Here is a 41,138-nt window from a genome sequence, read left to right on the forward strand (position 1 = left end):
AGTAAGCATCCGCTGAACGCCATCGCCAAGTTTTAACGGGGTTCAGGTTTCCAGCGGTGAGGTAGTAATTCTTCTATTTGGGGCACTTTATGTGTTGGCAACCTTTTCAGCACATCACTTAAATAGGCATACGGATCCAAGCCATTCAGCTTTGCTGACTGGATTAAAGTCATGATATTGGCAGCTCGTTGACCACTGCGCAGCGAACCTGCAAATAGCCAGTTCTTACGCCCCAAGGCCCAGGGACGCATTTGGTTCTCTATCCAATTATTGTCAATGGGTAGATTGCCATCATCCAGATAGCGGCTTAAAGCAGTCCAACGTTTTAGGCTGTAATTGATCGCCCGGGCGGTTGGAGAACTCGATGGCACCGTCAGCTGATGTTGGTTGAGCCATTCATATAGTTGTTGCATGACCGGTTGACTATGCTGTTGTCGGTATTCGCAGCGGTCTTCCGCTGTACCATCCGTCTTTTTTCTTAATTCTGCTTCTATCGCATATAATTTCTGAATCAGCACTAATGCCTGTTCAGCGACCTGACTTTTCTTGGTCACATGTAGTTCATGGAATTTACGACGTGCATGTGCCATGCAGCCCACCTCAATGACCTGACCTGATCTAAAGCGTGCTTTATAACCACTGTAATCATCACAGACCAAATGACCCTGCCAGCCTTTCAGGAAGTCTTCAGCATGCTGGCCAGAACGGCTATCTTGAAAGTCATAGATCACTGCCTGAACTGGATTGTACTGTGTGCTGGCATAGGCCCAGACATAACCTTTTTTGGGCTTTTTCTCATTTTCACCCATCTGCATGACCGTCACCGGTGTTTCATCTGCATGGATCACCTGCTGTTGCAGTACCACCTGTTTTAAGGCATTGGCCAGAGGTTCCAGTTCCACCCCACAGCGGCCAATCCAGTCAGATAACGTTGATCTAGACAGATCAACACCTGCGCGTAGAAAGATTTGACGTTGACGGTACAAAGGCAAATGATCGGCATACTTTGACACCAGCACATGGCTAAGCAATTCAGGTGAAGCAATGCCTTTATCAATCACATAGGCTGGCATCGCTTGCTGAGTCAGAGTGTCACACTGATCACAGACCCATTTACCACGCACATGCTGTTCCTTATAGAACTGTGCCGGTCTGAAATTCAGTTTTTCACTGACATCTTCACCGATACGACGCAAGGTACAGCCACAACTGCATTGTGTTGATTCAGGTTCATGCTCAATACGGAGGGTGTGTAGATGATCTGGCAACAGCCGACGTTTAGGTTTGTTGACTGGGGCTTTCTGTGCAGCTGCATTGGTTTTATCTGCATTCAGTCGTTCCAGTTCCAGATCAACCGCTGCAATATCTTCTTCAACCGCTTCATCCCAGAGATGGATTTGTTTTGCGGTTAGATGTTCGTTTTTACTGCCGAATTTATGCTGTTTAAATAGTGCAAGCTCATGCTCGTATTTTTGATTGAGAATAGAAAGATGTTGAACTTTAGAATCTAATTGCTGATTGGTGACTTCAAGATGTTGAACTCTGGCATCTAATTGCTGATTTGATTGTTCCAGTTGTTGTTTAGATTGTGCCAGAGACTGATGCTGCATCGCCAACTGTCTGGTAAATTCCAGCAGTTGTTCATGGGTCAGTTGGCTTAAATCAGGCAGCGTATTCATGACCGCAGTATGCCTGAGGTCATGATGCAGAGGAAATAGAACGTTTGGAGAATAGCAGAATGGATGAGCCTGGTTTAGAGCATTGTTACCACTTGCTGCAGTCCGATTCTTTGCCAGGGCAAACCCTGGATCAGTGCCTGTAACTGCTCCGGGCTGATCGCCATACTTTCACCCTGGTGAACTTTAGCCCAGTGGAATTTCCCCTGTTCCAGCCGCCGGGCACACAGCCAGATACCCAGTCCATCATGCACCAGCACTTTCATACGATGGCCACGCTTATTACAGAACAGGTAAGCGCAATGCGGTTTGATGTAGCCAAAGGCTCTCAGCACCTGAGCCATGGCTGTATCCATCCCTGCACGCATGTCCATCGGCTGGGTAGACAACCAGATCTCATCAATACGAATCATTGAGTCAAACCCTGGATCAGCAACAGTAATTCAGTTACTGACTCCACCGGCCAGTCGATCTCGATCATCTGATCCCTTGCGGAACTTGGTGCCTCATGTAATGGAATCCTGATATGAGCGACAGCTTTCTTCTCTGGCACAGGTGGTAGAGGTGCTTCTTGTTTGACTGGAGTCGGGTGAAGAATGACCGGAAGAAAGTCAGTCTGTGGAATGGATGGGGTTTTTAATGCAGGGGGCATTGATCTGGACTGACGAATCCATTTATGTAGCAGATTGGCATTGATCTGATGTTGCATTGCTACCTTGGCCACTGATGTATCTGGCTGCTGGCATTGCTGAATAAGTTGATGTTTAAATTCAGCTGTGAAGGTTCGACGGGGCTTTTTTAGCGTTGGTGCACTGTCTATAACTGTCTTTAAATCCATAAATAGGTGTCCACTTAAATTTAAGTGGACACTATCGCGGTATTAATGAGTTAGAAAAAGTGGGGTTCAGCGGACGCTTACTATTAATACACTAATAATTAAGCAATACAGAAATGTTAGGTATAAAAAACCACGCCATCAGGCGTGGTTTTTTTACATATACTGAGTGACTTACTTCATCCATTCCTGCACCTTCTCCCCATACCATTCCATAATCATTACTCGTTCATCCCAATACTGTGCTCGGTTATAAGCAGCATGAATGTTGTTTTTGTCGCACAGGTGCAAGCTTACTAATCAATCCATAGTCTTATGCATCAACCGATCTAAATAGTCAGACCATGATTGCATCATCACCGTACGTTCTTCTAAATATTTTGTACGGTTGTATGCTCTTCCATGCATATCACGAACCTGATGAGCCAGTTGCTGTTCAATCCGCTCAATTGGAAATTTTAGAACCTCATCCAAGAGTGTTCTCGCAGTCGCTCTAAAGCCATGACCTGTCGTCTCACCATTTTCAAAACCATATTGTTTCAATCGTTTGTTAATCGTCGATTCGCTAATCGTTTTGGACTGATCCCGCATCGATACAAAGCAATACTCCGTATAACCTGTTATTTGGTGTAATTCTTTAAACAAGGTGATAACCTGATCTGACAGAGGAACAATATGCTGTAATGCGGTCTGATTCTTCGTTTTAGGAGGAGTGTATTTCCAAACCCGATTTTCAAAATCAATGTCTGCCCACTTGGCTCCTCTCAATTCTCCTGGGCGTACAAAAACATGGGGTAAAATTTTTACAGCATAATCTATCGCAATGTCACCACGGCCAACACTATTATTAATGTTACTCAATAACCGTCCTAGCTTCTGCTCATCTGTGATCGCAGATCTATGCTTGGTTTTACCAACTTTTAAGATTCCACTAATTTGGTCTGCCACATTAAATTGACATAACCCTAAAGCAATCGCATAACGAAAGACTTGAGATGCTTTGCTTCTCATGCGCTTTGCTGAATCTGTCTTACCCTGTCTTTCGTAAATACGACAAACTTCTAAAATTTGCGATGGTGTAATACTGTCTATTGGATAATCCCCAATTGCAGCATACAACTTACCCCAAACAAATTGATTCCTTCGTTGAGTACTAGGCTCTAACTCCTCTGTCTTTCTATATTCATCCGCGATTAAAGCGAAAGTATTTTTGCCTGATTTAGCTTCTTCTTCATTTTTCTTCACAACCGCTGGATCTATATTTTGGGCGAGTAATTCTCGACATTCAGTTCTTTTTGCTCGTGCATTTAGCAACGATACCTCTGGGTATATCCCAAAAGAAATGCTATTACGTTTTTTAGTGATTGGGCGAGCATAGTCCCACCTCCAATAGGAGTTACCATTTTTATCAATGATAAAAAATAGTCCTTTACCATCGGCTAGTTTAATTTGAACCTTGGTTGATAACTTTTTATGTGAATTTACAGCTGAACGAATCTGTGTATCTGTCAGATTTACAATTATTTTTGGCATTTTTACGGTAAGCCTTTGCAATAATTTTGAAATTACCGCAAAAATTACCGCAAAAAACTTAAATAACCTAAAACATGCTCGGACAATATCGGATAAGAGAAATACATAAGTTGTTTATTTTTAATGATTTTCGTATTTGATAGGATAAGATGAAACAAAGAAATGGTGCGCTCAGCGGGACTCGAACCCACGCCACAGGCTTCGGAGACCTGTACTCTATCCAGTTGAGCTATGAGCGCTTATATGAGGAGTGCGCACATCATAACAAAAAATCGCATAAGGTAAACAACTATATATAAGCTAGTGATTTTAGTGACTACGCTTTGAACAATCTTCTCACACCTTTATAAAAGAATTCCCACTCAATCACTTGGCTTATTTATACAGATCACTCACAATATCTCAATTTTTCACCATTTGAGATCTCCATGACTGATGCATTGACCTTAAGGGATTTGTCAAAGACCTATCGCAATGGCTTTCAAGCATTAAAAGGTATTAATCTGGATGTACCAGAGGGTGAGTTTTATGCCCTGCTCGGCCCGAATGGTGCAGGTAAATCTACAACCATCGGCATCATTAGTTCTTTAACAAGAAAAACTTCTGGGACTGTTGAAATTTTTGGTCATAACCTTGATACCCACCCTTCTGAAGCGAAACAGTGTTTAGGTGTAGTACCACAAGAATTCAACTTCTCCCAGTTCGAGAAAACGTTCGACATCCTTGTTACGCAGGCGGGTTATTACGGTATTCCAAAGAAAATTGCTCAAGAACGTGCCGAAGAATATTTAAACAAACTGGGTTTGTGGGAAAAACGCGCTACACAGGCACGGATGCTTTCAGGCGGGATGAAACGTCGTCTGATGATCGCCCGTGCTATGATGCATGAACCAAAACTGTTAATTCTGGATGAACCAACGGCGGGTGTCGATATCGAGCTGCGTCGCTCGATGTGGGACTTTCTAAATGAGATGAACAATAAAGGTACATCAATCATTCTGACCACTCACTACTTAGAAGAAGCAGAGATGCTGTGTCGCCGGATTGCAATCATTGACCGTGGTGTCATTAAAGAAGACACCACCATGAAGAACTTCCTCAATCAGCTAAATGAAGAATCCTTTATCTTCGATCTGGCCGAACCAATCGAACCTCTCCAGCTCGATATTATTGGTGTGAAGTTTAATCTGGTCGACCCAATGACATTGGAAGTCACTTTAGATAAAGCACATAGTATGAATGAGTTGTTCCAGTTACTCGAAGCACAGAACATCCAAGTACGTAGTATGCGTAACAAATCCAATCGTCTTGAAGAATTGTTTGTGAAAATGGTTGAGAAAAACCTCAATGGAGCTGCGCAATGAATTTAAATCAGCTTGGCGTTGCCCTCTATACCATCATTTATAAAGAAATCCGCCGCTTTATGCGGATCTGGCCACAAACCCTACTTCCACCTGCCATTACCATGACTTTATATTTCGTGATTTTTGGCAATCTGGTGGGTTCACGGATTGGAGAAATGGGCGGCTTTAGCTATATGCAGTTCATTGTGCCCGGTTTGATCATGATGGCGGTCATTACCAACAGTTATGCCAACGTATCTTCCAGCTTCTTTAGCTCTAAATTTCAAAAGAGCATTGAAGAACTGATTATGAGTCCGGTACCGCTACATGCAATCCTGTGGGGCTATGTTCTAGGTGGCGTGGCACGTGGTATTTTGGTGGCAATTATTGTGACCAGCATGAGTCTATTTTTTACTGACTTATATATTACTAACTGGTTCGTAACTATATATACAGTACTCGTTACTTCGCTACTGTTTTCATTGGGTGGCTTTATTAATGCGGTATATGCCAAATCCTTTGATGACATCTCGATTATCCCCACTTTTGTGCTGACTCCCCTGACTTATTTAGGTGGTGTATTCTATGCCATCAGTGTTTTAAGCCCTTTTTGGCAAAATCTCTCTTTAATTAACCCGATCGTCTATATGGTGAATGCATTCCGTTTCGGCATTTTAGGTCATAGCGATGTCAATGTTTCCATTTCATTGGCTGTGATTACCTTCTGGTGTGCTGTGTTATACGGTATTGCTTACTATTTATTGTCTCGTGGTTCAGGAATGCGTGAATAATGAGTGTAGAACATTCTCTTCTTGGTAAAGAAACCAACTATCCAACAGAATATCAACCGGAGATTCTGTACCCAATCTCACGTGCGCCTGCGCGTGAGAAATATGCTCATATTGAAGCAATTCAACAAGGTACGGACTGGTGGCATATTTTTGAAATATCCTGGTTAAATGCTGCCGGTGTACCACAGGTCGCAATTGGTCGAATGACTTTACCCGCATCTTCTCCAAACTTGATCGAATCCAAGTCTCTTAAGCTGTATTTCAATAGCCTGAATTTTGCCAAGTTTGAGTCTAAATCAGCTTTTATTGCGACAGTCGAACAGGATTTATCTAAAGCCGCTGAAGCGGACGTAAAGCTAGATCTATTCCATGTAGATGAACTGGACATTTCCAAGCCTGAAGGAATCTGCCTGGATGAACTGATCCCAGAACGTCTGGAAAATCATCCTGATGCGACGTTATTGGCTCTAGATAATGAAAGTGATGAAAATGTCGAAGTTCAGCTATATTCACATTTATTAAGAAGTAACTGTCCAGTCACTGGACAACCAGACTGGGGTACAGTATTTATACGCTATCAAGGTAAAAAACCTTGTTATAAGAGCATATTGGCTTATATTATTTCGTATCGTCAGCACAACGGTTTCCATGAACAATGTGTGGAACAGATATTTGCCGATATCTGGCAAAATCTAAAACCGGAAAAGCTGATGGTATATGCGACCTATACACGCCGTGGTGGATTGGATATCAACCCTTGCCGTGTATCGGACTCCACATGGATGCCTCGCCCTATTCGTTTAGCGCGACAATAAGAAACATTGAGGTTTAACGATGCCTTTTTTTGGATTTATTCCTTCAGCAGAACTTTTAAATACAATTCAGACTGCACAGAAAAATAAAAATTCCAGCGAACCGCTGTATCCACTTCGTGACAAAACGGCATTAATGATCAATGATGAGATCATTGATGCTATTTTGACTGAACTTGTACGCAAGTTTCCAGCAAGTGATAAGCGTGATACTGCGGAAAAACTGGCAGGATATATCAAGTCCACAGTAGCAGTCTTGCTCAAGCAGTTATTGGGCAAAGCTCCCAATGATGTGGTACGTGAATCCATTGCCTTTTCTGAACGCAGTCTGTTTAAGGATCCTGAAGGCAACATCCGTATCGGTGAATCTCTGGATGCCAATCTGGTCACTAACCTTAAGTACCAGTTTGCTGAAGTAAAAGCAGGCAATGAAATCGATAAACAGACCTTGAGCAATCTCTATAAAGAGTTTGGTGAGGCGACTGTGCGTCATTTCATGGTGGATTTTAACAAAACCCTGGATCTGGGCATGATTAAACGTAAAGCGGCGGATATCGGTGCTTCTGCAGTGATCAAGGCAATCAACATTGCTGCGGATAAAATCATCCTGAAATTAAACAAGGATGAACTAAAGGCAATGGCGGAATACCACGATACTTTGTTCTATTCCTAATGTAAGTTGATCAAAAAAGCCTGACTGATGTCGGGCTTTTTTATTACCAATGAAATAGCTTGTTACAGTAAATGCATCTTCACAAGAAAAATGCGTTAAAAATAGCCATACTTTGTCTCTTTTTGTCAAAGCGGTTGGATGTCATTATCCAGTCAATGTTATCTTTAATAGTCCTGAGCAATTGTGTTCTGTTTACAAGATTTTATCGATTTTTTGCCTCTTTTTTCGGGCATAAATAGAAGTGCAGGATGCCCCCTATTGCCAACTCATTCATGAAATTGGAAATCACTGTCAGATGTTAAAACCACATTTTTATAAAAAACTTAAACGACTTTCTCTGGTATTCGCTGTACTAAGTTTTAGTAGTTTTAGCCAAGCCAATGATTTCCAAACGCATCCATCTTATTCCGCTTTTAAAATCAAAACCATGCAACAGTATGGTTTAAGTAATGAACAGATTGACTGGGCCATGAATGGTACACGCAATTTGCCGAATGTGCTGAGCATCATGAGCCGTCCTGGTGAAAGCAAACCGTGGTATAGCTATAAAACCAATTTTCTGGCTGAAAGTACTATTCAGCGTGGTGTGCGTTTTAAACAGCAATATGCCGATACCCTGAATCGTGCTGAACAGCAGTTTGGTGTACCACAGGCGATTATTCTGGGGATTCTGGGAGTAGAAACCGGTTTTGGTAGCAACAAAGGTTCTTTTATCACCCGTGATGCATTAGCCACTCTTGGATTTAATGGTGATCGCCGCAATGAATACTTTCAGGATGAGCTTTCTGCTCTGATTGCCTGGTCATATAAAGATGGGGTGCCAACCAACTCTGTAGTGGGTTCTTATGCCGGTGCGATCGGTTATCCTCAGTTTATGCCAAGCAATATTCCCAAGTTTGGTGTCGACTATGATGGCAATGGTCATATTGATCTTCGTAACTCTGCTGTGGACGCTATTGGTTCAATTGCCAATTATCTGGCTCAGCATGGCTGGCAACGCAACCAGCCAATTGCTTTCCCTGCACGTTATGCTGGTTCAAATCCGGATGCAATAATTGCCAAAGACCTGACCCAGCCAACACCCTATGGTGTATTAAAAACTCAAGGAATTAGTCCTATGAATCCGATCGTAAAAATCGACGATCTGGATTTGGTCAATGTCATTCAATTGCAAGAAAATTATGGACCGATTTACTACATTACTTATCCAAATTTTCAGGTGATTACCACCTATAATCGCAGCCGAATGTACGCCACTGCTTTGTGGTTGTTAGGTACAGAAATCGTGAGTCGATAAGGCTCTTATTTACCGCAAGACACAAAAGTCAACAAATATTTATGATAAATAGTTCAAATTCTGGACTTTTTTCATACCTTGTTACAATTATGGTTATTTTTTAACCAGTTATTGTTTATTTTACGTTCTTTTCAAGACTATTTTAATTAAAGACTAGACAGGCTATTACCGGCATGAATATTATCCATTTCGTCAAATGTAGTTGCATAAGTTAAATATCAGGCTCGTTTACTTGGTTTTTCAGCACTTTAGATTAACCTTTTGAACCCGCTGCTAGGAGTTGATTCGATGCATTCTTCAATCAAATACTTAATGGCCATTGCCACGACCGTCACACTGACGCAGTCGCAGGCAGAATTGGTTCAGTCATCATCATTAAATAATGATAATGACCGTTCGCGTGTTGCCACACGTGTTCTGAATCGTGAAGCTCAAAGCTTCAATTCAAACTTTACAAATTTAAACAGCCTTTCAATCACTGAGCGTTCTGGCGATAAAGTTCGCCGTGAAACGATTGCAGCTAAAATTGAAATCCCTGAAGATGAGCCTTCAGTGATTGAAAAACTGAACACTGTTGCTTCCAACACAGTTCGTAAATTCAGCCAGACTGGTACAGCATCTTGGTATGGTCGTCAGTTCCACGGCCGTAAAACGGCTAGCGGCGAAACTTTCGACATGAACGGAATGACTGCAGCTCACCGCAGCCTCCCATTGAATTGTTACATTCGTGTGACTAACAAGAACAATGGTAAGAGTGTGGTAGTGAAAGTAAATGACCGTGGTCCATTCCATGGCAACCGTGTACTTGATTTATCTTATGGTGCAGCCAAGCAAATTGGCATCACCAATGCGGGTACTGCCAAAGTTAGTATTGAGCGTGTACAAGGGCCAAACTCTTAAGATTTAGCTTATTAACGCATTTGACCAAAAGCCACAGATAATGTGGCTTTTTTTATGGAATGATTTGCTGTGCTTAAATTAGAACTTATTTCAGGTGTACTGTTACTGCTCTTATCCGCCCTGCTCGTCTATTGGTCTTTTTCCAGTAAGCTGACTTCCTGACGAGTGCGTTTTGACCACCACCCTGTTCTGCTTTATATTTTAAGAAATAGAAGCAGCAGGAGTGGAAAATGAAAACTGTAACGGAATGGTTTGATGAATACAGCGACAGTCATCAGAACAAGACTAACAAGCTGATCCACTGGGTCTGTGTGCCCACTATCTATTTTTCTATTATCGGTATTCTTGCTCACTTCAGTGCATTACTCACTGCATTACTGGTTGTCTTGGCGATGATCTTTTATACGCGCCTTGATATTGTATTGGCGGTTGCTATGGCAGCACTGACTTTAGTTATGGCCTGGTTGATCTGGATCCTGCCAGTCGGCGTCGGTTTTTATATCGGGCTATTTGTTTTTGCCTGGGTTGGCCAGTTTCATGGCCATAAAGTGGAAGGGAAAAAGCCTTCTTTCTTTAAAGACCTCCAATTCCTTCTTATTGGCCCGATTTGGTGCATGGATGCCTATCTAGGCAAAGTAATTCCTTTTTGGAAAAGTCGCCAAATAAGCGAAATGAAGCGCATTTAGCGCTATTTTCCATTTTCCTTCATGGGAAGGACCTTATTGATAGGTTCTTCCTTGATGTTTTAACCAGCCATTAACATGTTTTCGGCTTGGATCATGATGCGTCCAATGAATGACCCCACCTTTTTCGCTATATTCATATTCACCAAAAAATTCGACCACGTCGCCTTTTTGAATATTTGAAATACGCGGTGCCAGATCAATATTATGAGCGATCAGCACGGTATGGGTATGGCCATTGTTCAGTTCTAAAATAAACTTCTGATGACGAGACCCTTCATTATCATCTTTTAATATCGCAATCACCTCGCCTGCACCTTGAACCTGAATATCACTTTGTCTTTGCTGATAAGCCTGTTGTATAGGTGCAGTACCCGTATCTACCGTATTAATATTTGCACGATCAGGCTGCTGTTTATATTGTTCAGTAGCTTCCTGTACAGGTGTGAAAGTATTGGTCAGTTGCTTGGACTCAGATAGATCAAGCCCTAAATAAGCAGCAACCAATAGTGCGATGACTGCCCCAATCCCTATATTTGCTTTATTTGCCATCATTCTCCCCTGATCAGTAATGACTTAATCATAAAAAAAGCCCCATTAAATGGGGCTTTTTCTAACTTTTACCTAAAGGTAAAAATTATTGAGCAGCAGCAGCTTGAGCAGCAGCAACTTCATCAGCAAAGCTCATTTCAGCTTTCTTCTCGATGCCTTCACCCACTTCGAAGCGAGTAAATTGAGCAACTGTAGTACCAGTTGCTTTAAGGATTTCAGCAACTTTTTTGTCGTTGTCGATAACGTATTGTTGACGCTCAAGAACAACTTCGTTCAGGTATTTCTCAACAGAACCTACAACCATCTTCTCAACGATGTTTGCTGGTTTGCCAGATTCAAGTGCTTTCGCTTCAGCGATTTCTTTTTCTTTCGCGATTAGCTCAGCTGGAACTTGTTCAGCAGAAACTGCAACCGGGTTGAACGCAGCAACGTGCATTGCAATACCTTTACCAGTCGCGTCGTCACCTGTATAAGACACAACAACACCGATCTTAAGACCGTGTTTGTAAACTGCAAGGTTTTCGCCTTCAACAATTTTCGCACGACGTACTTGGATGTTTTCACCGATTTTTTGAACAAGCGCGATACGAGCTTCTTCAACAGTAGCGCCATCTTCAAGTTTAAGTTCAGCGATTTTAGCAACATCAGTTTCGTTAGCAGCAAGAGCAGCAGCAGCAACTTTAGCAGAGAAACCAGCAAAGTTTTCGTCTTTAGCAACGAAGTCAGTTTGACAGTTTACTTCTAAAAGAATTGCTTTGTTGCCTTCCTGAGCGATCGTGATCGCGCCGTCAGCAGCAATGTTACCAGCTTTTTTAGCTGCTTTTGCTTGACCAGATTTACGCAGGTTATCGATCGCAAGTTCGATGTCACCACCAGCTTCTGTCAAAGCTTTTTTACATTCCATCATTGCAAGACCTGTACGATCACGCAATTCTTTAACCATGCTTGCTGTAACTGCAGTCATGTTTATCTCCTAAATTCGGTAGAAAATGAATTCTTTATAGAACAGAAACGGCCCAGAGGATTCTCATGGGCCGCCTGCATACACGACGCTTACTTTGCCACCATCACGTGTCGCAAAAATGACAAGCTAGCGTCTAACGCATTAAGCCTCAGAAGCTGGAGCTTCTTCTGCTTTAGCTTGTGCATTTGCTTGTGATTGAGCATATTCTTTACCAGCAAGAATCGCGTCAGCCATAGCAGAAGCATAAAGAGTAACTGCACGGATCGCATCGTCGTTACCCGGAATAACGTAATCTACGTTGTCTGGGTTAGAGTTTGTATCAACGATACCGATTACAGGAATACCAAGGTTTTTAGCTTCTTTGATTGCAATTGCTTCGTGATCAACGTCGATTACGAATAGTGCGTCAGGTAAACCACCCATGTTTTTAACGCCGCCAAGACCGCGTTCAAGTTTTTCCATCTCACGAGTACGCTCAAGAGCTTCACGTTTAGTCAGCTTAGCGAAAGTACCGTCTTGAGATTGAGTTTGAAGGTCTTTTAGACGGTTGATTGACTGACGAAGAGTTTTCCAGTTAGTCAACATACCACCTAACCAACGGTGATCAACGTATGGTTGACCAGCGCGTTGAGCTTGCTCACGGATGATTGCAGAAGCTGCACGTTTAGTACCAACGAACAAAACTTTGTTCTTTTTGCTAGCCAATTGGTTAGCAAAGTTCAAAGCATCATTTAACGCAGGAACAGTGTGCTCAAGGTTGATGATGTGAATTTTGTTACGCGCGCCAAAGATGTATTGACGCATTTTTGGGTTCCAGAAACGAGTTTGGTGACCAAAGTGCGCGCCAGCTTGTAGAAGGTCGCGCATGCTTACGTTGTAATCTGCCATTTTCTTTACCTTAAAGATTTGGGTTAGGCCTCCATATATCCGCATTCTCCACCCTTGCGGGCACCCAGAGTAATGTGACGATATATGTGCGGATTTTTAATACACCATTCATCAAGCTACGCAAATATATTCACGAAAAATCATTTGATAAAATGGGCGGCTATTTATACCATAGTCGCACACAAATTTCCAAAAGTTTTTAGAGATCATGAACACTACTTATCAAGCTCCCCGTCGTTTAATTAAATCCGCTGAAGATATCGAAAAGATGCGTGTAGCTGGACGACTGGCGGCAGAAGTTTTGGATATGATCAAACCGCATATCAAACCAGGTGTATCAACGCTTGAATTGGATACGATTTGTCATGACTATATTGTAAATGTACAGAATGCGATTCCAGCATGTCTGGGCTATGGCGCAGCGCCAGGCCGTCCTGCTTTCCAGCATACCATCTGTACATCAGTCAACCATGTGGTCTGTCACGGTATTCCCTCTGAAGGCAAGATCTTGAAAAAAGGCGATATTCTTAATATTGACGTGACTGTCATCAAAGATGGTTTTCATGGCGATACCAACATGATGTACATCGTGGGGGGTGAAACTTCTATTCTGGCGAACCGCCTATGTAAAGTCGCTCAAGAAGCGATGTATCGTGGGATCGCAGTAGTTAAGCCAGGTGCAACCATGGGTGATATCGGTCATGCGATCCAAAAATATGTGGAATCTGAACGTTTTAGCGTAGTACGTGAATACTGCGGTCATGGCATCGGTACCACTTTCCATGACGAACCGCAGGTGCTGCATTATGGCCAGCCAAATACCGGTATGATCTTAGAAGAAGGTATGACATTTACGATTGAACCAATGGTCAATGCAGGTGTTTGGCAAACCAAATTGCTGGGTGACAAATGGACGGTTGTGACCAAGGATCACAAATTATCTGCGCAATATGAGCATACTCTTTTAGTAACAAAACATGGCGTAGAAGTCCTGACTGCCCGCCCTGAAGAAGATTTGTCACGTTTTACGGCATAATCCTTACAGGAAGCGCACAAAAAAGGTTACCCTCAGGTAGCCTTTTTTATTTTATATTTCACATATTTTATAGATTTCAAGTTTAGCCTGGAAGCCTTCAGTTACTGCGCCTTAACATCGAAGTTCAAGATAAACTTCGGCTATCAAAACACTTTTTCCGTAAAGTTTTATAAATTCTTTTGCCTAATGTGCACCAATATAGGCTAAGATATTGTGCTTTTTATTTTTTAATCCCTATAAGAAGGAATACCGCCGTGGACGTACGTCTCTCTGATCGTGTAAATGCCATCAAACCGTCCCCAACGCTTGCTGTGACTAACAAAGCTGCTGAACTTAAAGCTGCTGGTCATAACGTAATTGGCTTGGGTGCAGGTGAACCAGATTTTGATACACCACAACATATCAAAGATGCAGCAATTGCAGCGATTAACAACGGTTTCACCAAATACACCGCTGTAGACGGTACGCCAGGTCTTAAAAAAGCCATTATTGCTAAATTCAAACGCGACAATAACCTAGACTATGCAGCAAACCAGATTCTGGTTTCTTGTGGTGGTAAGCAATCATTCTTTAACTTGGCCCTTGCTTTGTTAAACAAAGGTGATGAAGTCATCATCCCTGCACCATTCTGGGTAAGCTACCCGGATATGGTGATCATCGCTGAAGGTGTTCCTGTTATTGTGAAATGTGGTGAAGAACAACGTTTCAAAATCACCCCTGAACAATTAGAAGCTGCAATCACTGACAAAACACGTCTAGTGGTATTGAACAGCCCGTCTAACCCTACAGGTATGATCTACACTAAAGCTGAGCTTGAAGCGCTGGCTGACGTACTGCGTAAATACCCAGAAGTATTTATCGCATCTGATGATATGTACGAACCAATCCGTTGGGATGACGAGTTCTACAACATCGCAACAGTTGCACCAGACCTTTATGACCGTACTATCGTATTAAACGGTGTATCTAAAGCCTATGCAATGACTGGCTGGCGTATCGGCTACGCAGCGGGCCCTGCTAAACTTATTGGTGCAATGAAGAAAATCCAGTCTCAATCAACTTCTAACCCGACTTCAATTTCGCAAGTTGCTGCTGAAGCTGCATTGAATGGTCCTCAAGACGTACTTGAGCCAATGATTGAAGCATTCAAACGTCGTCATGACCTGGTTGTAAAAGGCTTAAATGATATCAATGGTATTTCTTGCCTACCTGCGGACGGTGCATTCTATGCATATGCAAACATCAAACCATTGATTCGTGCCAAAGGTCTTAAATCTTGCACAGAATTCTCTGCTTGGTTACTGGAAGAAACTGGTGTTGCAGTCGTTCCAGGTGATGCATTTGGTCTAGGCGGCTTCATGCGTATCTCTTACGCAACTGCTGACGAAGTATTGGTTGATGCACTTGCTCGTATCAAGAAAGCTGCTGATTCAATCGAAGGCGTAGATGCTGCGATTGCTTCTATCGAAGCTGAAAAAGCTGCTAAATAATTTAGAGACTTTCTCAAGTTTTTAAATAAGAAACCCGCATTTATCGCGGGTTTTTTTATTTGTTCTCTTTAAATTTAACCTTAAATTTTGCACTTTCAAAACTAAAATTATGAGCGATCCGAATTAAACATCTCGATGACTTCAGCTTCAGTCATTTTTTGGGTTTGATTATTAAATAAATAGAAGGCTGGCTGATGATCCACATAAATCTCCAGATTAAAATCCAGATCATCAGGTAATTCCTCCAATGTAAAAACATTGATATTGGCAAATGAGTGATCTTTGGTTCGCCAAAAATAAAAGTACCACAAACACTACAAAAGCCGCGCTCCGCCCATTCTGAAGAGTTAAAAACAGATAAATACTGCTGATCGACAAAATGAATATCTTCGATATCAATAGCCATTAATGGCCCACTGGTCTGGCGGCGACACATCGAGCAATGACAGGCAGCAACTTCATGATTCCTGAGTTGTACTTCAAACTGAGTTGCACCACATAAACATCTTGCTTTCATCAGTATTCCTCATTGAACTTATTTTTTATATTTATTTTTAAGCCAAGGTATAAACCCTGCATACTCCAATCATACAATTTTTAATTGATGCCTGAGCCTCCATCCATCTAGAATTTAAAGATCATTCCAAAATCTAAAATAACAAGAGCAAGCAATGGATATCAAGAATCTATCAGGTTTACAGATTATGCAAGAAATGTGTAATGGCAACCTGCCGATGCCTTCTATGGCAACAACCATTCCCATGAAACCTACTTTAATTGAAAGTGGTCAGGTCACGTTTGAGGTGCAGGCAGATCAACACCATTTAAATCCTTTAGGCGGTGTACACGGGGGCTTTGCTGCAACAGTACTGGACACCGTAACAGGCTGTGCAATTCATACCGTTTTAGAAGCAGGCGCAGGATATGGCACGATTGATCTCAATATTAAAATGTGTCGCCCCATTCCCCAAAACAGACCATTGACGGCTATTGGTCAACTCATTAATACCAGCAAAAATCTTGCAATCTCAGAAGGAAAAATTATCGATGAAGATGGCAAGCTTTATGCTCATGCAACAGCCACCTGTATGATTTTTCGTTAAAAACTTCTAGTTTAAGAAAGGCTTAAAGCATACCCCACTTCGCATGCGGTGCTTGAACAGCTTTTGGTTGAGTCAAAGCCTGATACTCAAAATAATGTCTAGAGACATTCGCTAGACTTAATTCTTGAGTCTGTGCAGTAGATGTCTGCCAAACTTTAGACTGATTTGAACCCGTGATGAAATTGCCCGAAATAGCATAAATAAACAGATCTTTTGGCTGTATTTCAGGCGCATTCAGGAATACTTCAAAGCTAAATTGGCGTTCCTTCTCAACCAGCCATTTTTCTGCAAACCACAATTGTAACAAGTCACCCAAATACAACTGTTTTGCAGCTAAGGGCCATAAACGGATTTCAGCGCCATGAACAGGAGTAAAATATTGGGTAAAATCTTGAATAATATCAAGGTAGTTTTCTTGATAGAAAGACAGTTGGGCGAAAATTTGAGGGATAGTGAGCGTATTCATTCGCTTTCTCCGGTTTAGCCATTTTTGTGCTGGCAAGTAGGTTTAAATCCACACTGTTTGACCATCTGGTCAAACGACTTTATATTTTCAATTTAGCAATTCGCTTATGCGCTGACAAGCTTTTTTTGAATTTTAAATTTGATTGTCTAAATTAAAATCAGACAAACTATATTTGCAATAAATATAGAAGTTTTTGCTTGACCCCTGTCAAAATCCCTCTATAATCGCATTCAGATTCTCCCATAGCTCAGTCGGTAGAGCGACGGACTGTTAATCCGCAGGTCCCTGGTTCGAGCCCAGGTGGGAGAGCCAAATTCAAGAAAGCCCAAGCATTTTAGACTTGGGCTTTTTTTATTGCTTTAAGCTTTATTCACATAAAAACTTTTCATCTCCCCCTTCTCTTTCCTCCATGAAATTAGAATGATCGTGATTGATAACCATACTTTCATCAGATATGAAGGATTTTATTTTTAACTCGTACATTTTTTTAACAATTAATATTTAATATTTAATATATCCCTAAGTAGAGTTGCCTTTAAATCCACACAGTAATAGTAGACATTTAAAATTGCTTAGGCTATTTTTTAAACTTAAAAGACACTGAGCTATACTTTCGATAGATATAAAAAATCCCCCATTTTGGAGGATTTTTTTTAAGGATGCTTTAAGCAGCTTTTACTGGTACACCACTATGGAAGCGGAACATCTCATCTGGACTGAGAATCAGATTCTTTTCTACTTCACGAATATGTTCAATACGCGCCTGAATATCTTCTTTTGGATTTTTCAGTTTTGCTGTTTTCGCTACATCCATAGCGAGTGCTAGATAGTCCTCAAAATGGCGAGATTCGGATTTGAGCAGGTAACGGTAATAACGCCCAAGTTCTTCATCCACATACGGTGCCAGTGCATAGAATCGCTCACAAGAGCGAGCTTCTACAAAAGCACCAATGACTAACACATCAATCAGCGCTTCCGGCTCATAAGTGCGGATCTCTTTGCGCAAGCCACCGGCATAGCGTCCTGCACTGAGACCAGTCCACTGCTGACCACGCTTGTTCATGAATTCCAACACCTGTTCATAGTGCAGCATTTCTTCGCGTACCAGCTGTGCCAGCTTTACCTGTAAGTCTACGAAAAAGCTATAACGAAACATCAGGTTCATTGCAGTACTGGCAGCTTTCTTCTCACAGTTGGCATGATCCTGCATCAGGATCTCCAGATTCTGTAAGGCTTCATCCAACCAGGCTTTAGGAGTTTCACAACCCAGAAAACCAATGACTGGTTTCATGAGTTCATCATAATCAATATTCGACATAACTTTTCAATCTTAACGTGCAGCTTTAATTGCAGCCTTCATTTGTTGTACAGCTTGTGCCAGACCAACAAAAACTGCATCTGCAATAATCGAGTGGCCAATGTTTAATTCATGAATTTGTGGAATCGCAGCGATTGGAGTGACATTATCCAGATTCAGACCATGACCTGCATTCACCACCAGACCTTTAGAAGCAGCATATTCTGCCCCTTTGATAATGCGCTCTAGTTCGGCCTTTTGTGCTTCAGGTGTTTCAGCATCCGCATAAGCACCGGTATGGATTTCAATCGTTGGTGCACCACACGCGACCGCAGCATCAATCTGGGCAAAGTCAGCATCAATAAATAGCGACACATCACAGCCAATCGTAGTTAGCTCTTGAGTAGCCTTCTTTACATCTTCAAAATGGCCAACCACATCCAGACCGCCTTCAGTAGTGACTTCCTGACGTTTTTCAGGCACAAAACAGACATGATGTGGCTGAATTTCTTTAGCAAAAGCCACCATTTCATCAGTTACTGCCATTTCCAGATTCATATGCGTGGTCAATACCGGACGCATACGACGTACATCATCATCCTGGATATGACGACGGTCTTCACGTAAATGCAGGGTAATGCCCTCTGCACCCGCCTGTTCGCAGATCAATGCAGCATTGACTGGGTCTGGGTACGTCGTACCACGTGCTTGTCTTAAAGTTGCGACATGGTCAATATTGACACCAAGTAATGCAGCCATAATATTTTCCTAACTACGATTGAGATTGAGAATTTTGGATCCACAATTGTCGACTTTTCAGTGGTCGGTCACCAAGTAAAGCGGTAATCACCTGTCGATAAAGCTTCGTCAATAATTGTAACTGTTCTGGATTAAAATCCCTACCGTTTTCATAGCTCAACATAGTTAAAATCTGCTGTCCCGACATGGTTGAACGTGAGGCTTTGGCAGAGGGCATGAAACCATCATTGAGCTGAAAATAGTAATGCTGTTGAGGAGCGATAACTACCTGATTCGCATCGACTGAAAAGTCCAGACCATAGCCGAGTTCTTCCAGCAAAACATGCTCAAACTGGCGCAAGATCTGCTTGAGATAGGTATTCGGATCAGTTTGTGTAGAAAGCTGCTGTAAAGCCACTAAAGTTTCGCCATATTTAGCATAAGTCTGTGGCATTTCTACTTCGAGTGGGCAAAGTCGCAGCAGAATCTCGTTCAGATAAAATCCTGAAAAGAATGCATCCCCAAAAAAGAAAATAGGCTGATTGACGATTTCGAGTTTAGTAAAATTTTTGAGTTCAGATTTACCTGATGCTTGCAAGCTGATTGGTTGATATTGCGGGGGTGGCGTCTGTCTTAAAATCCCATCGATACGGCCATATTCCTGAGTAAATAAATGCACAATATGGCTGCGATCACGATATTTTCGGTGATGAATCAGATATCCATGCAGCACTTCATTACGCATAGGCTGCTTCTTTAATCTTTATTCTTTTTTGAATTTTTCTCATCTTCTTCGTCATCCCCATCCGGAATGGCGGCGCCCACAACAGCCGCAGTACCTTTGACTGCGACTTTTGTAGTTTTATAAGCAACTTTCACTGGAACGGTCACAACTTTATGAATACAACCCTGCAAGAATAAAACACATGCAGTAATTGTCAGCAATTTCATCATGATCCGTTCCTGCAAAATTAAATATCGCTATAACCTAAGCTTTTTAACGCTCGTTCATCATCAGACCAGCCACCTTTGACTTTCACCCAAAGTGTCAGCATGATTTTCTGTTCGAACATTTTTTCCATATCGACACGTGCATCCATGCCAATTTTTTTCAACTTAGAACCTTTTTCACCAATCACAATGGCTTTCTGGCCAGGACGATCAACAAAAATCGTCGCATCAATATAGGTACATGCCGGTTTCATGCGACCGGTTTTCTCATTCAGGGTCGGCTCTTCCGTTTTAAAGGATTCGATCTGAACAGTTAAGTCGTATGGCAGCTCTTCGCCCAACTGACGCATGATCTTTTCACGGATAATTTCAGATGCCAGGAAGCGCTCTGAACGGTCAGTCAGCTGATCCAGTGAATATAACGGTGGCTGGAACGGTAGATAATTCGCAATCGTTGTACGCAGATGCTCAAGGTTAGCACCACGCAACGCAGAAACCGGTACGATTTCAGCAAAGTTCATCAGCTTGGCACGTTCTTGAATCAAAGGTAATGCATGGTTTTTATTTTCTAGTGTATCAATCTTATTGATCACCAGAATGACCGGCATATCCGCATTTTTCAGCTTTTCCAAAACCAGGTCGTCGTTTGGCGTCCACTTATCTGCATCAACAACAAATAAAACCAGGTTTACATCACGCAATGCAGAATGCGCAGCGCGGTTCATCATTTTATTGATGGCACGTACTTCTTTCTTGTGCATCCCTGGAGTATCCACAAATACTGCCTGAGATTTCTCACGTGAATCAATGCCCACAATTTTGTGACGTGTGGTTTGTGGCTTACGTGAAGTAATCGAAAGTTTCTGTCCCAAAATATGGTTCATCAAGGTTGATTTACCCACGTTTGGACGACCAACAATCGCAACAAAACCACTGCGGTAATCCGAAGGGATTTCAGTGCCTTGTTCGCTAAAAAATTGACTAATTAAGTCATTGCTGTCGCTTTGCGACTCGTGATCAGCATCGATGTGATCGGAATGAGTAGTCATTAAGACTTATGCTCCAATAGTTTTAAAATTTCTGCTGCAACTGCTTGTTCAGCAAAACGGCGACTTGAACCCTCGCCGATCAGGATAGGTAAGTCCTCAATCCGGCACTCCACTTTGAAATGCTGGTTTGGGGCATCACCTTGAATATCTACAACCTCGTAAACTGGGAGAGGTTTCTTACGTGCTTGTAAATACTCTTGTAAGCGAGATTTAGGGTCTTTAAGCTGATCGGTCGGCTCAATATGGTCTAAATACGGTTCATACCATTTTAACACAATCGGCTCTAACACGGTGAGATCACCGCAATCGACATAGATCGCACCAATAATGGCTTCTACCGTATCTGCCAGTATAGACTCACGATGATGACCGCCAGATTTCAATTCACCGGTACTGAGAATTAAATTCTGGCTCAGCTTTAAATCATTGGCGATTTTTCCTAATGCTTCCTGACGAACCAGAGTCGCACGCATACGCGTTAAACGACCTTCATTTTCGTGTGGATAAGCAGTGAAGAGATAATTGGCAATGATCATCCCTAAAAGCGAATCGCCCAGAAATTCCAGGCGCTCGTAGTTGTGTTTATGACTGACTGAACGATGGGTCAATGCCAGTTTCAGCAAATCAGCCTGTTTAAACTGATAGCCGATCCGCTTGGCAAGACGTTCATCATTTAGCTTTGACTGTGCTTTGATCAAACTCTTTCTCAAACTTCATCACTAAATCGATATTCATTAGAAAATTCTTGCGAACTTCATAATTCTTTCTTACGACCATCGCTTGCGCATTGTCGAGAATAACATTCTGCTTAATGTCAAAATCGCGAATATTATTCATCTCTAAACGCTTAGACAGTTCCGAATTAAATTTCTCCGGCGTGATATTTGCAGGAGCTGTTTTTAGTAGCTCCTCAATCTGGCTATCTACCAGGCGATCATCGAAATACGGCCCCCATACCGCAATTGCGATTTTTGCCAGAAAAGCAAACCCCATAATTGCAAACAATATTGCAATATACGATGCACCTTGTTGATGTCTCATTTTTATTTTCCCAATTGAAGCAATAAATTAGTCAATTGTTCCGTTTCGGCTAAACGAAGGTAATTTAAAACCTGGCTCTTTATGCATCCAGATATAGAATGCGCGACCGGTTAAATTTTCTTCCGGAACAAATCCCCAGAAGCGACTATCAGCACTCTGATCACGATTATCCCCCATCGCAAAGTACTGACCTTCTGGAACTTTTACTTCCCAATATAAACCATTTTCACCTGAATATTTACCATTTTCCACAAAGTTGATAAATGGTGCCTGACGCGCCACATTTACCCCTTCAAGCTCACGCATGGTAAAGGTATGCTTACCTAAAGTCTCTTTGTGATAAATTGATTCAGGCGTATCTAAACGGTCTTTTTCACGGCTAAATTCAACAGGAACTTTAGTGACTTTTTCACCATTAATAATCAATTGACCATGATCATAGACAATATGATCACCCGGTAAACCTACAATACGTTTGATATAGCTAATACCAGGTTGTGGTGGATAACGGAATACCGCCACTTCACCACGTTCTGGACTTCCAGTATCAATAATTTTGCTATTGATGATGGGCAGACGCACACCATAATCGAATTTATTGACCAGAATGAAGTCACCTGTTTCCAGGGTGGGCACCATGGAATCAGATGGAATATTAAAAGGCTCATATAAGAATGAACGCAGAACCAGCACAACGGTCAGCACTGGCCAGAAGTCATAAGCCCAGGTAATGATAAAATTTTCATTGCCCTTGCCTTTGGTCTGTCGCTGTTTCAGAACAAACTTATCAAGCAGCCATATTGCAATAAAAAACAGCGTGGCAGGAACAAGAATTAAATTAAAATCAAAATCCATGGGCTTATATCCTTATTATTTTAGCGTTCGACTTTTAATACGGCTAAGAACGCTTCCTGTGGGATTTCTACGCTACCCACCTGTTTCATACGTTTCTTACCTTCTTTCTGTTTAGACAGAAGTTTTTTCTTACGTGACACGTCACCACCATAACACTTCGCCAATACGTTTTTACGCATCGCTTTTACAGTAGAACGGGCAATAATTTGTGCACCAATGGCTGCCTGAATCGCGACATCAAACATTTGACGTGGAATCAGGTCTTTCATTTTTTCAACCAGGGCAATACCACGGTGACGTGCATCCTGACGGTGACAGATCATCGCCAAAGCATCCACTTTGTCACCATTGATCAGGACATCAACTTTAACCAATGATGAACTTTCAAAGCGCACAAAGTTATAGTCCAGTGAGGCAAAACCACGTGAGCAAGACTTCAGTTTGTCGAAGAAATCCATGACCACTTCAGCCATTGGAATTTCAAAGGTAATGGATACCTGATTACTCATGAACTTCATGTCTTTTTGCACACCACGGCGCTCAACACACAAGGTCATCACATTACCCAGATATTCTTGTGGTACTAAGATATGACATTCTGCAATCGGTTCACGCAGGTCTTCTACTGTTGAACCGTCTGGCATTTTTGATGGACTGTCGACATAGATCGTTTGACCATTTTTCATCACCGCTTCATAAATTACAGTCGGTGCAGATGAAATCAGATCCAGATCGTATTCACGTTCTAAACGCTCCTGTACGATCTCCATATGCAGCATACCCAAGAAGCCACAACGGAAACCAAAACCAAGTGCATCTGAACTTTCAGGTTCAAAGAACAAGGCAGAGTCGTTAATCTGTAATTTTTGCAGCGCTTCACGGAAAGGTTCAAAGTCACTGGCATCAATCGGGAACAGACCTGCATAAACCTGAGGTTTTACCTTCTTGAAACCTGGCAATACTTCAACATCTGGAGTAGAGGCAAGTGTGATCGTATCACCAACTGGCGCACCAAAGATGTCTTTAATGCCCGCAATCACAAAACCTACTTCACCCGCTTCAAGAATATCGGTTTCGGTATGCTTTGGATTGAAGATACCTACTGAAGTAATGATGTGCGTCTGACCAGTTGATTTCATCAACATCTTGTCGCCTTTACGCACACGACCCTGTTTCACACGAACTAAAGACACAACGCCCAGGTAGTTATCAAACCATGAGTCGATAATCAATGCTTGCAGCGGTGCATCACGGTCACCTGTTGGCGCAGGAATCACATTCACCAGAGTTTCCAGCACACCTTCAATACCCAGGCCTGTTTTTGCAGAACAGGTCGGTGCTTCAGTGGCTTCAATACCAATGATGTCTTCAATTTCCTGAATCACACGTTCAGGTTCAGCCTGCGGCAAGTCAATCTTGTTCAGAACTGGCAATACTTCCAGACCTTGCTCAATTGCGGTATAGCAGTTTGCAACAGACTGTGCTTCTACACCCTGTGCTGCATCTACAACCAGCAATGCACCTTCACACGCAGCAAGTGAACGCGATACTTCATAAGAGAAGTCCACGTGTCCCGGAGTATCAATGAAGTTTAGCTGATATTCCTGGCCATTCGGGTGTGTGTAGTACAAGGTCACCGATGCCGCTTTAATGGTAATCCCACGTTCGCGTTCAAGTTCCATAGAATCGAGAACCTGAGCCTGCATTTCACGATCCTGCAAACCACCACAGGTTTGAATGAATCGATCCGCCAGGGTCGATTTACCGTGGTCAATATGCGCAATAATCGAGAAGTTACGAATGTTTTTAATATCAACAGATTTTTTAGCTTGCGCCATGGGCTACCTTGAGAAAAAAACGCGCCATGCAATATAAAGGGATTGCACAACAAAAGCCGAATAGAAATTGCCGAGGATTATAGCAGAATGCAGTTACAGAAAAAGAATTATATTTTCGTCGCTCATTCCACTACTTTGTTTGCCATGAAATCGCTCTAACCAAGTTTTGGCAATATCAGAGCGATTGTCATTAAATACATACAACCACATTTAAGTCTGCTTCATTGCTGATATTTAATCTGCCAGATACACCTGACTAAAATCCAAAGGATTGATATCTGCTAATAAGGGTTGATAAGCTTGGGTAAATGTTGGTGACATCCGCTTCGGACGACCAGTGGCAATTTCCACACAGGCCCATTGCGTACTCCCTGTAAATAGTAGACTCTGATCTGCCGGGCGATAGAAGGCATATTGGCGGAATGAATAGAGTGCATTGATATCATTTAACCAAGTACGCAAAATCAGCTCATCACATTCAAATGCTGCCTTACGATATTGCACATGATGCTCAACTGCGACCATAGCATGCTTTAGTTCCAGGTACTGCTCTAGACCCAAACCGATCTGTTCAATATGCGCGGTTGCAACATCCTGCATCCACTGCACATAGATCACATTATTTACATGCCCCAAGATATCAATATGTTCTGGTTTTACTGTTAACTTCAGGTCAAAAATACCCTTCACGCGTTTCTTATCCTTTAGATCATATAGCGACTTAGAGTCTACAGATTTTATTTGCAGGGTAAATTGCCAAATATTAAAAAAACCGCCTGAGTTCAGACGGTTTTTACCAACCAATGATGTGTCTATGAGACTCGCATGCCCACGATTACTCGCTGTCCTTGACGGATAAGTGTTACCCGCGCGACGCTGCCTTTGTTTAATTCAGATACAGTTTCTACAAACTGGTTGCTGTTCAGAACAGTCTTGCCATTAATATTGGTCACTACATCATTCGGCATGATACGTGCTTGTGCCGCAACTCCACCTGGACGCACATCCTGAATCACTACACCACCTTTGATGTCTAAACTACTCATTTCATTTGGTGTCAGGTTACGAATAGTGACCCCGATGACTGGTCCTTTGTTTGGTTGCGCCTGATTGCTGGCATTCGCTGGGGTATCGTCCGGTGCTGCACTTAAAGTGGCATTGATATTACGGCGTTTGTCATCACGCAATACTTCTAACTGGATCTGCTGTTTTGGTGCAGAACGGTTTAAGTAATTCAACAATTCACTGGTACGAGAAATATCAGTCCCGTTATATTTAAGAATGACATCTCCAGCCTGTAAGCCTGCTTTGGCCGCTGGCGAGTTGGGTGCAATTTGGGTTACCAATGAACCTTCCGGCTTAGACAGCTTATAAGATTCTGCCAGATTACGGTCAATATCTTGCAAGCTTACGCCCAGATAAGAACGGGTAACTTTACCATTGCGTTTCAACTGGTCAGCCACTTCCATTGCGACATCAATTGGAATGGAGAATGACAAGCCCATATAACCGCCAGTTCCACTAAAGATACGTGAATTCACCCCGACTACTTCACCGTGCTGGTTAAACAGTGGTCCACCAGAATTCCCCGGGTTTAAAGCTACGTCAGTCTGAATGAATGGCACTGCAGTTTCACCCATCATATTACGCATCTTGGCGCTGACAATTCCGGCAGAAGCCGAATAGTCAAAACCAAATGGTGAACCGATGGCGAGTACAGGCTCACCGACACGTAAACGCCCAACATCTCCCGTGCGTAATTCCGGGAAACCTGCACCATTGACCTTCAGTAAAGCCACGTCAGTACGTTCATCGCTACCTACAACTGTTGCATCAATTTCACGACGGTCATTTAAGGTAATGGTCACCTTGGATGCATTTTCAATCACATGGTGATTAGTCAGCAAATAGCCGTCTTTACTGATAAAGAAGGCGCTGCCATACCCTGTTTTTTCTTGAGGTGCACGTGGCTGAGGAATAATGACCTGATTACCAAAGAAACGGCGTAAAATATCTGGAATTTGTTGTTGTAATAGCTCTTCTTCGGACATTTTTTTAACAACATTGACACTCACCACTGCCGGACTGACTTGTGCAACCAGATTTGAAAAATCAACTGGAGTGGCTGCCCCCGCCTGCAATGCTGTCATTGTTAACGTTGCTGCAAATATTCCGTGTTTAACATCCAAGATTTTCATATATTTATTCACTCAAATGACTGATAAACCTATTTAAATTAGTTTTATCATAAACTATACAAAATTTAAGTAACGAAATGTTCTTATTCTACTTGCTGATATTATGCCATTTTTAAAGACTTAAGTTTCAGCTTTCATTACTTTTTTTCATAAATTTATAGGTAGATAAATGCTTGCCTTTTGTACAAAAAAGCGCTGTGATAGCCGGACTTTTTTTCAGTTAGCTGAATAGTCATGTCTAATTTACACACGACACATCATTTTGATGTGATTATTGTGGGCAGCGGCGGCGCCGGCTTAAGTTTAGCCTTATCTTTACCAGAACATTTTAATATTGCAGTTTTAGCCAAATCAACGCTTACGGATGCGAGTACATTTTATGCCCAGGGGGGTGTGGCAGCTGTACTTGATGAAATGGATTCTCTCGAGCAGCATATCGATGACACCATGATTGCCGGGGCACAATTGTGTGAAATGGATGCAGTCAAGCAGACCGTTGAAGGTGGCAAGCCTGCAGTCGATTTCCTGCTTAAGCATGGCGTGCAGTTCACACTAGATGAACAGGAACAACTGCATTTGACTCGTGAAGGGGGCCATTCTCAGCGCCGCATTATTCACGCAGCAGATGCTACAGGACGTGCAATTTCCACTACTTTGGTACAGCGCGCTCAAGAAAAGCAGAATATTCATATCTTTGAAAATTATATTGCGATTGATCTGATCTGCTCCAAAAAGCTTGGTCATGCAGATGAAAACCGGGCACTCGGCCTGTATGCATTGGATGAACACACCGAACAGGTACATACTTTCCTGGCACCATTTACTGCCCTAGCCTGTGGTGGTGCAATGAAGGCTTATCTTTATACATCTAATCCAGATATTGCCACTGGTGACGGTATTGCGATGGCTTACCGCGCCGGCTGCCGTGTCGCCAATATGGAGTTCAACCAGTTTCATCCAACCTGTTTATACCACCCGCAAGCGCGTTCATTCCTGATTACTGAAGCCATGCGTGGTGAAGGGGCATACTTACGTCTACCAGATGGTGAACGTTTCATGCTGCGTTTTGATGAACGTGCTGAATTGGCACCGCGTGACATCGTGGCGCGTGCCATTGACTATGAAATTAAACGCCTGGGGATTCGTCATGTCTGGCTGGACATTACCCATAAAGATGAAGACTTTATTAAAGAGCACTTCCCGACGCTGTATGCACGCCTATTAGAGCTGGGAATTGATATCACCAAGGAAATGATTCCGGTGGTACCCGCAGCGCACTATACCTGTGGCGGTGTGGTGGTTGACGAGAATAGTCAAACTGATATTGCTGGTTTATATGCTATTGGCGAGACTTCATATACCGGCCTGCATGGCGCGAATCGTATGGCCAGTAATTCACTGCTGGAATGCTTTGTTTATGGCATGAGTGCAGCCAAGCATATTCAGGAAAATTTTAAAGCGGATCAATCCGTACCTGAAGTCCCAGCCTGGGATGATTCACAGGTAACGAATCCGGATGAAGATGTAGTGATTCTGCAAAACTGGGATGAGCTGCGTCAGACCATGTGGAACTATGTAGGCATTGTCCGTACCACCAAGCGTCTGGAACGTGCCCTGCACCGGATTGAAATGCTGAAAAAAGAAATTACCGAATATTATCAGGATTATCAGGTCAGTAAAAACCTGATAGAACTGCGTAATCTGGTGCTGGTATCGGAGATGATTGTGCGCTGTGCTATGCAACGTAAAGAATCCCGCGGTCTGCACTATACCTTGGACTATCCGGAACAGTTACCTGAGTTACGCAAAACTGTACTGATTCCACCAAGTTTTAAAGTGGAACAGCCATTAGTGAATACAGCAGAAGTTTGAACACTTAATCATAAAAAACCGGATTTCATGATCCGGTTTTTTATTTGCTACATATCTTGATTGCGGCTTCCAAGATTTTGAGATAAATCTGAACTCATCACTTGAGTATAAGCATAACTATGGCGTGCAGTCTGATGTGAATAATGCTCATTAAGTCTCTCTAGCAGTTTTTTTCCGCAAGTGGATACAGCTTCTGTTGAAATAGCTGTCCATTTTATGGTCTGCGATTGCCATTAACCTTCCCAATCTTCCGGTCAATTGTGCCTCATTATTTGCGCAGGACCAGCTTTGTATCACCGCTCCCAAATCAGCTATATAAATAATAATTAAATCACAACTAATTGAATTTATTTATTTTTATCATTATGAAAAAAATATAGTTCTTTTATTTTATGTGATTAAGATACTGATTTAGGCGGAATCGAATAAGTTCCGGTGACATGTGCAACAGGTTCTTCCATACCTTCTGAATAGACCCAAACTTCCCCGACAATAAGCGCTTTTCCAACTTTTATCAGGCGACATTTTCCAATCAGATCACGCTGCCCATCCGGCTTACGCAAAAAATTAATATTGATATTGGTGGTGACAGCCAATCCCACCAGACCAATCTCTCCTAAAATTGCGATATACAAACCAAAGTCCGCGATCGTCATTATGGTTGGCCCAGAAATCGTACCACCTGGACGCAACTGACTATTACTCACACGGTAACGAACAGTTGAGGTTTGAGGCTGTATATCAATGACCTCACAATGCTCAAGACTTTGTGGAAATTCTACTTCTAAAAACTGCTGGATCTGTTCAAGTGTACTTTTCATAAAAAGTCTTCCATATTGAAAACAATATAGAAGATTTTTAAAAAATTGAACTGGTTTTAATCTGACTGCTCAGACCACCTGTAATTCTGCCATGGCTTGAGCAAAAACCTGCTCTGGAGCTTGAGTCGCATCGAGACGCTTCATACGTTGCGGATGACGCTGCCACAAAGTTTCATAACCGCTTCTTACTTTCTCAAAGAAAGAAACTTTCTCCTGTTCAAAACGATCCAGTGCACCACGTTCACGGGCACGGTTCATGCCTAGTTCAATTGGCGCATCCAGCCAGAAAGTGACATCTGGCATACGTGTCACGAAATTATCATTCAGCAAATTCAGCTTGGCTTCACTGAGTCCACGCCCTGCACATTGATAGGCAAAACTGGCATCAGTAAAACGGTCACACAAGACTATCTTACCTGCCTCAAGCGCAGGCAAAATAACCTGTGCTAGATGCTGTGCTCGTGCGGCATACATCAATAACAGCTCAGTGTCATTACACATGGCTTCTTCATGATTCACCGCCAGCAACAGTGAACGAATTTGTTCAGCCATCGGCGTGCCACCCGGTTCACGGGTCAACACCACTTCTTTGCCCTGTGCAACAAAATCATCATAGATACGACGAATGAGCGTGGTTTTCCCTACACCTTCAGTGCCTTCAAAGCTGATAAACATGCTCACTCCTTAATTTTTTGAACGTAAAACAGTGAGATATTCCTGCACTGCTCTATTGTGATCTTGTAGATTCGTGCTGAACTTATGCCCACCATTACCCGTTGCAACAAAGTAAATATTTTGTGAATTATCTGGATGCATCGCTGCTTCAATCGCTTTTTTGCTCGGCAGGGCAATTGGTGTTGGCGGCAAGCCTGAAATGGTATAGGTGTTATATGCTGTCGGTGTGCGCAGATCCTGACGGGTAATATTGCCTTGATATTTATCGCCCATGCCATAAATTACGGTTGGATCGGTTTGCAAGCGCATCCCCATTTTCAGACGGCGTACAAATACACCAGACACCTGCTCCAGTTCACTATCCAGACTGGTTTCTTTTTCAATAATCGAGGCCATAATCAGTGCTTCGTATTTATTCTGATAAGGCAAATCACTGGCACGGTTTTTCCAAGCCTCATCTAAAGACTGCATCTGATGACGATACAAATCTGTCAGAATCTTACGATCGGTTTCACCTTTGGCAAAGAAATAGGTATTCGGTGCAAATAAACCCTCAGGATGATCAAACGGAATATTTAACTCTTTCAACAATTGATCAGTTGGCAGATTTACTACTTCTTTCGTGACTAAATCATCTTTCTTTAAAGTATCGATCAGCTGTTTGAAAGTGGTACCTTCAATGACCAGAATACGGTTCATCTGGGCATTTTCCGAATTGGAAATCATTTCCAGCACCTGACGGATACTCATGCCATCGCGTACTTCATAAACACCTGCTTTCATCGTGTCATGAATGATGAAGCGCTGATAAACTTTCAAAAGGATCGGAAAGCTGACATGACCTTCTTTCGCCAGACGGTCAATAAAGCCAGAATAGGTATCCCCAGCACTGATCGCTAGCATCTGTTTTTTACCTTCAACCGGATAATCTCTAAACAGGCTGCTTTTGAGAATCACGGCCAAGATCAATACAAGACCCAGGACAACGACCAATACACCTTTAAGTGGAAAAGCTGATTTCGCTTTATTTTTCTTTTTTCGTGTGGATTTGCTGGCGGACATATTTTAAATGATCTGATGTAAATGAAGACGATGAAATAACTCAATACAGACTTCTGTATCCAGTGTTTTTTGTTCAAATTGAGTAACAATTTTCATAGGGCTCAGTGCATTGCAGAAGAATAGACTCTGAATAGAAGAAATTTCATTCAAATCCAGACTGCGCTGTTCACAAATAATGCCTTGCTGCAACATACGTTCCAGAATCTCGGCACGCATTACCCCGGTAACGCCATTATAGCGAAGTTCCGGAGTAATCCACGTGTTGTTTATCCTTAAAAAACAATTACTGCTCACCCCTTCAACAATTTCACCCTGCACATCACAAACCAGTGCTTCACTCCAACCCTGCTGATCTGCTTCCTGTTTGAGCATGACCTGCTCTAAACGATTCAGTGTTTTTAACCCAACTAATTGCGGCATACACAGACCAAGGGCAGTATTTAAGACACCACTTTCAATCTGCTCAAAGTGATGCTCATGAAGCATTTGCGGATAGTAATACAGCCAAACATCTGCTGGATGGTCTGGCAAGCTATAGCCGCGCTGGCCAATGCCCCGACTCAGAATAATTTTCAAGGTGCCGTTTAAGCTAGAAGTTAATTCACGTAATTGTTCTAAGGTTGCATCAATCAGGTTTAAGTCCGCTTGTAGCTGCATTTTCTGACTGCTTATATGCAGGCGTGATAAATGCCGTTCCTGCAGTTCAATACGGTTATTGCGAATCCGGGCTGTAGTAAAGCAGCCATCGCCATAATGAAAGGCGCGATCAAGCAAATCTATCTGATTGACTTGTTGTGCATTTTTAAAACACAGCATGATTTCCCACCTCTCAGGTCGATGTCACAGCATACAAAGCTATACTGCATCCACATATCTGTTTTACTCACATAAAATTCTTTTTTAATTATTTTTTATGTAAAAAAACTCCAGCTATTCTTGCCCCATCCAACAAAAACCAAGAACACTTGAGGCAAATATGAACGTCCGTAAATTAAAAATTGGGGTACTTGCAGCACTGATTTCAGCGACTGCATTTAGTGTGTCTGCAAAGGATTTTTTAAATGTATCCTATGACCCAACTCGCGAATTGTACGACAACTTTAACAAAGAATTCAGTGCTTACTGGAAAAAATCTACTGGCCAAGATATTAATTTTAAACAATCACATGGCGGTTCAGGCAAACAGGCACGTGCCGTGATTGATGGTCTGGATGCAGATGTCGTTACACTGGCTCTGGCAGCAGATATTGATGAAATTGCTAAACGTGGCCTGTTATCGGCAGACTGGCAGAAGAAATTCCCGCAAAACTCGACACCATATACCTCAACAATTGTTTTCTTAGTCAAAAAAGGCAATCCGAAAGGCATTAAGGACTGGGGTGATCTGGTTAAATCAGGTGTAGATATCATTACGCCAAACCCGAAGACTTCTGGTGGCGCTCGCTGGAACTACTTGGCAGCTTGGGCATGGGCAAAACACCAGCCAGGGGGTAATGATGCCAAGGCACAAGACTTTGTTCGCCAGATTTATAAACAGACAAAAGTACTGGATTCTGGCGCGCGTGGTGCAACAACGACATTTGCTGAACGCGGCATTGGTGATGTATTGCTGGCCTGGGAAAATGAAGCGCATCTAGCACTTCGTGAACAACCAGGCAAGTTTGAAATCATCACGCCTTCTCTGTCTATTCTGGCTGAACCACCTGTGGCAATTGTAGAAAAGAATGCCAAGAAAGATGGTAATGAAAATCTGGCTAAAGCCTACCTCAACTATCTGTACTCACCTGCTGGCCAAGCCGTTGCAGCAAAGAACTTCTATCGTCCTCGTAATGCAGCCGTGTTAAAGCAATACAGTCATGTATTTAAATCACTAAAACTAGTTACGATTGATAAAGAATTTGGAGGCTGGACTAAGGTTCAGAAGCAACACTTTGACAATGGCGGTATCTTTGACCAGATCGTAAAAGCAAACAGTGCAAAATAAAGTCTTATAAATGCAGCGTTAATGGCCTTATTTAATAAGGTCATTTTTGTTTCAGATACGTACTTATCCAATTATCTTTTATTTTCATATAAAATTCATTTTTAATTATTTTTTATGCATAAAGAATAAGTTTATTCTTCACTCATGTTACAAAACGTGTAAGAGTTTGAGGTTCACATGAGCATTACAACAAAATTAAAAATTGGGATTTTGGCTGCTGTTGTTTCAGCAACTTCTTTTGGTGCAGCAGCGCGGGATTTTCTGAATGTCTCTTATGATCCAACGCGTGAACTCTATGAAGATGTCAACAAAGAATTTGGCAAATACTGGAAAAGCCGTACGGGCCAAACTATTAACTTTAAACAGTCACATGGAGGTTCTGGTAAACAGGCACGTGCTGTGATTGATGGTCTGGAAGCTGATGTAGTGACATTAGCACTGGCTGCTGATATCGACGTTATTGCAGAAAAAGCCAAATTACTCCCTGCGGATTGGCAAAAAAAATTGCCTCACAACTCTACACCTTATACATCAACCATCGTATTCCTGGTGCGTAAAAGCAATCCAAAGAATATTAAAGACTGGGGCGATCTGGTTAAACCTAATGTCGCAATCATTACACCAAATCCCAAAACCTCTGGTGGGGCGCGTTGGAATTATCTGGCAGCGTGGGCTTATGCAAAACACCTACCAGGCGGTAATGATGCCAAAGCACAAGAATTTGTTCGCAAAATCTATAAGCAGACCAAAGTCCTAGATTCAGGTGCACGTGGTTCAACAACGACATTTGCTGAACGCGGCATTGGTGATGTATTGCTGGCGTGGGAAAATGAAGCGCATCTGGCACTTCGTGAACAACCTGGCAAGTTTGAAATCATCACACCTTCTCTGTCTATTCTGGCTGAACCACCAGTTGCGATCGTAGAAAAAACAGTAGCGAAAAAAGGCAACAAATACCTGGCACAAGGTTACCTGAACTTCCTCTACTCACCACTAGGTCAAGAAATTTCAGCACGTAACTTCTACCGCCCACGCAATGAAAAAGTACTGGCAAAGTACAGTCAGGTCTTCAAGCCATTAAAACTGGTGACGATTGATCAGGAATTTGGAGGTTGGGACAAAGTGCAAAAAGCTCACTTTGAAAATGGTGGCATTTTCGATCAAATCGTAAAAGCCAATACAACAAAATAAGTTTTGTATTGAACAGACAAGGAGCATTCACATGATACATACCCTCATTGTTCCAGGTGTTGGTGGCAGTGAACATGATCACTGGCAATCCTGGTTACAACGTGGCCTGATGCAATGCTCCCGTGTTCAACAGCAAGACTGGAACCATCCGGTACTGAATAGCTGGGTAACGCAGTTTGTCAAATCTGTACAGCAGATTGAAGATGATATTGAAATCGTAGCGCACAGCTTTGGCTGCCTGACCAGTCTTGCAGCGCTTGACCAGCATCCAGAACTTTGTCGAAAAATTAAAAAGCTGGTTCTGGTGGCTCCGGCCAATCCGGCCCGTTTTGGTGAAAATGGCTTTGCACGTGATAGCCAAACAGATTACAGCGCTTATTTCCATCAGCTCAAGCTTCCGGTTCCGACCATCATGCTGATCAGTGAAAATGATCCTTGGCTGAGTTTTGAAGATGCACATGCTTTTGCCAGATCCTGGAAAATCCAGCCGGTTAATCTGGGCGCCGTTGGTCATGTCAATGTTGCTTCGGGCTTTGGCCCCTTCCCTGAAATTAAACAATACCTGAATTCAGAAAACCCTATGCGCCATATCAGCAAATTTGATGAGAGCAAGTATTATTTTAAATTTGCATTTTAGATGTTGCAAATTATGCTTGTCGCAAATTTCATTTTTAATATTCGCTGGTTGTCTTCAATCAGCATTCTCTCTTTTGAGGAGTAATCATGTCGCAGCGATCCCGAGTGCTGCCAGGATTTGGTCTATCTCTAGGCTTTACCCTAGCGTATTTGTCATTAATCGTTCTTATTCCGCTGTCTGCCGTATTTATTAAATCGCTTGGCATTGGCTGGGATGGCTTATGGGAAATCCTGAGCTCTGAACGTATTCTCAAGTCACTTCAGCTGAGTTTTAGTGCCGCCATTATCGCAGCCCTGATCAATGTTGTTTTTGGTCTGTTACTGGCTTGGTGTCTGGTACGTTATAGCTTCCCAGGTAAACGTATTATTGATGCTCTGGTAGATTTACCATTTGCCCTGCCAACTGCCGTAGCCGGTATTGCATTAACTTCACTGTATGCACCTACAGGCTGGATCGGTCAGTATCTGGAACCAATAGGTATTCAAGTGGCTTATACCCCGATAGGTATTACCTTGGCGCTGATCTTTATTGGGATTCCTTTTGTGGTGCGTACGGTTCAGCCAGTACTGTCTGATCTGGAAACTGAACTTGAGGAAGCTGCTTCTGCGCTCGGGGCAAACCGCTTCCAAATCGTGACCAAAATTATTTTCCCGATTCTGCTACCCGCATTGATTACAGGCTTTGCCCTGGCATTTGCACGTGGCGTGGGTGAATACGGTTCGGTCATCTTTATTGCCGGTAACCAGCCGTTTAAAACGGAAATTGCTCCGCTGATGATTATCTCGCGTCTGGAAGAATATGACTATGCGGGTGCAACCACGATTGCTGTCGTGATGCTATTGATTTCATTTGTGATGCTGTTCCTGATTAACTTATTACAAGCTTGGGCTAGCCGTCGCACAGGGAGAACTGCACGATGAGTTTAAATACCAACAGCAATGCACTTGCTGAAAAGCTGCAATCCCGTGATGCAACTCGCGAGCCAAAATGGGTACGTTATACCCTACTCACAATTGCGCTGATCTTCTTTTTAAGTTGCCTGATTCTGCCTTTGGTATTGGTCTTTGTTGAAGCGTTCAAGCAAGGCGTCGGCGTATATACTCAGGCACTGGTTCATCCAGATACATTATCTGCGGTGAAACTAACGCTATTAACTGCTGCAATTGCAGTACCGTTAAACGTAGTATTTGGTGTGGCTGCTGCTTGGTCAGTGGCGAAGTTTAACTTCCCGGGCAAGTCTATCCTGACCACGATTATCGATATACCCTTCTCGGTATCCCCGGTCATCGCCGGTATGATGCTGGTGCTGATTTTCGGTACCCAAGGCTGGATGGGTAGCTGGTTAATGGATAATGACATTAAGATCCTGTACGCCGTACCCGCAATTGTTTTGGCCACCATCTTTATTACGGTACCTTTCGTAGCGCGTGAATTGATTCCTTTAATGGAAGCTCAAGGCACCGAAGAAGAAGAAGCTGCAATTGTACTCGGTGCATCAGGCTGGAAAACCTTCTGGAAAGTGACCCTGCCAAACATTAAATGGGGTCTGATCTATGGCGTGATTCTGTGTAATGCACGTGCCATGGGTGAGTTCGGTGCGGTATCAGTAGTATCTGGTCATATCCGCGGTGAAACCAATACTTTGCCGCTACACGTCGAAATTCTCTATAACGAATATACCTTTAGTGCTGCGTTTGCTGTGTCCTCGCTCCTGGCTCTCCTCGCAATTGTGACCTTGGTGCTTAAAACTTGGGTAGAAATGCGCCAGGAAAAACAAAACAAACGTAATGACGATTTAACAGTTTCTTAAGGAATGCCTACATGAGTATTCAAGTTAAAAATATTGAAAAACACTTTGGTGCATTCCATGCACTGAATAATATTTCCCTGGATTTCCCGGATGGCCAGCTAGTAGCTCTTTTGGGTCCTTCAGGCTGTGGTAAAACCACCCTGCTGCGTATTATTGCTGGTCTTGAATCTGCAGATGGTGGTCAGGTCATTCTGGAAGGTCAGGATGCAACTAATGTCCATGTGCGTGAACGTGAAGTCGGTTTTGTATTCCAGCACTATGCGCTGTTCCGTCATATGACAGTGTATGACAACGTGGCATTTGGTTTACGTGTTCGCCCACGTTCAACCCGTCCATCAGAGACTGAAATCAAGAAACGTGTCACCCGTTTACTGGATCTGGTACAACTCGGCTTTCTGGCAGATCGCTACCCTGCTCAATTGTCTGGTGGTCAGCGTCAGCGTATTGCGCTTGCGCGTGCCCTAGCGGTTGAACCACGCGTACTATTACTAGATGAACCTTTTGGTGCGCTAGATGCCAAAGTGCGTAAAGAACTGCGTCGCTGGTTACGTACCCTGCATGATGAGCTGCATATCACTTCTATTTTCGTGACGCATGATCAGGAAGAGGCACTGGAAGTTGCAGATCAAATTGTGGTGATGAACAAAGGGAATGTCGAACAGATTGGTTCACCACGTGAAGTATATGAAACTCCGAAAACGCCATTCGTGTTCGACTTCTTGGGTCAAGCCAACCGTTTCGAAGGTCAGAATAATGGCGGCATCATTCAGTTGGGTGAAGATCGCATCCAATTTGATGCGGCACAACAGCATCCACAAGGTGATGTAATTGTATTCGCCCGCCCTGATGAACTGCGTATCTCCGCTCAGCCACAGGACAATGCAATTCAGGCGACCTTTATTCGTGAATTATGGATTGCCGGTAAAGTCGTTGCAGAACTGAATGACCGTCAGGGTAACCTGATTGAAATTTCACTGACACCTGAAGAAGCACGAGCGCATCAATTCCGACCAAATCAGACTGTATGGTTAAGTCCACTTAACCTGCATTTATTTGCAAATCAGGTTGCTTAAGACACATTCAGATGGGGCCATTTCAGCCCCATCCGCTTATAGGGTATATAGAAAATGAATTTCCAACAATTAAGAATTATTCGAGAAACTGTTCGTCAAAACTTTAATTTAACTGAAGCTTCTGCAGCACTGTATACCTCACAATCGGGTGTGAGCAAGCATATTAAAGACCTGGAAGATGAACTTGGTGTACAGCTGTTCATCCGTAAAGGTAAGCGTTTACTCGGTCTGACTGAACCAGGTCAGGCATTACTCGGGATTGTGGAACGCATGCTGGTCGATGCTGACAATATCAAACGTCTGGCAGATGACTTTAACAAGGTTGATGAAGGGACATTGACCATTGCGACAACGCATACCCAGGCACGTTATGTATTACCGCCGATCGTAAATCAGTTCAAAAAAGAATTTCCAAAAGTTCATCTTATTCTGCAACAGGCCAGTCCGGTTGAAATTACCGAAATGCTGCTACAAGGTGAAGCAGACATCGGGATTGCGACTGAAGCCTTAACGACTGAAGATAACCTGGCCAGTGTGCCGTACTATAACTGGCAACACAGCATTATCACGCCTCAAAACCACCCATTAACCAAGAAAGATAATATACGTATTGAAGATCTGGCGAATTATCCGATCATCACTTATCACGGTGGTTTTACAGGCCGTTCTAAAATCGATACCGCTTTTGAAGAAGCAGGTTTTGATGTGGATATCGTAATGTCCGCCCTAGATGCCGACGTAATCAAAACTTATGTAGAGCTGAATATGGGTGTCGGTATTGTCAATGATGTGGCATACGACCCAGAACGTGATTATCGCTTAAAACAAATTAAAACTGATATTTTTGGTGTAAATACAACATGGATTGCTGTACGTAAAGGCCATTTATTACGTGGTTATGGCTACGAATTTATCTCGCTTTGCTCTCCAGATGCAGACATTCGAGCACTAAAAAAAGTAGCTTATCCGGATGACTAATCTATAAAATCTAAGTAAATGAAATGAAGCTTTTTAGCCTCTTTTTTATGTTTTTTTCAAGTAAGTATTTCTTGAAACACAGGCATAATTGAGCTTCAGAGTAATATTTAAAAATTAAGAACCTTATGGACTTTTAGCTTGATATATTGAAGTAAGATTAAACACATAAATTAATTTAATAACTTGATAGATATAAAAAAACGAGCCAAAGCTCGTTTTTTTATTAAATCGAATAATTAGAAACGGAAGCTTACACCTAGCTTAGCCACTGGAAGCCATTCATATTTATCATCATTACGTACTTCATTGATATGATCAGCAACTAACTGAGCATCTTCCGGTGCTCCACCTGTAGTGCGTACATTGGTAACATTAGGATTACCAGTATAATAAGCACCTACTTCACCAAATACACCCCAACGGTTGGTAATTGCTGGTGAAAAGCCGATACCGAGATAAGGCGCAATTTCGTTACTGTAATCTAAATCATAACCTAGGCTGGTTAAACTAGTTTCATTACCATCTATTTCAATAGTACCGCCATCATTACGCGCAAGTAAACCATATTGCTGATCAATATAACCTACACCAGCTGCAACATAGAACCAGTTCGCCCAAGGACGGATTTCAGCATTTAAATAAACCAGATTGTTGTCCATATCGACATCGTAGTTGACATCATCTACTTCAATATCATCTGACCAAGAGATATCACCGCCGTTATAACCTAAGGTTACACCTACATATGGGTTAGCGCTCCAAGAGATTGCACCACCGTAACCAGTAGTACCGACTTCAGCACGAACAGCAGCAGGTTTGAAGAAAGAGAATTCAGCAACGCCTTCGTCGGTTACAATGACTTCATCAGCTGCCATGACAGAAGTGGTTGCTGCAGCAAGTACAGACAGCGCAAAATATTTAGCAAAAGTTTTCATCTATGTCTCCTCAAAAAAATTATTTTTAACGTTTTTACTCTTCGTTATGCCTGCATCTTAATTCACAATCTGATCACTCTTTATTCAAGTTTTGCTGAGTTTATGTAAACTTTTGATACATTTGATGCCTTTTATATGATTTTCATGAGGTTTTTTGCACAGTCACCTTAATTGGATGCTTTTACTAGAAATTTTCTATTTATTGATTAAATCATGAGCTATATAAATATAATATTCATTAGACCTCTTTCATAAATCATTTTTTGCTCAGTTCCAAGTTGTAGATTCCAGCGATTAAATTGAATCTCAAACCAAGCCTTTTACCTCTATTTCGATAACGCTCAGCAAGGATTTTGAAGGTTTTCAGGCTGCCAAATACATGCTCAATTCCGATTCTTCTTTTATTGATTTCCTGATTATAGATTTTCAATTCAGGATCCAATTTACAGTGTCTTTTGGCTTTTAATGGCAACAGGCTATTCGGATACAAAGTATAAATCCCCTGATAGCCTTTATCTGCAAGGATAAAAGCCCCAAAAGGAATCTGGTTTAAATTGCGTTTGAACAACTCGAAATCATGCACTGCACCGCGACTGGTACATAAACTCAGAATTTGCTGAGTTTTGTAGTGAATCATGGCCTGTACTTTAAAGGTATGGGTCTTTTTCTTGCCGCTATAGCTTTTCTTCTGTTTTTTTAGGCCTTTGGATTGGAATTTCCGTGGCATCCACGATCACAACATTCCAGTCGATGCCTTCGCCCTCGGGTAAATCTTTGGGTAAATTAAACAGATTGGACCGAATCAGGCAGTCTTCAACATGACGGACAATTCTTGAGGCTGTGGGCTCTGAAACCCCGTAACTCGTCGCAACGTGAAATAAGGTTCGGTATTCCCGCCAATAGCTCAGACAGAGCAGAACCTGATCCTCCAGGCTTAACTTGGGCGGTCTGCCTTTGGCAGAGACATGCTTCTGCAATTGCTCAACCATCAAATAGAAAGTTGACCATGAGATGCCTGTGTATCGCTTGAACTGAGGATCAGAAAGCTTGTTTGAATCGATGTATTTCATCCGCAGATTATGCACGAATGC

Annotated in this window: 44 protein-coding genes, 2 tRNA genes and 1 pseudogene; 19 read left to right on the plus strand and 28 right to left on the minus strand. The window is 42.4% G+C overall.

The features are described from left to right. Positions 1-32: 32 nt before the first annotated feature. The 5 genes from ACTJIX_RS13220 to ACTJIX_RS13240 all read right to left on the minus strand — a co-directional run bounded on the left by ACTJIX_RS13220 (position 33) and on the right by ACTJIX_RS13240 (position 4,283). Positions 33-1,679, minus strand: a complete 1,647-nt coding sequence (locus ACTJIX_RS13220; protein WP_001094416.1) for an IS66-like element ISAba17 family transposase — start codon at positions 1,677-1,679, stop codon at positions 33-35. Positions 1,680-1,753: 74 nt separating this feature from the next. Further along, the gene (gene tnpB / locus ACTJIX_RS13225) at positions 1,754-2,089 is read right to left on the minus strand and encodes an IS66 family insertion sequence element accessory protein TnpB (protein WP_000618090.1); all 336 of its coding nucleotides are present in this window, start codon (positions 2,087-2,089) and stop codon (positions 1,754-1,756) included. Continuing rightward, entirely contained in the window at positions 2,086-2,514 is a 429-nt protein-coding gene (tnpA, locus tag ACTJIX_RS13230; RefSeq protein ID WP_000364662.1) for an IS66-like element accessory protein TnpA, read from the minus strand. The genes tnpB and tnpA overlap by 4 nt, the downstream gene beginning before the upstream one ends. A 297-nt stretch (positions 2,515-2,811) precedes the next feature. Then, complete coding sequence (locus tag ACTJIX_RS13235) at positions 2,812-4,044, minus strand: tyrosine-type recombinase/integrase (RefSeq protein WP_034675482.1); 1,233 nt, start codon at positions 4,042-4,044, stop codon at positions 2,812-2,814. Positions 4,045-4,207: 163 nt separating this feature from the next. Then, positions 4,208-4,283, minus strand: a tRNA-Arg gene (locus ACTJIX_RS13240). A gap of 189 nt (positions 4,284-4,472) precedes the next feature. Here ACTJIX_RS13240 and ACTJIX_RS13245 point away from each other — a divergent pair. From ACTJIX_RS13245 to ACTJIX_RS13275, 7 genes are all read left to right on the plus strand, one after another. Further along, the gene (locus tag ACTJIX_RS13245; protein ID WP_005222733.1) at positions 4,473-5,408 is read left to right on the plus strand and encodes an ABC transporter ATP-binding protein; all 936 of its coding nucleotides are present in this window, start codon (positions 4,473-4,475) and stop codon (positions 5,406-5,408) included. Beyond that, positions 5,405-6,178, plus strand: a complete 774-nt coding sequence (locus ACTJIX_RS13250; protein WP_004815236.1) for an ABC transporter permease — start codon at positions 5,405-5,407, stop codon at positions 6,176-6,178. The genes ACTJIX_RS13245 and ACTJIX_RS13250 overlap by 4 nt, the downstream gene beginning before the upstream one ends. Then, positions 6,178-6,993, plus strand: a complete 816-nt coding sequence (gene queF, locus ACTJIX_RS13255) for an NADPH-dependent 7-cyano-7-deazaguanine reductase QueF (protein ID WP_005222735.1) — start codon at positions 6,178-6,180, stop codon at positions 6,991-6,993. Before ACTJIX_RS13250 ends, queF begins: the two co-directional genes overlap by 1 nt. A gap of 19 nt (positions 6,994-7,012) precedes the next feature. Then, complete coding sequence (locus tag ACTJIX_RS13260; RefSeq protein ID WP_005222737.1) at positions 7,013-7,663, plus strand: hypothetical protein; 651 nt, start codon at positions 7,013-7,015, stop codon at positions 7,661-7,663. Positions 7,664-7,958: 295 nt separating this feature from the next. Next, positions 7,959-8,960 carry a lytic murein transglycosylase B gene (gene mltB / locus ACTJIX_RS13265; RefSeq protein ID WP_005222739.1) on the plus strand — a complete coding sequence of 334 codons (1,002 nt, stop codon included), beginning with the start codon at positions 7,959-7,961 and terminating at the stop codon, positions 8,958-8,960. Positions 8,961-9,248: 288 nt separating this feature from the next. Next, positions 9,249-9,860 (plus strand): septal ring lytic transglycosylase RlpA family protein, encoded by a 612-nt coding sequence (locus ACTJIX_RS13270; RefSeq protein WP_004815231.1) that lies wholly within the window; start codon positions 9,249-9,251, stop codon positions 9,858-9,860. 230 nt (positions 9,861-10,090) lie between these two features. Next, entirely contained in the window at positions 10,091-10,546 is a 456-nt protein-coding gene (locus ACTJIX_RS13275) for an Mpo1 family 2-hydroxy fatty acid dioxygenase (RefSeq protein WP_262467069.1), read from the plus strand. A gap of 33 nt (positions 10,547-10,579) precedes the next feature. On the opposite strand, the gene ACTJIX_RS13280 is transcribed toward ACTJIX_RS13275, so the two are convergent. The 3 genes from ACTJIX_RS13280 to rpsB all read right to left on the minus strand — a co-directional run bounded on the left by ACTJIX_RS13280 (position 10,580) and on the right by rpsB (position 12,947). Next, positions 10,580-11,095: a DUF3465 domain-containing protein gene (locus tag ACTJIX_RS13280; protein WP_034434069.1), complete on the minus strand. Its 516-nt coding sequence runs from the start codon at positions 11,093-11,095 to the stop codon at positions 10,580-10,582. 85 nt (positions 11,096-11,180) lie between these two features. Further along, positions 11,181-12,059 carry a translation elongation factor Ts gene (tsf, locus tag ACTJIX_RS13285; protein ID WP_004815225.1) on the minus strand — a complete coding sequence of 293 codons (879 nt, stop codon included), beginning with the start codon at positions 12,057-12,059 and terminating at the stop codon, positions 11,181-11,183. Between the two features lie 141 nt (positions 12,060-12,200). Next, on the minus strand, positions 12,201-12,947 hold the full coding sequence (gene rpsB / locus ACTJIX_RS13290) for a 30S ribosomal protein S2 (RefSeq protein WP_004892292.1): 747 nt from the start codon (positions 12,945-12,947) through the stop codon (positions 12,201-12,203). A gap of 208 nt (positions 12,948-13,155) precedes the next feature. Here rpsB and map point away from each other — a divergent pair, with 208 nt between their 5' ends. Both map and ACTJIX_RS13300 read left to right on the plus strand, forming a co-directional pair. After that, positions 13,156-13,983, plus strand: a complete 828-nt coding sequence (gene map, locus ACTJIX_RS13295) for a type I methionyl aminopeptidase (protein ID WP_004892289.1) — start codon at positions 13,156-13,158, stop codon at positions 13,981-13,983. A 254-nt stretch (positions 13,984-14,237) separates the two neighbouring features. Further along, positions 14,238-15,473, plus strand: coding sequence for a pyridoxal phosphate-dependent aminotransferase (locus tag ACTJIX_RS13300; RefSeq protein WP_305176553.1), 1,236 nt, complete (start codon positions 14,238-14,240; stop codon positions 15,471-15,473). A gap of 107 nt (positions 15,474-15,580) precedes the next feature. Here the strand turns inward: ACTJIX_RS13300 and ACTJIX_RS13305 are convergent. Then, positions 15,581-15,990 (minus strand): annotated as a pseudogene (locus ACTJIX_RS13305) (GFA family protein). Between the two features lie 154 nt (positions 15,991-16,144). Here ACTJIX_RS13305 and ACTJIX_RS13310 point away from each other — a divergent pair. Further along, on the plus strand, positions 16,145-16,576 hold the full coding sequence (locus tag ACTJIX_RS13310; RefSeq protein WP_004815217.1) for a PaaI family thioesterase: 432 nt from the start codon (positions 16,145-16,147) through the stop codon (positions 16,574-16,576). A gap of 22 nt (positions 16,577-16,598) precedes the next feature. Here the strand turns inward: ACTJIX_RS13310 and ACTJIX_RS13315 are convergent, their stop codons facing one another. After that, complete coding sequence (locus ACTJIX_RS13315) at positions 16,599-17,042, minus strand: hypothetical protein (RefSeq protein WP_048882471.1); 444 nt, start codon at positions 17,040-17,042, stop codon at positions 16,599-16,601. 236 nt (positions 17,043-17,278) lie between these two features. On the opposite strand from ACTJIX_RS13315, the gene ACTJIX_RS13320 reads away from it, so the two are divergent. Then, positions 17,279-17,354, plus strand: a tRNA-Asn gene (locus ACTJIX_RS13320). 352 nt (positions 17,355-17,706) lie between these two features. On the opposite strand, the gene ACTJIX_RS13325 is transcribed toward ACTJIX_RS13320, so the two are convergent. The 11 genes from ACTJIX_RS13325 to ACTJIX_RS13375 form a co-directional block, all read right to left on the minus strand. Next, positions 17,707-18,360 (minus strand): tRNA-(ms[2]io[6]A)-hydroxylase, encoded by a 654-nt coding sequence (locus tag ACTJIX_RS13325; RefSeq protein ID WP_253169871.1) that lies wholly within the window; start codon positions 18,358-18,360, stop codon positions 17,707-17,709. A 12-nt stretch (positions 18,361-18,372) separates the two neighbouring features. Beyond that, positions 18,373-19,098 (minus strand): pyridoxine 5'-phosphate synthase, encoded by a 726-nt coding sequence (gene pdxJ, locus ACTJIX_RS13330; RefSeq protein ID WP_076753835.1) that lies wholly within the window; start codon positions 19,096-19,098, stop codon positions 18,373-18,375. Between the two features lie 13 nt (positions 19,099-19,111). After that, positions 19,112-19,822, minus strand: coding sequence for a DNA repair protein RecO (gene recO, locus ACTJIX_RS13335; RefSeq protein WP_262478232.1), 711 nt, complete (start codon positions 19,820-19,822; stop codon positions 19,112-19,114). Positions 19,823-19,833: 11 nt separating this feature from the next. After that, entirely contained in the window at positions 19,834-20,031 is a 198-nt protein-coding gene (locus tag ACTJIX_RS13340) for an NF038104 family lipoprotein (RefSeq protein ID WP_005222759.1), read from the minus strand. 17 nt (positions 20,032-20,048) lie between these two features. Beyond that, positions 20,049-21,077: a GTPase Era gene (era, locus tag ACTJIX_RS13345; protein WP_004815199.1), complete on the minus strand. Its 1,029-nt coding sequence runs from the start codon at positions 21,075-21,077 to the stop codon at positions 20,049-20,051. Further along, on the minus strand, positions 21,077-21,775 hold the full coding sequence (rnc, locus tag ACTJIX_RS13350) for a ribonuclease III (protein ID WP_004815197.1): 699 nt from the start codon (positions 21,773-21,775) through the stop codon (positions 21,077-21,079). Before rnc ends, era begins: the two co-directional genes overlap by 1 nt. Then, positions 21,747-22,118, minus strand: a complete 372-nt coding sequence (locus ACTJIX_RS13355) for a DUF4845 domain-containing protein (RefSeq protein WP_004815195.1) — start codon at positions 22,116-22,118, stop codon at positions 21,747-21,749. Before ACTJIX_RS13355 ends, rnc begins: the two co-directional genes overlap by 29 nt. 27 nt (positions 22,119-22,145) lie before the next feature. After that, the gene (gene lepB / locus ACTJIX_RS13360) at positions 22,146-22,973 is read right to left on the minus strand and encodes a signal peptidase I (protein ID WP_008307639.1); all 828 of its coding nucleotides are present in this window, start codon (positions 22,971-22,973) and stop codon (positions 22,146-22,148) included. A 20-nt stretch (positions 22,974-22,993) separates the two neighbouring features. Beyond that, entirely contained in the window at positions 22,994-24,811 is a 1,818-nt protein-coding gene (gene lepA / locus ACTJIX_RS13365) for a translation elongation factor 4 (protein ID WP_004815191.1), read from the minus strand. A gap of 234 nt (positions 24,812-25,045) precedes the next feature. Beyond that, positions 25,046-25,501 (minus strand): acyl-CoA thioesterase, encoded by a 456-nt coding sequence (locus ACTJIX_RS13370; RefSeq protein WP_440611526.1) that lies wholly within the window; start codon positions 25,499-25,501, stop codon positions 25,046-25,048. A gap of 122 nt (positions 25,502-25,623) precedes the next feature. Next, entirely contained in the window at positions 25,624-27,009 is a 1,386-nt protein-coding gene (locus ACTJIX_RS13375; RefSeq protein ID WP_004815187.1) for a Do family serine endopeptidase, read from the minus strand. Positions 27,010-27,237: 228 nt separating this feature from the next. On the opposite strand from ACTJIX_RS13375, the gene nadB reads away from it, so the two are divergent. Beyond that, positions 27,238-28,881, plus strand: coding sequence for an L-aspartate oxidase (gene nadB, locus ACTJIX_RS13380; protein ID WP_262478309.1), 1,644 nt, complete (start codon positions 27,238-27,240; stop codon positions 28,879-28,881). A 398-nt stretch (positions 28,882-29,279) separates the two neighbouring features. Here nadB and ACTJIX_RS13385 read toward each other — a convergent pair whose 3' ends face one another. From ACTJIX_RS13385 to pabC, 4 genes are all read right to left on the minus strand, one after another. Further along, entirely contained in the window at positions 29,280-29,702 is a 423-nt protein-coding gene (locus ACTJIX_RS13385) for a PaaI family thioesterase (protein ID WP_262467060.1), read from the minus strand. Between the two features lie 69 nt (positions 29,703-29,771). After that, complete coding sequence (gene tmk / locus ACTJIX_RS13390) at positions 29,772-30,377, minus strand: dTMP kinase (RefSeq protein WP_262467059.1); 606 nt, start codon at positions 30,375-30,377, stop codon at positions 29,772-29,774. Positions 30,378-30,386: 9 nt separating this feature from the next. Beyond that, positions 30,387-31,439, minus strand: coding sequence for an endolytic transglycosylase MltG (gene mltG, locus ACTJIX_RS13395; RefSeq protein ID WP_008307628.1), 1,053 nt, complete (start codon positions 31,437-31,439; stop codon positions 30,387-30,389). A 3-nt stretch (positions 31,440-31,442) separates the two neighbouring features. After that, positions 31,443-32,255: an aminodeoxychorismate lyase gene (gene pabC / locus ACTJIX_RS13400; protein ID WP_004815176.1), complete on the minus strand. Its 813-nt coding sequence runs from the start codon at positions 32,253-32,255 to the stop codon at positions 31,443-31,445. A gap of 160 nt (positions 32,256-32,415) precedes the next feature. Between pabC and ACTJIX_RS13405 the strand changes: the two genes are divergently transcribed. The 7 genes from ACTJIX_RS13405 to ACTJIX_RS13435 all read left to right on the plus strand — a co-directional run bounded on the left by ACTJIX_RS13405 (position 32,416) and on the right by ACTJIX_RS13435 (position 39,112). Next, positions 32,416-33,423 carry a sulfate ABC transporter substrate-binding protein gene (locus ACTJIX_RS13405; protein ID WP_262467058.1) on the plus strand — a complete coding sequence of 336 codons (1,008 nt, stop codon included), beginning with the start codon at positions 32,416-32,418 and terminating at the stop codon, positions 33,421-33,423. 177 nt (positions 33,424-33,600) lie between these two features. Further along, a complete protein-coding gene (locus tag ACTJIX_RS13410; RefSeq protein WP_262467057.1) occupies positions 33,601-34,614 on the plus strand; it encodes a sulfate ABC transporter substrate-binding protein in 1,014 nt (337 codons plus the stop codon). 31 nt (positions 34,615-34,645) lie between these two features. Then, complete coding sequence (locus tag ACTJIX_RS13415) at positions 34,646-35,251, plus strand: RBBP9/YdeN family alpha/beta hydrolase (RefSeq protein WP_262467056.1); 606 nt, start codon at positions 34,646-34,648, stop codon at positions 35,249-35,251. An 86-nt stretch (positions 35,252-35,337) separates the two neighbouring features. Beyond that, the gene (gene cysT / locus ACTJIX_RS13420) at positions 35,338-36,171 is read left to right on the plus strand and encodes a sulfate ABC transporter permease subunit CysT (RefSeq protein WP_004815168.1); all 834 of its coding nucleotides are present in this window, start codon (positions 35,338-35,340) and stop codon (positions 36,169-36,171) included. Beyond that, complete coding sequence (gene cysW, locus ACTJIX_RS13425; RefSeq protein WP_004892240.1) at positions 36,168-37,061, plus strand: sulfate ABC transporter permease subunit CysW; 894 nt, start codon at positions 36,168-36,170, stop codon at positions 37,059-37,061. Before cysT ends, cysW begins: the two co-directional genes overlap by 4 nt. Positions 37,062-37,072: 11 nt before the next feature. Beyond that, positions 37,073-38,134: a sulfate/molybdate ABC transporter ATP-binding protein gene (locus ACTJIX_RS13430; RefSeq protein WP_103800262.1), complete on the plus strand. Its 1,062-nt coding sequence runs from the start codon at positions 37,073-37,075 to the stop codon at positions 38,132-38,134. A 54-nt stretch (positions 38,135-38,188) separates the two neighbouring features. Then, complete coding sequence (locus ACTJIX_RS13435; protein WP_004815164.1) at positions 38,189-39,112, plus strand: CysB family HTH-type transcriptional regulator; 924 nt, start codon at positions 38,189-38,191, stop codon at positions 39,110-39,112. 236 nt (positions 39,113-39,348) lie between these two features. Here ACTJIX_RS13435 and carO read toward each other — a convergent pair whose 3' ends face one another. The 3 genes from carO to ACTJIX_RS13450 all read right to left on the minus strand — a co-directional run. After that, positions 39,349-40,047 (minus strand): ornithine uptake porin CarO, encoded by a 699-nt coding sequence (gene carO / locus ACTJIX_RS13440; protein ID WP_103800261.1) that lies wholly within the window; start codon positions 40,045-40,047, stop codon positions 39,349-39,351. Positions 40,048-40,303: 256 nt separating this feature from the next. Then, a complete protein-coding gene (locus tag ACTJIX_RS13445) occupies positions 40,304-40,774 on the minus strand; it encodes an IS5/IS1182 family transposase (RefSeq protein ID WP_004815324.1) in 471 nt (156 codons plus the stop codon). Next, positions 40,722-41,138, minus strand: a 417-nt coding sequence (locus tag ACTJIX_RS13450; protein WP_048882114.1) for a transposase family protein, incomplete at its 5' end; no start/stop codon positions are given. The genes ACTJIX_RS13450 and ACTJIX_RS13445, both read right to left, overlap by 53 nt.

This window comes from Acinetobacter sp. 22323 (assembly GCF_052044895.1).
Taxonomy (GTDB): domain Bacteria; phylum Pseudomonadota; class Gammaproteobacteria; order Pseudomonadales; family Moraxellaceae; genus Acinetobacter; species Acinetobacter schindleri.

Excerpts from the sequence above, each read along its gene's own strand:
- ACTJIX_RS13220 (WP_001094416.1), bottom strand. The coding sequence starts at position 1,679 with ATGAATACGCTGCCTGATTTAAGCCAACTGACCCATGAACAACTGCTG.
- tnpB (WP_000618090.1), bottom strand. The coding sequence starts at position 2,089 with ATGATTCGTATTGATGAGATCTGGTTGTCTACCCAGCCGATGGACATG.
- tnpA (WP_000364662.1), bottom strand. The coding sequence starts at position 2,514 with ATGGATTTAAAGACAGTTATAGACAGTGCACCAACGCTAAAAAAGCCC.
- ACTJIX_RS13235 (WP_034675482.1), bottom strand. The coding sequence starts at position 4,044 with ATGCCAAAAATAATTGTAAATCTGACAGATACACAGATTCGTTCAGCT.
- ACTJIX_RS13245 (WP_005222733.1), top strand. The coding sequence starts at position 4,473 with ATGACTGATGCATTGACCTTAAGGGATTTGTCAAAGACCTATCGCAAT.
- ACTJIX_RS13250 (WP_004815236.1), top strand. The coding sequence starts at position 5,405 with ATGAATTTAAATCAGCTTGGCGTTGCCCTCTATACCATCATTTATAAA.
- queF (WP_005222735.1), top strand. The coding sequence starts at position 6,178 with ATGAGTGTAGAACATTCTCTTCTTGGTAAAGAAACCAACTATCCAACA.
- ACTJIX_RS13260 (WP_005222737.1), top strand. The coding sequence starts at position 7,013 with ATGCCTTTTTTTGGATTTATTCCTTCAGCAGAACTTTTAAATACAATT.
- mltB (WP_005222739.1), top strand. The coding sequence starts at position 7,959 with ATGTTAAAACCACATTTTTATAAAAAACTTAAACGACTTTCTCTGGTA.
- ACTJIX_RS13270 (WP_004815231.1), top strand. The coding sequence starts at position 9,249 with ATGCATTCTTCAATCAAATACTTAATGGCCATTGCCACGACCGTCACA.
- ACTJIX_RS13275 (WP_262467069.1), top strand. The coding sequence starts at position 10,091 with ATGAAAACTGTAACGGAATGGTTTGATGAATACAGCGACAGTCATCAG.
- ACTJIX_RS13280 (WP_034434069.1), bottom strand. The coding sequence starts at position 11,095 with ATGGCAAATAAAGCAAATATAGGGATTGGGGCAGTCATCGCACTATTG.
- tsf (WP_004815225.1), bottom strand. The coding sequence starts at position 12,059 with ATGACTGCAGTTACAGCAAGCATGGTTAAAGAATTGCGTGATCGTACA.
- rpsB (WP_004892292.1), bottom strand. The coding sequence starts at position 12,947 with ATGGCAGATTACAACGTAAGCATGCGCGACCTTCTACAAGCTGGCGCG.
- map (WP_004892289.1), top strand. The coding sequence starts at position 13,156 with ATGAACACTACTTATCAAGCTCCCCGTCGTTTAATTAAATCCGCTGAA.
- ACTJIX_RS13310 (WP_004815217.1), top strand. The coding sequence starts at position 16,145 with ATGGATATCAAGAATCTATCAGGTTTACAGATTATGCAAGAAATGTGT.
- ACTJIX_RS13315 (WP_048882471.1), bottom strand. The coding sequence starts at position 17,042 with ATGAATACGCTCACTATCCCTCAAATTTTCGCCCAACTGTCTTTCTAT.
- ACTJIX_RS13325 (WP_253169871.1), bottom strand. The coding sequence starts at position 18,360 with ATGTCGAATATTGATTATGATGAACTCATGAAACCAGTCATTGGTTTT.
- pdxJ (WP_076753835.1), bottom strand. The coding sequence starts at position 19,098 with ATGGCTGCATTACTTGGTGTCAATATTGACCATGTCGCAACTTTAAGA.
- recO (WP_262478232.1), bottom strand. The coding sequence starts at position 19,822 with ATGCGTAATGAAGTGCTGCATGGATATCTGATTCATCACCGAAAATAT.
- ACTJIX_RS13340 (WP_005222759.1), bottom strand. The coding sequence starts at position 20,031 with ATGATGAAATTGCTGACAATTACTGCATGTGTTTTATTCTTGCAGGGT.
- era (WP_004815199.1), bottom strand. The coding sequence starts at position 21,077 with ATGACTACTCATTCCGATCACATCGATGCTGATCACGAGTCGCAAAGC.
- ACTJIX_RS13355 (WP_004815195.1), bottom strand. The coding sequence starts at position 22,118 with ATGAGACATCAACAAGGTGCATCGTATATTGCAATATTGTTTGCAATT.
- lepB (WP_008307639.1), bottom strand. The coding sequence starts at position 22,973 with ATGGATTTTGATTTTAATTTAATTCTTGTTCCTGCCACGCTGTTTTTT.
- lepA (WP_004815191.1), bottom strand. The coding sequence starts at position 24,811 with ATGGCGCAAGCTAAAAAATCTGTTGATATTAAAAACATTCGTAACTTC.
- ACTJIX_RS13375 (WP_004815187.1), bottom strand. The coding sequence starts at position 27,009 with ATGAAAATCTTGGATGTTAAACACGGAATATTTGCAGCAACGTTAACA.
- ACTJIX_RS13385 (WP_262467060.1), bottom strand. The coding sequence starts at position 29,702 with ATGAAAAGTACACTTGAACAGATCCAGCAGTTTTTAGAAGTAGAATTT.
- tmk (WP_262467059.1), bottom strand. The coding sequence starts at position 30,377 with ATGTTTATCAGCTTTGAAGGCACTGAAGGTGTAGGGAAAACCACGCTC.
- mltG (WP_008307628.1), bottom strand. The coding sequence starts at position 31,439 with ATGTCCGCCAGCAAATCCACACGAAAAAAGAAAAATAAAGCGAAATCA.
- pabC (WP_004815176.1), bottom strand. The coding sequence starts at position 32,255 with ATGCTGTGTTTTAAAAATGCACAACAAGTCAATCAGATAGATTTGCTT.
- ACTJIX_RS13405 (WP_262467058.1), top strand. The coding sequence starts at position 32,416 with ATGAACGTCCGTAAATTAAAAATTGGGGTACTTGCAGCACTGATTTCA.
- ACTJIX_RS13410 (WP_262467057.1), top strand. The coding sequence starts at position 33,601 with ATGAGCATTACAACAAAATTAAAAATTGGGATTTTGGCTGCTGTTGTT.
- ACTJIX_RS13415 (WP_262467056.1), top strand. The coding sequence starts at position 34,646 with ATGATACATACCCTCATTGTTCCAGGTGTTGGTGGCAGTGAACATGAT.
- cysT (WP_004815168.1), top strand. The coding sequence starts at position 35,338 with ATGTCGCAGCGATCCCGAGTGCTGCCAGGATTTGGTCTATCTCTAGGC.
- cysW (WP_004892240.1), top strand. The coding sequence starts at position 36,168 with ATGAGTTTAAATACCAACAGCAATGCACTTGCTGAAAAGCTGCAATCC.
- ACTJIX_RS13430 (WP_103800262.1), top strand. The coding sequence starts at position 37,073 with ATGAGTATTCAAGTTAAAAATATTGAAAAACACTTTGGTGCATTCCAT.
- ACTJIX_RS13435 (WP_004815164.1), top strand. The coding sequence starts at position 38,189 with ATGAATTTCCAACAATTAAGAATTATTCGAGAAACTGTTCGTCAAAAC.
- carO (WP_103800261.1), bottom strand. The coding sequence starts at position 40,047 with ATGAAAACTTTTGCTAAATATTTTGCGCTGTCTGTACTTGCTGCAGCA.
- ACTJIX_RS13445 (WP_004815324.1), bottom strand. The coding sequence starts at position 40,774 with ATGCCACGGAAATTCCAATCCAAAGGCCTAAAAAAACAGAAGAAAAGC.